The sequence below is a fragment of the Sphingomonas sp. genome, from assembly GCF_035910975.1.
Taxonomy (GTDB): Bacteria; Pseudomonadota; Alphaproteobacteria; order Sphingomonadales; family Sphingomonadaceae; genus Sphingomonas.
Window position 1 is genome coordinate 1 of sequence record NZ_JAMHWM010000042.1, and the last position, 51719, is coordinate 51719.

Annotated in this window: 63 protein-coding genes, 1 tRNA gene, 1 pseudogene and 1 riboswitch (1 of these 66 running past the window's edge); of the genes and pseudogenes, 28 read left to right on the plus strand and 37 right to left on the minus strand. The window is 68.1% G+C overall.

Annotated elements, in window-relative coordinates:
• The first annotated feature begins 221 nt into the window (after nucleotides 1-221).
• The 5 genes from VYI76_RS15740 to VYI76_RS15760 all read left to right on the plus strand — a co-directional run bounded on the left by VYI76_RS15740 (nucleotide 222) and on the right by VYI76_RS15760 (nucleotide 5020).
• Nucleotides 222-629: a DUF2147 domain-containing protein gene (locus tag VYI76_RS15740; protein WP_326525762.1), complete on the plus strand. Its 408-nt coding sequence runs from the start codon at nucleotides 222-224 to the stop codon at nucleotides 627-629.
• Nucleotides 629-1372 (plus strand): 16S rRNA (uracil(1498)-N(3))-methyltransferase, encoded by a 744-nt coding sequence (locus VYI76_RS15745; RefSeq protein WP_326525915.1) that lies wholly within the window; start codon nucleotides 629-631, stop codon nucleotides 1370-1372. Before VYI76_RS15740 ends, VYI76_RS15745 begins: the two co-directional genes overlap by 1 nt.
• Nucleotides 1372-1983: a hypothetical protein gene (locus tag VYI76_RS15750; protein WP_326525763.1), complete on the plus strand. Its 612-nt coding sequence runs from the start codon at nucleotides 1372-1374 to the stop codon at nucleotides 1981-1983. The genes VYI76_RS15745 and VYI76_RS15750 overlap by 1 nt, the downstream gene beginning before the upstream one ends.
• Before the next feature lie 39 nt (nucleotides 1984-2022).
• Nucleotides 2023-3396: a glutamate--cysteine ligase gene (locus tag VYI76_RS15755; protein ID WP_326525764.1), complete on the plus strand. Its 1374-nt coding sequence runs from the start codon at nucleotides 2023-2025 to the stop codon at nucleotides 3394-3396.
• A 76-nt stretch (nucleotides 3397-3472) separates the two neighbouring features.
• Nucleotides 3473-5020, plus strand: coding sequence for an AbgT family transporter (locus VYI76_RS15760; RefSeq protein ID WP_326525765.1), 1548 nt, complete (start codon nucleotides 3473-3475; stop codon nucleotides 5018-5020).
• On the opposite strand, the gene VYI76_RS15765 is transcribed toward VYI76_RS15760, so the two are convergent.
• Nucleotides 5007-6290 (minus strand): methyltransferase family protein, encoded by a 1284-nt coding sequence (locus VYI76_RS15765; RefSeq protein WP_326525766.1) that lies wholly within the window; start codon nucleotides 6288-6290, stop codon nucleotides 5007-5009. The genes VYI76_RS15760 and VYI76_RS15765 overlap by 14 nt on opposite strands.
• Nucleotides 6291-6413: 123 nt before the next feature.
• Here VYI76_RS15765 and VYI76_RS15770 point away from each other — a divergent pair, with 123 nt between their 5' ends.
• Nucleotides 6414-8330 carry a M61 family metallopeptidase gene (locus VYI76_RS15770; RefSeq protein WP_326525767.1) on the plus strand — a complete coding sequence of 639 codons (1917 nt, stop codon included), beginning with the start codon at nucleotides 6414-6416 and terminating at the stop codon, nucleotides 8328-8330.
• A 17-nt stretch (nucleotides 8331-8347) separates the two neighbouring features.
• Nucleotides 8348-8932, plus strand: coding sequence for an inorganic diphosphatase (gene ppa, locus VYI76_RS15775; RefSeq protein ID WP_326525768.1), 585 nt, complete (start codon nucleotides 8348-8350; stop codon nucleotides 8930-8932).
• Nucleotides 8933-9020: 88 nt separating this feature from the next.
• Here ppa and VYI76_RS15780 read toward each other — a convergent pair whose 3' ends face one another.
• From VYI76_RS15780 to VYI76_RS15795, 4 genes are read right to left on the minus strand one after another with little or no spacing between them, the layout of a single operon-like run.
• Nucleotides 9021-9377 carry a TfoX/Sxy family protein gene (locus VYI76_RS15780; protein ID WP_326525769.1) on the minus strand — a complete coding sequence of 119 codons (357 nt, stop codon included), beginning with the start codon at nucleotides 9375-9377 and terminating at the stop codon, nucleotides 9021-9023.
• Nucleotides 9377-9697 carry a DMT family transporter gene (locus VYI76_RS15785; protein ID WP_326525770.1) on the minus strand — a complete coding sequence of 107 codons (321 nt, stop codon included), beginning with the start codon at nucleotides 9695-9697 and terminating at the stop codon, nucleotides 9377-9379. The genes VYI76_RS15780 and VYI76_RS15785 overlap by 1 nt, the downstream gene beginning before the upstream one ends.
• Nucleotides 9697-10182, minus strand: a complete 486-nt coding sequence (locus VYI76_RS15790) for a GNAT family N-acetyltransferase (RefSeq protein WP_326525916.1) — start codon at nucleotides 10180-10182, stop codon at nucleotides 9697-9699. The genes VYI76_RS15785 and VYI76_RS15790 overlap by 1 nt, the downstream gene beginning before the upstream one ends.
• On the minus strand, nucleotides 10176-11078 hold the full coding sequence (locus tag VYI76_RS15795; protein ID WP_326525771.1) for a DMT family transporter: 903 nt from the start codon (nucleotides 11076-11078) through the stop codon (nucleotides 10176-10178). Before VYI76_RS15795 ends, VYI76_RS15790 begins: the two co-directional genes overlap by 7 nt.
• 61 nt (nucleotides 11079-11139) lie before the next feature.
• Between VYI76_RS15795 and VYI76_RS15800 the strand changes: the two genes are divergently transcribed.
• Nucleotides 11140-11787: a DUF1345 domain-containing protein gene (locus tag VYI76_RS15800; RefSeq protein ID WP_326525772.1), complete on the plus strand. Its 648-nt coding sequence runs from the start codon at nucleotides 11140-11142 to the stop codon at nucleotides 11785-11787.
• A 4-nt stretch (nucleotides 11788-11791) separates the two neighbouring features.
• Here the strand turns inward: VYI76_RS15800 and ispG are convergent, their stop codons facing one another.
• A complete protein-coding gene (ispG, locus tag VYI76_RS15805; protein ID WP_326525773.1) occupies nucleotides 11792-12904 on the minus strand; it encodes a flavodoxin-dependent (E)-4-hydroxy-3-methylbut-2-enyl-diphosphate synthase in 1113 nt (370 codons plus the stop codon).
• Between the two features lie 105 nt (nucleotides 12905-13009).
• Here ispG and VYI76_RS15810 point away from each other — a divergent pair, with 105 nt between their 5' ends.
• The 8 genes and pseudogenes from VYI76_RS15810 (at nucleotide 13010) to VYI76_RS15845 (ending at nucleotide 19381) form a co-directional block, all read left to right on the plus strand.
• Nucleotides 13010-14203, plus strand: a complete 1194-nt coding sequence (locus VYI76_RS15810; protein WP_326525774.1) for an acyltransferase family protein — start codon at nucleotides 13010-13012, stop codon at nucleotides 14201-14203.
• 13 nt (nucleotides 14204-14216) lie between these two features.
• Nucleotides 14217-15386 (plus strand): acyltransferase family protein, encoded by a 1170-nt coding sequence (locus tag VYI76_RS15815; protein WP_326525775.1) that lies wholly within the window; start codon nucleotides 14217-14219, stop codon nucleotides 15384-15386.
• 40 nt (nucleotides 15387-15426) lie between these two features.
• The gene (locus tag VYI76_RS15820) at nucleotides 15427-16383 is read left to right on the plus strand and encodes an isoaspartyl peptidase/L-asparaginase family protein (protein WP_326525917.1); all 957 of its coding nucleotides are present in this window, start codon (nucleotides 15427-15429) and stop codon (nucleotides 16381-16383) included.
• Between the two features lie 45 nt (nucleotides 16384-16428).
• Entirely contained in the window at nucleotides 16429-16563 is a 135-nt protein-coding gene (locus tag VYI76_RS15825) for a hypothetical protein (RefSeq protein ID WP_326525776.1), read from the plus strand.
• Between the two features lie 164 nt (nucleotides 16564-16727).
• Nucleotides 16728-17534 carry a class I SAM-dependent methyltransferase gene (locus VYI76_RS15830; protein WP_326525777.1) on the plus strand — a complete coding sequence of 269 codons (807 nt, stop codon included), beginning with the start codon at nucleotides 16728-16730 and terminating at the stop codon, nucleotides 17532-17534.
• 72 nt (nucleotides 17535-17606) lie between these two features.
• Nucleotides 17607-17864: pseudogene (locus tag VYI76_RS15835) on the plus strand (isoaspartyl peptidase/L-asparaginase); the annotation flags it as partial.
• Nucleotides 17865-17923: 59 nt separating this feature from the next.
• Nucleotides 17924-18487, plus strand: a complete 564-nt coding sequence (locus tag VYI76_RS15840) for a hypothetical protein (protein ID WP_326525779.1) — start codon at nucleotides 17924-17926, stop codon at nucleotides 18485-18487.
• Between the two features lie 48 nt (nucleotides 18488-18535).
• Nucleotides 18536-19381: a S1/P1 nuclease gene (locus VYI76_RS15845; RefSeq protein WP_326525780.1), complete on the plus strand. Its 846-nt coding sequence runs from the start codon at nucleotides 18536-18538 to the stop codon at nucleotides 19379-19381.
• 138 nt (nucleotides 19382-19519) lie between these two features.
• Here VYI76_RS15845 and VYI76_RS15850 read toward each other — a convergent pair whose 3' ends face one another.
• From VYI76_RS15850 to ruvB, 12 genes are all read right to left on the minus strand, one after another.
• Nucleotides 19520-20464: an alpha/beta hydrolase gene (locus tag VYI76_RS15850; protein WP_326525781.1), complete on the minus strand. Its 945-nt coding sequence runs from the start codon at nucleotides 20462-20464 to the stop codon at nucleotides 19520-19522.
• The gene (locus VYI76_RS15855; RefSeq protein ID WP_326525782.1) at nucleotides 20461-20742 is read right to left on the minus strand and encodes a hypothetical protein; all 282 of its coding nucleotides are present in this window, start codon (nucleotides 20740-20742) and stop codon (nucleotides 20461-20463) included. Before VYI76_RS15855 ends, VYI76_RS15850 begins: the two co-directional genes overlap by 4 nt.
• Nucleotides 20743-20761: 19 nt before the next feature.
• Nucleotides 20762-20938, minus strand: a complete 177-nt coding sequence (locus VYI76_RS15860; protein WP_326525783.1) for a hypothetical protein — start codon at nucleotides 20936-20938, stop codon at nucleotides 20762-20764.
• 38 nt (nucleotides 20939-20976) lie between these two features.
• Nucleotides 20977-21177 carry a toxin-antitoxin system HicB family antitoxin gene (locus VYI76_RS15865; RefSeq protein WP_326525784.1) on the minus strand — a complete coding sequence of 67 codons (201 nt, stop codon included), beginning with the start codon at nucleotides 21175-21177 and terminating at the stop codon, nucleotides 20977-20979.
• 10 nt (nucleotides 21178-21187) lie between these two features.
• Nucleotides 21188-22087 (minus strand): SPFH domain-containing protein, encoded by a 900-nt coding sequence (locus VYI76_RS15870; protein WP_326525785.1) that lies wholly within the window; start codon nucleotides 22085-22087, stop codon nucleotides 21188-21190.
• A gap of 99 nt (nucleotides 22088-22186) precedes the next feature.
• Nucleotides 22187-22714 carry a peptidoglycan-associated lipoprotein Pal gene (pal, locus tag VYI76_RS15875; protein WP_326525786.1) on the minus strand — a complete coding sequence of 176 codons (528 nt, stop codon included), beginning with the start codon at nucleotides 22712-22714 and terminating at the stop codon, nucleotides 22187-22189.
• Nucleotides 22715-22779: 65 nt separating this feature from the next.
• Nucleotides 22780-24102, minus strand: coding sequence for a Tol-Pal system beta propeller repeat protein TolB (tolB, locus tag VYI76_RS15880; protein WP_326525787.1), 1323 nt, complete (start codon nucleotides 24100-24102; stop codon nucleotides 22780-22782).
• Nucleotides 24103-24122: 20 nt separating this feature from the next.
• Complete coding sequence (locus tag VYI76_RS15885) at nucleotides 24123-25046, minus strand: cell envelope biogenesis protein TolA (protein ID WP_326525788.1); 924 nt, start codon at nucleotides 25044-25046, stop codon at nucleotides 24123-24125.
• A complete protein-coding gene (gene tolR, locus VYI76_RS15890) occupies nucleotides 25046-25483 on the minus strand; it encodes a protein TolR (protein ID WP_326525789.1) in 438 nt (145 codons plus the stop codon). The genes VYI76_RS15885 and tolR overlap by 1 nt, the downstream gene beginning before the upstream one ends.
• A 4-nt stretch (nucleotides 25484-25487) precedes the next feature.
• Nucleotides 25488-26180, minus strand: coding sequence for a protein TolQ (gene tolQ, locus VYI76_RS15895; RefSeq protein ID WP_326525790.1), 693 nt, complete (start codon nucleotides 26178-26180; stop codon nucleotides 25488-25490).
• Complete coding sequence (gene ybgC / locus VYI76_RS15900) at nucleotides 26171-26647, minus strand: tol-pal system-associated acyl-CoA thioesterase (RefSeq protein ID WP_326525791.1); 477 nt, start codon at nucleotides 26645-26647, stop codon at nucleotides 26171-26173. The genes tolQ and ybgC overlap by 10 nt, the downstream gene beginning before the upstream one ends.
• 51 nt (nucleotides 26648-26698) lie before the next feature.
• A complete protein-coding gene (gene ruvB / locus VYI76_RS15905; protein WP_326525792.1) occupies nucleotides 26699-27721 on the minus strand; it encodes a Holliday junction branch migration DNA helicase RuvB in 1023 nt (340 codons plus the stop codon).
• A gap of 83 nt (nucleotides 27722-27804) precedes the next feature.
• Between ruvB and VYI76_RS15910 the strand changes: the two genes are divergently transcribed.
• Nucleotides 27805-28374, plus strand: coding sequence for a hypothetical protein (locus VYI76_RS15910; RefSeq protein ID WP_326525793.1), 570 nt, complete (start codon nucleotides 27805-27807; stop codon nucleotides 28372-28374).
• A gap of 11 nt (nucleotides 28375-28385) precedes the next feature.
• Here VYI76_RS15910 and ruvA read toward each other — a convergent pair whose 3' ends face one another.
• The 7 genes from ruvA to VYI76_RS15945 form a co-directional block, all read right to left on the minus strand.
• Nucleotides 28386-28982 (minus strand): Holliday junction branch migration protein RuvA, encoded by a 597-nt coding sequence (gene ruvA, locus VYI76_RS15915; RefSeq protein ID WP_326525794.1) that lies wholly within the window; start codon nucleotides 28980-28982, stop codon nucleotides 28386-28388.
• Nucleotides 28983-29224: 242 nt separating this feature from the next.
• Complete coding sequence (gene ruvC, locus VYI76_RS15920; protein WP_326525795.1) at nucleotides 29225-29713, minus strand: crossover junction endodeoxyribonuclease RuvC; 489 nt, start codon at nucleotides 29711-29713, stop codon at nucleotides 29225-29227.
• Nucleotides 29714-30010: 297 nt separating this feature from the next.
• The gene (locus tag VYI76_RS15925) at nucleotides 30011-30754 is read right to left on the minus strand and encodes a YebC/PmpR family DNA-binding transcriptional regulator (protein WP_326525796.1); all 744 of its coding nucleotides are present in this window, start codon (nucleotides 30752-30754) and stop codon (nucleotides 30011-30013) included.
• Between the two features lie 33 nt (nucleotides 30755-30787).
• Nucleotides 30788-31027, minus strand: coding sequence for a DUF2312 domain-containing protein (locus tag VYI76_RS15930; protein ID WP_326525797.1), 240 nt, complete (start codon nucleotides 31025-31027; stop codon nucleotides 30788-30790).
• A gap of 59 nt (nucleotides 31028-31086) precedes the next feature.
• On the minus strand, nucleotides 31087-32430 hold the full coding sequence (locus VYI76_RS15935) for a metal-dependent hydrolase family protein (protein WP_326525798.1): 1344 nt from the start codon (nucleotides 32428-32430) through the stop codon (nucleotides 31087-31089).
• A gap of 29 nt (nucleotides 32431-32459) precedes the next feature.
• Nucleotides 32460-32783, minus strand: coding sequence for a hypothetical protein (locus tag VYI76_RS15940; RefSeq protein ID WP_326525799.1), 324 nt, complete (start codon nucleotides 32781-32783; stop codon nucleotides 32460-32462).
• A gap of 7 nt (nucleotides 32784-32790) precedes the next feature.
• Nucleotides 32791-33159: a DUF1244 domain-containing protein gene (locus tag VYI76_RS15945; RefSeq protein WP_326525800.1), complete on the minus strand. Its 369-nt coding sequence runs from the start codon at nucleotides 33157-33159 to the stop codon at nucleotides 32791-32793.
• Nucleotides 33160-33239: 80 nt separating this feature from the next.
• Between VYI76_RS15945 and pyk the strand changes: the two genes are divergently transcribed.
• Nucleotides 33240-34706, plus strand: a complete 1467-nt coding sequence (gene pyk / locus VYI76_RS15950; RefSeq protein WP_326525801.1) for a pyruvate kinase — start codon at nucleotides 33240-33242, stop codon at nucleotides 34704-34706.
• Between the two features lie 21 nt (nucleotides 34707-34727).
• Here pyk and VYI76_RS15955 read toward each other — a convergent pair whose 3' ends face one another.
• Both VYI76_RS15955 and ykgO read right to left on the minus strand, forming a co-directional pair.
• Nucleotides 34728-35339: an HAD-IA family hydrolase gene (locus tag VYI76_RS15955; RefSeq protein WP_326525802.1), complete on the minus strand. Its 612-nt coding sequence runs from the start codon at nucleotides 35337-35339 to the stop codon at nucleotides 34728-34730.
• 110 nt (nucleotides 35340-35449) lie between these two features.
• Nucleotides 35450-35575: a type B 50S ribosomal protein L36 gene (gene ykgO, locus VYI76_RS15960; RefSeq protein WP_055755695.1), complete on the minus strand. Its 126-nt coding sequence runs from the start codon at nucleotides 35573-35575 to the stop codon at nucleotides 35450-35452.
• Nucleotides 35576-35668: 93 nt separating this feature from the next.
• Here ykgO and VYI76_RS15965 point away from each other — a divergent pair, with 93 nt between their 5' ends.
• Genes VYI76_RS15965 through VYI76_RS15975 form a run of 3 tightly spaced genes read left to right on the plus strand, consistent with a single transcriptional unit; the run spans nucleotide 35669 to nucleotide 37946 of the window.
• Nucleotides 35669-36226 carry a hypothetical protein gene (locus tag VYI76_RS15965; RefSeq protein WP_326525803.1) on the plus strand — a complete coding sequence of 186 codons (558 nt, stop codon included), beginning with the start codon at nucleotides 35669-35671 and terminating at the stop codon, nucleotides 36224-36226.
• Nucleotides 36223-36828 carry a DUF4136 domain-containing protein gene (locus tag VYI76_RS15970; RefSeq protein WP_326525804.1) on the plus strand — a complete coding sequence of 202 codons (606 nt, stop codon included), beginning with the start codon at nucleotides 36223-36225 and terminating at the stop codon, nucleotides 36826-36828. Before VYI76_RS15965 ends, VYI76_RS15970 begins: the two co-directional genes overlap by 4 nt.
• Complete coding sequence (locus VYI76_RS15975) at nucleotides 36825-37946, plus strand: M14 family metallopeptidase (RefSeq protein ID WP_326525805.1); 1122 nt, start codon at nucleotides 36825-36827, stop codon at nucleotides 37944-37946. The genes VYI76_RS15970 and VYI76_RS15975 overlap by 4 nt, the downstream gene beginning before the upstream one ends.
• Before the next feature lie 267 nt (nucleotides 37947-38213).
• On the opposite strand, the gene VYI76_RS15980 is transcribed toward VYI76_RS15975, so the two are convergent.
• Nucleotides 38214-38933 carry a dienelactone hydrolase family protein gene (locus VYI76_RS15980; RefSeq protein WP_326525806.1) on the minus strand — a complete coding sequence of 240 codons (720 nt, stop codon included), beginning with the start codon at nucleotides 38931-38933 and terminating at the stop codon, nucleotides 38214-38216.
• Nucleotides 38934-39005: 72 nt separating this feature from the next.
• Here VYI76_RS15980 and gpmA point away from each other — a divergent pair, with 72 nt between their 5' ends.
• Complete coding sequence (gene gpmA / locus VYI76_RS15985) at nucleotides 39006-39701, plus strand: 2,3-diphosphoglycerate-dependent phosphoglycerate mutase (RefSeq protein WP_326525807.1); 696 nt, start codon at nucleotides 39006-39008, stop codon at nucleotides 39699-39701.
• 42 nt (nucleotides 39702-39743) lie between these two features.
• Nucleotides 39744-39845: riboswitch (yybP-ykoY riboswitch) on the plus strand.
• A gap of 86 nt (nucleotides 39846-39931) precedes the next feature.
• Nucleotides 39932-40510 (plus strand): manganese efflux pump MntP, encoded by a 579-nt coding sequence (locus VYI76_RS15990; RefSeq protein ID WP_326525808.1) that lies wholly within the window; start codon nucleotides 39932-39934, stop codon nucleotides 40508-40510.
• Nucleotides 40511-40514: 4 nt separating this feature from the next.
• On the opposite strand, the gene VYI76_RS15995 is transcribed toward VYI76_RS15990, so the two are convergent.
• Nucleotides 40515-42212: an acyl-CoA dehydrogenase gene (locus VYI76_RS15995; protein ID WP_326525809.1), complete on the minus strand. Its 1698-nt coding sequence runs from the start codon at nucleotides 42210-42212 to the stop codon at nucleotides 40515-40517.
• Nucleotides 42213-42261: 49 nt separating this feature from the next.
• Between VYI76_RS15995 and VYI76_RS16000 the strand changes: the two genes are divergently transcribed.
• On the plus strand, nucleotides 42262-43221 hold the full coding sequence (locus VYI76_RS16000) for an L-threonylcarbamoyladenylate synthase (RefSeq protein ID WP_443018982.1): 960 nt from the start codon (nucleotides 42262-42264) through the stop codon (nucleotides 43219-43221).
• 63 nt (nucleotides 43222-43284) lie between these two features.
• Nucleotides 43285-44016, plus strand: coding sequence for an aquaporin Z (aqpZ, locus tag VYI76_RS16005; RefSeq protein ID WP_326525810.1), 732 nt, complete (start codon nucleotides 43285-43287; stop codon nucleotides 44014-44016).
• Between the two features lie 22 nt (nucleotides 44017-44038).
• On the opposite strand, the gene msrA is transcribed toward aqpZ, so the two are convergent.
• Entirely contained in the window at nucleotides 44039-44581 is a 543-nt protein-coding gene (gene msrA / locus VYI76_RS16010) for a peptide-methionine (S)-S-oxide reductase MsrA (RefSeq protein ID WP_326525811.1), read from the minus strand.
• A gap of 70 nt (nucleotides 44582-44651) precedes the next feature.
• Here msrA and galE point away from each other — a divergent pair, with 70 nt between their 5' ends.
• Complete coding sequence (galE, locus tag VYI76_RS16015; protein ID WP_326525919.1) at nucleotides 44652-45647, plus strand: UDP-glucose 4-epimerase GalE; 996 nt, start codon at nucleotides 44652-44654, stop codon at nucleotides 45645-45647.
• On the opposite strand, the gene VYI76_RS16020 is transcribed toward galE, so the two are convergent.
• The 3 genes from VYI76_RS16020 to folK all read right to left on the minus strand — a co-directional run bounded on the left by VYI76_RS16020 (nucleotide 45628) and on the right by folK (nucleotide 46907).
• The gene (locus tag VYI76_RS16020; protein WP_326525812.1) at nucleotides 45628-46317 is read right to left on the minus strand and encodes a phosphatase PAP2 family protein; all 690 of its coding nucleotides are present in this window, start codon (nucleotides 46315-46317) and stop codon (nucleotides 45628-45630) included. The genes galE and VYI76_RS16020 overlap by 20 nt on opposite strands.
• A 22-nt stretch (nucleotides 46318-46339) precedes the next feature.
• Nucleotides 46340-46415, minus strand: a tRNA-Lys gene (locus VYI76_RS16025).
• A complete protein-coding gene (folK, locus tag VYI76_RS16030; RefSeq protein WP_326525813.1) occupies nucleotides 46416-46907 on the minus strand; it encodes a 2-amino-4-hydroxy-6-hydroxymethyldihydropteridine diphosphokinase in 492 nt (163 codons plus the stop codon). It abuts the tRNA gene before it with no gap.
• A gap of 91 nt (nucleotides 46908-46998) precedes the next feature.
• Here folK and VYI76_RS16035 point away from each other — a divergent pair, with 91 nt between their 5' ends.
• The gene (locus tag VYI76_RS16035) at nucleotides 46999-47655 is read left to right on the plus strand and encodes a uracil-DNA glycosylase (protein WP_326525814.1); all 657 of its coding nucleotides are present in this window, start codon (nucleotides 46999-47001) and stop codon (nucleotides 47653-47655) included.
• On the opposite strand, the gene VYI76_RS16040 is transcribed toward VYI76_RS16035, so the two are convergent.
• Both VYI76_RS16040 and aguB read right to left on the minus strand, forming a co-directional pair.
• Nucleotides 47652-48074, minus strand: coding sequence for a hypothetical protein (locus tag VYI76_RS16040; protein WP_326525815.1), 423 nt, complete (start codon nucleotides 48072-48074; stop codon nucleotides 47652-47654). The genes VYI76_RS16035 and VYI76_RS16040 overlap by 4 nt on opposite strands.
• 2 nt (nucleotides 48075-48076) lie before the next feature.
• On the minus strand, nucleotides 48077-48925 hold the full coding sequence (gene aguB / locus VYI76_RS16045) for an N-carbamoylputrescine amidase (protein ID WP_326525816.1): 849 nt from the start codon (nucleotides 48923-48925) through the stop codon (nucleotides 48077-48079).
• Nucleotides 48926-49021: 96 nt separating this feature from the next.
• Between aguB and VYI76_RS16050 the strand changes: the two genes are divergently transcribed.
• Nucleotides 49022-49192: a hypothetical protein gene (locus tag VYI76_RS16050; RefSeq protein ID WP_326525817.1), complete on the plus strand. Its 171-nt coding sequence runs from the start codon at nucleotides 49022-49024 to the stop codon at nucleotides 49190-49192.
• A 1-nt stretch (nucleotide 49193) separates the two neighbouring features.
• Here the strand turns inward: VYI76_RS16050 and VYI76_RS16055 are convergent, their stop codons facing one another.
• Together VYI76_RS16055 and VYI76_RS16060 are read right to left on the minus strand one after the other, a co-directional pair.
• Nucleotides 49194-50165, minus strand: coding sequence for an agmatine deiminase family protein (locus tag VYI76_RS16055; protein ID WP_326525818.1), 972 nt, complete (start codon nucleotides 50163-50165; stop codon nucleotides 49194-49196).
• 31 nt (nucleotides 50166-50196) lie between these two features.
• Nucleotides 50197-51719, minus strand: the 3' portion of a protein-coding gene (locus tag VYI76_RS16060; protein WP_326525819.1) for a M28 family metallopeptidase. The gene runs 139 nt beyond the window's last position; only the last 1523 of its 1662 coding nucleotides appear in the window; its start codon lies off the right edge, out of view — the gene reads right to left on this strand; its stop codon occupies nucleotides 50197-50199.

Below are 51719 nucleotides of genomic sequence, written 5' to 3' on the forward strand. Positions count from 1 at the left end.
GATACTTGCCACGCGGGGGCGACACGGCGCTTCCCGATCGTCGATCGGGGTCCGGAAAGGCAGGTCGCGCGGCATGGCGCCCTCCTGACAGATCGCGGCCGTGTAGGAAAATGGTTTGAGCATATCGGCGCTGGGGGCCTGTTCGACGCCTTGTTATTCGAAGTAGCCGCCCCTCCCCCAACCCTCTCCCCAAGGGGCAGAGGGCTATGTATGGTCGGCGCATGCGTATGATCCTTCCGCTGCTCGCCCTCGCGATCGCATCCCCCGCGTCCGCCCAGACCGCGCCCAAATGGGCCGGCGTGTGGCGCAATGCGTCGAACAGCGTGCACATCCGCGCGGCATCGTGCGGGCGGGCGGCGATGTGCGGGACGGTGATCTGGGCATCGGCCAAGGCGAAGGCCGATGTCGCCGCACGCGGACGCAAGCTGATCGGCGCTCAACTGTTCCGCGATTTCCGCCACGCCGGCGACGGCATTTGGGAGGGCGAGGTGTGGGTGCCCGATATCGATCGCAGCTTTTCGGGGACGATCAGCCTGCGCGGGCCGAACACGCTGGTCGGCGCCGGATGCCTGCTCGGGCGGCTGGGGTGCAAGGAACAGATCTGGACCCGCGTTCCGGGCAGGAAATGATGGCGGCGACCCCGGCCTGGCCGCCGCAATCGACGCCGCGGCTGTTCGTCGAGACACCGCTGGCCGAGGGCATCGCCGTGCGCATCGACGGCGGGCAGGCGCATTATCTGGTGTCCGTCATGCGCACGAAGCCGGGCGATCCGGTGAAGCTGTTCGACGGCACGTCGGGCGAATGGCTGGCGGTGGCCGAGGCGGTCGGCAAGCGCGACCTGACCCTCGTCGTGCGCGAGCGTTTGCGTGACCTGGAAGCGGTGCCGGATCTGTGGTTGATCGCCGCGCCGCTAAAGAAGGGGCGGATCGACTGGCTGGCGGAGAAGGCGTGCGAACTGGGTGTCGCGCGGCTGGTGCTGGCCGAGACGCGGCGGACGGTGGTGGACCGCGTCAACCTCGACCGCTTGCGGGCGCACATGGTGGAGGCGGCCGAGCAGTGCGGGCGGACCGCCGTTCCCGTGCTCGATCCGCTGGTGAAGCTGCCCGCGCTGCTGCGCGACTGGCCGGCGGAACGCGCACTGTTCTTCGCCGACGAAGCGGGCGGCGCGCCGGCGCTGGAAGCGATGCGCGCGCGGCCCGGCCCGGCGGCGGTGCTGATCGGCCCCGAAGGCGGCTTCGACGCGGCCGAGCGTGAGGCGATCCGGGCGGTGTCGGGCGCGGTCGGCATCTCGCTCGGCCCCCGCATCCTGCGCGCCGACACCGCGGCGGCCGCGGCGACTGCGGTGTGGATGGCCGCGGCGGGGGATTGGTGATGTTGCTGCCTCTGGTCGCGATCGTTCTTTCCGGCGCGCAGGTCGCGCAGGATTCGCCGGTGGGCCTCTATGACGGCGGCGGGTTCGAGATGGCGGCGGGGCTGGAGCTGACCGCCGACGGCCGGTTCCGCTATGCCCTGTCGGTAGGTTCCTATGACGAGGAAGCGAGCGGGCGCTGGCGCAGCGCGGACGGGCGGCTGCTGTTGACCAGCGATCCGGTGACGCCGCCGGTGATCGCGCTGGTTTCGCAGGCGACGGGGACACGCGGCAAGCTCGACATCGCGTTCGAGGGGCCGCGCGGCATCGATCCGCAATATTTCGAACTGCGCCTTACCGGCGACGAGGCGCGCGAAGTACAGCTGGAGGGCGCGCAGACGCGCATCGACCTGCCCGCCGGGCGACCACTCCGGGTGAGCCTCGCGCTCGGCCTCTACGACGTCGAAAGCGCGGTGGTGGAGGTCGACCCCGCACGCGGCGCGCGGCTGGCGTTCCGTTTCACCGCCAACGACCTTGGCAAGGTAGCGTTCGACGACGCCGAACTGGTGCGCGACGGCGACCTGCTGACGCTCGATCGCAAGGGCGGGACGATGCGCTTTCGCCGCGTCAAATGACCGCTGGCGCGCGGCTGCCCCCGGGCGTAAGGGCGCGGAATGACGACAAAGACGGTTTCGGATAGCAACGCACCGATGATTGAATCGGTCGATCAGCTCTACGCCAGCTTCGCGCGCGGCGAGAAGCCGGCCGAGCGGTGGCGGATCGGCACCGAGCACGAGAAGTTCGTCTATCGCACCGCCGATCACCGTGCGCCCAGCTATGGTGAGCCGGGCGGCATCCGCGACCTGCTGGCCGCGCTGGAGCAGTTCGGCTGGCGGCCGGTGTTCGAAGGCGACACCGTCATCGCGCTGTCGGGCGCGGACGGATCGGTCAGCCTGGAACCGGCCGGCCAGTTCGAACTGTCGGGCGCGCCGCTCGACAACCTGCATGAAACCTGCGCGGAAACCGGCCGCCACCTGAAACAGTGCAAGGCGGTGGGCGAGACGCTGGGCATCGGCTTCCTGGGGCTGGGCATGTGGCCGGACAAGACGCGCGACGCGCTGCCGCGCATGCCCAAGGGGCGGTACGGCATCATGCTGAACCACATGCCGCGCGTCGGATCTCTCGGCCTCGATATGATGCTGCGGACCTGCACGATCCAGACGAATCTGGACTATGCGTCCGAAAGCGACATGGCGAAGAAATTCCGCGTGTCGCTGGCGCTGCAGCCGCTGGCGACCGCGCTGTTCGCCAATTCGCCGTTCACCGAAGGCAAGCCCAACGGCTTCCTGAGCTATCGCAGCCACATCTGGTCGGATACCGACCCGCACCGCACCGGCATGCTGCCGTTCGTGTTCGAGGACGGCTTCGGCTACGAACGCTACGCCGAATATGCGCTCGATGTGCCGATGTACTTCGTCTATCGCGAAGGCCGCTATATCGACGCCGCCGGCCTGTCATTCCGCGATTTCCTGGCCGGCAAGCTGAGCGTGCTGCCCGGCGAGCGGCCGACGATGGACGACTGGAACGACCATCTGTCCACCGCCTTCCCCGAAGTCCGGCTGAAGACATTCCTGGAGATGCGCGGCGCCGACGGGGGCCCGTGGGACAGCATCTGCGCGCTGCCGGCCTTGTGGGTCGGGCTGCTCTATGACGGCACCGCGCTCGACGCGGCGTGGGACGTCGTCAAGGACTGGACGATGGAGGAGCGCGAGGCGCTGCGGACGGCGGTGCCCAGACTCGCGCTCGACGCGCCGATCCCCGGCGGCGGCATCCTGCGCGACATCGCCGGCGAGGTGCTGGACATCGCCACGGCCGGGCTGACCGCGCGCGCGCGACTGAACGGCGCGGGCGACAGCGAGGCCGGCTTCCTCGATCCGCTGCGCGAGATCGTGCGATCGGGCAAGGTGCCGGCGCAGCGCCTGCTCGACCGCTATCACGGCGAATGGGGCGGCGACCTCAGCCGGATCTACGACGAGATGAGCTTCTAGGGTCAGGACCCCAGCCGCGCCGCGCCCGCGCGAAAATCGTTGCGCGGGTGCCTCGAAGCTGGTCCATTCCGCCGCGATGGAAGCCACCGAAACCCGCCCGCGCCGCACATTGCTCGACCGGGTCGAGCGGTTCGGCAACGCCCTGCCCGATCCGATCTTCATCTTCATCGGCATCATCGCACTGCTGGTGCTGCTGTCGGTGTTGGGCGCGGCGCAGGGATGGAGCGCGGTCAACCCCGTCACCGGCGAGACGCTGACCGCGCAGAGCCTGATCGATACCGATAACCTCCGCCGCCTGCTGACCGACATGCCCAAGACCTATACCGGCTTCACGCCGCTGGGCTTCGTGCTGACGATCATGTTGGGCGCCAGCGTGGCCGAACGCAGCGGGCTGCTCGCCGCGCTGATCCGGGCCAGCCTGGTGCGCGTGCCGCTGCCGGTGCTGACGCCCGTGGTGTTCGTGGTGGGCATGGTTTCGACCCACGCCAACGACGCGGCCTATCTGGTCTATGTCCCGCTGGCCGGACTGACATTCGCCGCCGCAGGACGCCACCCGGTACTGGGCATCGTGGCGGGCTATGCCGGGGCGGCCGTTGGGCTGTCGGGCAACCTGTTTCCCGGCCAGTACGACATATTGATCCTCAGCCTAACAGAGACGGGCGCGCGCCTGATCGATCCGGCATGGACGTTCAACCCGCTGGGGAACTGGTGGTTCGCGATCGGCATCGCGATCACCTTCACCGCGATCGCCTGGCGGCTGGTCGACGGGCCGCTGGCGCGCAGGCTGGGGCCATGGAGCGGGGGCGGCGACGCGGAAGCGATGGCCGATACTGCCCTGTCGCCTGTCGAACGCAGGGGGCTGCGCCATGCGGGCATCGCCGCGCTGGGCGTCGTGGCGCTGGCGGCCGCGTTGACGCTGGCGCCGGGCGCGCCGCTGTACGATCCGGAAGCAGCCGGGGTGCAGGCGTATATGCCGCTGTTCCGCAGCCTGGTCGCGTTCATCTTCCTGTTGTTCATCAGCAGCGGCTGGGCCTATGGCAAGGCGACCGGCTCCATCGTCACCCACCGCGACGTGCCCCGGCTGATGGTGGAAGGGTTGCAACCCTTCATCCCCTATCTCGTCCTGATCTTCTTCGCGGCGCATTTCGTGGCGATGTTCGGCTGGTCGAACCTGGGACCGATCACCGCGATCGTAGGGGCCGAACAATTGCGCGCCATGGATGCGCACCCGGCGCTGCTGCTGCCGATGCTGACGACGATGTCGGCGTGGCTGGATTTCCTGATCGCATCGGGATCGGCGAAATGGGCGGCGATGTCGCCGGTGGCGACGCCGATGCTGATGCTGCTGGGCGTCTCACCGGAAATGACGACGGCGGCGTACCGGGTGGGCGATACCGTCACCAACCTGATCTCTCCGCTCAATCCCTATTTCATCTTGTCGCTGACGCTGGCGCAGCGGTGGGTGCCCTCGTTCAAGCTGGGAACGCTGCTGGCGCTGCTGCTGCCGATGGCGCTTTGCTTCTATGTGGCCGGAATGGTGTTGACCGCCGGATGGGTCTGGCTGGAGCTGCCGGTCGGGCCTGGCGCGGGCGTGGGGTACGAACTGCCGGTCACGCGCCCCTGATCCAGCGGAAGAGGCGCGGGACGAGGGCGTTGCGCTCCATCCAGTCGAAATAGTCGCGGTAGGCCGGGTCCTCGCCGAGGTGCTTTTCCTCGGTCTTCGCACGCCAGTAATAGACGCCGCTGACCGCCGCGAGCAGGATCGTCGCGCGCGCCGCATCGGCCCAGCCGCCGGTGCTGAGCAGGGGAATCGTCGATACCCACCAGAACAGGTTCTTGCTGAGATAGGCGGGGTGGCGGCTGAACGCATAGGGACCGTGCGTCAGGATGCCGCGGTGGGTGAGGTTGGAGAAGCGCAGGCCGAAAGCGACGGTCGCCCAGGCGTAGATCGCGGTGAGCGCGACCAGTACCGCGCCCGTCGCCATGAGCAGCCACGGATGGCCGGCGAACCAGTGCGTCCAGTCCGACGTGCCGGGATGATAATCGAGCGGCCCGCCGTCGCTCATCAGGATGAACGGCGGATAGCATATCAGCGCCGCCATCCATCCTTGCGCATAGGGGTTGGCCGAACGGATGTGCGAATCGAGCGCGCGGACGGTGAGGAGGTAGCCGACCGTCGCGAACGCCACATCGACCACGAACATGAAGGTGATGAGCCACATCGCCAGCGCGACCGGATCGTGGAGCAGCGTCGAGGTGTCGCCGCGCACCCAGTCGCCGAAGCCGCCGGGCACGATCGCGACCATGAAGGCGAGGAAGAACGCCTTCACTCCCCAGGCGCGCAGATGCGCGAAGATCGCCTCGCGCTCGTACGGTTCGTCCAGGTGGAGCAGCCACGCGCCCAGCGCCCAGGCGCCGTCGCGCGGGTTCACCATCCTGCGGTCGAACCACAGCACCCAAGGGATCGACAGCGCGAACAGCCACGGTGCGGCCGTCTGGAACGCCCACATGGCGAAGGCGAAATTGCCTTCCCAATAGAAGCGGCCGGCCGCATAGATCGTCGCGATCCCGCCCCAGGTGAGCCACAGCCCTGCGAGCTTCGTCAGGCTGATGTCGATCGTCTCGCGCCACGGCCGCGGATTGGCCCAGTCGATGCCGGTCGATGCGTTGCGGTGCACCTTGTCGACGACGACCGACCACAGGATCATCGGCAATCCGCAGGCGGCGACATTGGCGAGCGCAGCATAAGGACCGTCGAGGCCGTACGCCTTGGCGAAACCCATCCAGGCGAGCAATCCGACCAGCCCGGCGACACCGACGCCGGTGCTGACCGCCGAGGCAGGACGCGGATCGGCGGCGCGCGTCTGGGCGGAAAGCGCGGGATCGTGGTACATGGGCGCCAGCGTTAGCCGGCAATGGTAAGCAAGCCGTGAAGCATCTGTGGCGCGACTACACTGGACTTGGGGAGCTTGCTCGCTAATCAGCCGGCGATCCTCCCCCGTGTTCAAGGACTTGCCATGTACCGTCCGCTCACGCTCGCCGCGCTGCTGCTCGCTTCGGCCTTTCCCGCCGCTGCGCAGGTCCGCAACACCCAGCCGGTCGCCCCCCTGCCGTTCGCCCGCGACATCCCCGAGGCACGCGACGTCGCTTACCCCGGCGTCCTCACGCTGGACGTCGATGCGACCAACATCGGCCAGGGCATCTACCGCGTGAAGCAGACGATTCCCGTCGCCAAGGCGGGACCGATGACATTGCTGATGCCCGCCTGGTTACCGGGCAAGCACGCCGCGCGCGGCGAGATCGAGAAGCTGGCTGGGCTGACGATCACCGCGAACGGCAAGCCCGTGGCGTGGAAGCGCGACCCGGTCGATGTCTATGCCTTTCACATCGACGTGCCGGCCGGCGCCCGCGCGCTCAACCTGGAATTCCAGTTCCTGGGCGCCACCGCGTCGAACCAGGGCCGCATCTCGATCGCGCCGAACATGCTGAACCTGCAGTTCGAACAGGTCAGCCTCTATCCGGCGGGCTATTACACGCGCCGCATCCCCATCCAGGCGACGGTGCGCTATCCCGCCGGCTGGCAGGCGGCGTCGGGCCTGCCGTCGAAGACCAATGGATCGACCTACAGCTACCAGCGGACCGATTACGAGACGCTGATCGATTCGCCCGTTTTCGCCGGCCGCTACTTCAAGCGCTGGGAACTGACCCCGCGCGTCGGATTGAACGTCGTCGCCGACACGGCCGAAGAGCTCGCCGCGACGCCGGAGGTGATCGACAAGCACAAGGCGCTGGTCGACCAGTCGGTCAAGCTATTCGGCACACAGCATTACGACAAGTACGAGTTCCTGCTGGCGATCACCGACGAGATGGGCGGGATCGGGCTGGAACATCACCGCAGTTCCGAAAACGGGGTCGATCCGGGCTATTTCACCAGCTGGAAGGACGCGATCGGCGACCGCGACCTGCTGCCGCATGAATTCACCCATAGCTGGAACGGCAAGTATCGCCGCGGCGCCGACCTGTGGACGCCCGATTTCCGCACCCCGATGCGCAATTCGCTGCTGTGGGTGTACGAAGGGCAGACGCAGTTCTGGGGCGTCGTGCTGGCGGCGCGATCGGGCATGTACAGCAAGGACGAGGCGCTCGACACGCTGGCCAACTGGGCGGCGGCGCAGGACAATACGAAGGGCCGCCAGTGGCGCCCGCTGGTCGATACCACCAACGATCCGGTCATCTCCGCGCGCCGGCCCAAGGGCTGGACCAACTGGCAGCGCAACGAGGATTATTACGTCGGCGGCGCGCTGGTGTGGCTGGAGGCCGATTCGGTGATCCGGCGGCTGAGCGGCGGGAGCAAATCGATCGACGATTTCGCGCGCGCCTTCTTCAGCGGGACCGACGGCGACTGGGGTGTTTCGACCTACATTTTCGAGGACGTCGTTCGCACGCTGAACGGCGTTGCGCCCTACGACTGGGCGAAGTTCCTGAACGAGCGGGTCAACCAGGTGGCGCCGCGCGCGCCGCTCGCCGGCTTCACCGACAACGGCTATCGCCTGGTCTACACCGACACGCCCAACGCGGTGATGAAGGCGGCGGAAAGATCGTCGAAGACGGTCAGCCTCGCCTATTCGCTGGGCATGTCGGTGGCGAGCGACGGCGCGGTGCGCAGCGTCATATGGGACAGCCCCGCCTTCAACGCCGGACTGGACGTCGCGACCAGCATCGTCGCGGTGAACGGCGACGCCTACACCGGCGATCGCATCAAGGCGGCGATCACCGCGGCCAAGGGCGGCAAGGACCCGATCCGCCTGCTGGTGAAGGCGGGCAGCAAGTTCCGCGAAGTCGCGCTCGACTATCGCGATGGCCTGCGCTACCCGCGCCTCGAGAAGGTGGGCGACGGGACGAACGGGCTCGATCGCCTGCTGACAGCACGATAATCGAGAGCGAGGGACACATGCGGATCGATCTGATCCCCGTGGGCGATGATCCGCCCAACAGCCTGAACGTTATCATCGAAGTGCCGGTGGGCGGCGAGCCGGTGAAGTACGAGTTCGACAAGGCGAGCGGGGCGCTGTTCGTCGATCGCATCCTGCACACGCCGATGCGCTATCCGGCGAACTACGGCTTCGTGCCGCACACGCTGTCGCCCGACGGCGATCCGCTCGACGCGCTGGTCGTCGCGCGGTCGCCGTTCGTGCCGGGCTGCGTCGTGCGCGCGCGGCCGATCGGCGTGCTGAACCTGGAGGACGAGGCCGGCGGCGACGAGAAGCTCGTCTGCGTACCGGTCGACACCACCTTCCCCTATTATTCCGACGTTGGCGAGCGGCAGGACCTGCCGTCGATCGTGCTCCAGCAGATCGAGCATTTCTTCACCCACTACAAGGATCTGGAAGCCGAGAAGTGGGTGCGCGTCGGCAAATGGGGCGACGCCGCGGAGGCGCGACGCATCACGATCGAGGCGATCGAACGCTATCAGTCGGACAAGCAGGCCGCGAAGGCGTCGGTCGATGCGACCGGGGTGGAGACGGCGCACGGGTAGCCGCCGTGCTCCCGCGCAGGCGGGAGCCTAGGGCCGCATGCGATGACCTCGAAACCCTGGGCTCCCGCCTGCGCGGGAGCCCGGCGGTTTATTTCGCCCGCTTCTTCGCCTTCTTCGGCGCCCGAAGCCCCGCCTCCAGCCCCAGCCGCGCCCAGCGGCGCATCTCGTCGGCGTCGTCGTAGACGTCGTCGGGCGCGCGGCGATAGTTCATCGTCGCGACCGATCCGTCCTTCATCTCGAAACTGAAGCGCGCGCATCCCGCCGCGTCCCATTCGGGATCGCTGACCGCGTCGGACTTGAACCAGAGCGTATCGTCCGCCGCGATCGCGAACACCTGGCCGTCGAGATAGAAGGTCATCCCGCCCATCATCGGACGCCGCGTGAGCACGCCGAGCGGCTCCAGCGCCTCCCCGATCCACGCGACCAGGCCGGCATCGACCGCCATCAGTGTCCCGCCGTCAGCTTGAGGCCCGCGATGCAGGCGACGAGCGCCAGGATCAGCAGGATACGCACCGGCGTGCCGGGCTCACCGAACCACCAGATGCCGACCAGCACGGTGCCGAGCGCGCCGATCCCGCCCCACACGGCGTAGGCGGTGCCCATCGGGATCGAGCGCGAGGCGACTTCCAGCAGCCCCATCGACAGCGTCACGCTGACGAGGAAGCCGATCGTCCACGGCACGTTGCGGAACCCGTCGACGAAGCGCAGGCAGGTGGTGAAGCCGACCTCGAACAGCCCGCCGAGCAGCAGCAGCGCCCACGCCATCAGAGGCGCCCGGCCAGCCGCGGCAGCGCATCGCCCGAGACGCGATAGGTGCGCCATTCGTGCATCGGTTCGGCCCCATTGGACAAATAGAAGCGGATCGCATTCTCGTTCCAGTCGAGCACCGCCCATTCGAACCGGGTGCAGCCGCGATCGACCGCGATGCCCGCGAGATGGGTGAGCAACGCGCCACCCACCCCCGCGCCGCGTGCGGCGGGAGTGACGTAAAGGTCCTCCAGATACAGGCCGCGCCAGCCGGTCCAGGTCGAGAAATTGAAGAAATAGAGCGCCATGCCGACGGCTTCTCCGTCGATCTCCGCGATCACCGCATAGGCGGCCGGCTGATCGGCAAACAGCGCGTCGGCGAGCAGCGCCTCGGTCGCGACGACCTTGTCCGACGCGCGCTCGAAATCGGCGAGTTCCCGCACGAAGCGCAGGATGCGGGGCACGTCCGCCGGGGCGGCGTTGCGGATGGTGACGGTCACGATGCGATCTCCACTTGGGGGACTGGGGAAGGTTTGCCGCGCGCGGCGACGACGCAGCCGCCGACGATCAGCGCGGCGCCCGCCACCGTCCACGACGACAGGGTCTCGGCGAACACGATCCATCCGAGGATCGCCGCCCAGACGAACGAGGTATATTCGGTCGGTGCCAGATAACTCGCCGATCCGTGCTGATACGCCCAGCCGAGCAGCAGCAGAGATACGGTGGCGAAGACCGCCGCCAGCACGATGACGGGCCAGTGCGCCGCATCGGGCACATGGGCAAACCATGGCGCTGCGGGGACCAGGCAGGCGAACACGATCAGGCTCTGCCAGAAGGCGACCTCGACCGGCCCGGCGACCAGCGCCTGCGCGCGCATCAGCACGATGTTGAAGGCATAGCAGAGCGCCGAGAAGAGGATCGCGATCGTCCCCTTCAGCGCCTCCGGCCCGAGTTCGGCGCGCGCCTGCCCGGTCAGGATCAGGCCGACGCCGATCGCCGCCAGGACGCAGGCGATCACCGACCCGCGCGGCACGCGTTCCTTCAGGATCAGCGCGGCGAGGAACAGCGCGATGACCGGCGCGATGAAGGCCAGCGCGATCGCCTGCGCCATCGGCACGCGCGCGAGGCCCCAGAAGAAGGTGAGCGCCATCACGACGGTGACGGCGCCGCGTATCAGGTGGAGGCGCATCGCGGCCCGGCTGGGCCAGGGTGCGCGCGTAGCGGCATAGAGCGTCCCCGATATCGCGACCCCCGCGAATGTGCGCCAGATCATCGTGGTATACACGCCGAGCGCGATCACCAGCCCCTTCATCACCGCATCCATGCAGGCGAAGACGAAGATGCCGATCGCGGCGACGGCGAAGGCCAGCGCAGGGCGAACGGGCGTAGACGTCGTCATGCGGCCCCCTTCCCCCTTTCCTCTGGCTGGCGCGGCGTGGCGAAGCGCCTATAGCAAGCGGGTGGCCCCGCACCAGCGATCGATCGGCAACCGCATCGCGCCGGCGCGCTTCCTGGCATTCTGCGCGGTCGCCGTGATCGCGGTGCCCATCGCCGTCGCTCGGACCGGCTGGGCGGCGGGGATCATGATCGGCTTCGACATCGCGGCGGCGGTGTTCCTGCTGTCCGTCCTGCCGCTGCTGCGCACGTCGGATGCGGCGGCGATGCGGCGGACGGCGGCGCGCAACGACGCAAATCGCGCGATGCTGCTGGCGATCACCGGAGCGACCTCGATCGCGGTGCTGGCGGCAGTGGCCGGCGAACTGGCGGCGGAAGGCCGGCCGACACCCATGATGATCGCGCTGGTGATCGGCACGCTCGCGCTGTCGTGGCTGTTCGCCAACACCGTCTATGCGCTGCACTACGCCCATGTGTTCTACACGGCCGGCGGGAAAGGCGACGAGGGCGGGCTGGACTTCCCCGAGTGCGATGAGCCCGACTATTCGGACTTCGCCTATTTCGCCTTCACGCTGGGAATGACCTTCCAGACGTCGGACATCAGCATCACCGGCCGCCGCATGCGCCGCACCGCGACGCTGCACAGCATGGTGGCGTTCGTCTTCAACCTCGGCATCCTCGCCTTCACGATCAACGTGCTGGGGGGCGGTTAGCGGATCAGGCCGCCTTGGACAGCCCCGCCTCGATCTCCGCCGCCTTGGCTTCGACCAGGCGGACGATGTGGTCGAGCATGTCGGCGCTTTCCACCGTGTGATCGGTGACGCCGGACAGATAGACCATATGCTTGCCGTTGCCGCCCCCGGTCAGGCCGATGTCGGTCTCGCGCGCCTCGCCGGGGCCGTTGACGACGCAGCCGAGGACCGAAAGGCTCATCGGCGTGCGGATGTGCTGGAGCCGTTCCTCCAGCGCCTGGACGGTGCGGATCACGTCGAACCCCTGGCGCGCGCAGGAAGGGCAACTCACCACGCGGACGCCGCGGTTGCGGATGCCCAGCGCTTTCAGAATCTCGAAGCCGACGCGGACCTCTTCCTCGGGCTCGGCGGAGAGCGACACGCGGATGGTGTCGCCGATGCCGTACCACAGCAGGCTGCCGATCCCGATCGCCGACTTGACGGTGCCGCCGACGAAGCCACCCGCCTCGGTAATGCCGAGGTGGAGCGGGCAATCGACCGCCTCCGCCAGCTGCTGATAGGCGGCGACCGCGAGGAACAGGTCGCTGGCCTTCACCGCGACCTTGAATTCGTGGAAGTCATGGTCCTGGAGCAGCTTGATATGATCGAGCGCGCTTTCGACCAGCGCCTCCGGGCACGGCTCGCCATATTTCTCGAGCAGGTCTTTCTCCAGCGACCCGGCGTTGACGCCGATGCGGATCGCGCAGCCGTTGGCCTTGGCCGCGCGGACGACTTCGCCCACCCGTTCGGACGATCCGATGTTGCCGGGGTTGATGCGCAGGCACGCGGCGCCCGCGTCCGCCGCCTCCAGCGCGCGCTTGTAGTGGAAATGGATGTCGGCGACGATCGGCACCCGCGCGGCGCGGACGATCCCCTTAAGCGCGGCGGTGCTTTCGACGTCGGGACACGACACGCGGATGATGTCGACGCCGGCGTCCTCGCAGCGGCGGATCTGGTCGATCGTCGCGGCGGCGTCGCCGGTCGGCGTGTTCGTCATCGTCTGCACGGTGACGGGCGCATCGCCACCGACAGGGACGTCGCCGACCATGATCTGGCGGCTCTGGCGGCGCACGATATCGCGCCACGGACGTACGGACATGGGAAACTCCAGGGGAACCGCACCCGCATATAGGCCGCCCGGCGGCGTAGGGAAACGGGGGGTTGGTCAACCCTTCATTATCCAGCGCCGTGCAATGCGGTCTGCGTGCATCACCAGCCCGACATCCACGCCACCCCCGCGAGCGGCCGACATTATGGCATGGACTGGCTGCGCATCGCGGCCTTTGGGGTGCTGATCGCCTATCACATCGGCATGGTGTTCGCGCCGTGGCTGTGGATCATCAAGGCGCGCGAGACCTGGGCGTGGCTGATCCCGCCGATGGCGTTCGTCACGCCGTGGCGGCTGGGACTGTTGTTCGCTGTGTCGGGCTATGCCAGCCGGACGCTCTTCGCACGGTCCGGGGGCGTCCGCGCCTTCCTGGCCTCGCGCAATGCGCGGCTGCTGGTCCCGCTGGCGGTGGCGATGGCGGCGATCGTGCCGGTCGAGATGTGGGTGCGCGTTCGGCTGGGCGGCTATGAGGGCGATTACCTGACGTTCTGGACACGCGATTACTGGCGGGTCGGCGCGTTCCACGGGGTCAGCTTCCCGAGCTGGGAGCATTTGTGGTTCGTCGCCTACCTCTGGACCTATACTCTGGCGCTCGGCGCGGTGCTGGCGAGCGGCATGCGCGCCGACGCGGTGGTCGCGTGGCTGTGCCGCGGGCGGCGCCTGCTGTGGGTGCCCGCCGCCGCGATCGCCATGGCCAAGCTGGTGTTCATGGTGATCGTCCCCGAACGTCACGCGCTGCTGACCGACTGGGGCGGCCACAGCGAATATGGCGCGCTGTTCGCATTCGGATTCGTCCTTGCCGGATCACCCAGGCTGTGGGCGGCGGTCCGGCGGCTGATGCTGCCCGCGCTTGCGCTGGCGGTTCCCGCCGGGCTGGTCGTCGTCTGGGTAGAATGGACCTGGCCGGGTGCCGAAATCCCCCCGCACGCCGAGATGGCGGCCGACCGCGCCGCGCGCGCGGCGATGGCGTGGAGCATGACGGTCGCGCTGTTCGCAGCCGCCGACCGCTGGCTGAACCGCGATCACCGCTGGCGCGCCCCCCTCGCCCGCGCGGTGTTCCCCGCATATATCCTGCATCACGGCACGATCGTCCTGACGGCGTGGTGGATACTCCCGCTGGCTCCCTCCCCTGTGATCGCCGCCGCCGTGATCGCCGCGGCGACGCTGGGGGTCTGCGTCGCGGGCTACGCGCTGGGCAGCCGGGTGCGCTGGATCGGTGCCGCCATCGGCATGCCGCATCGCGCGCCGCCGCCGGAGAGGGCGGTAGGCAGGGCGGCGGCGTTGCGCTAACCCGGCACGCGCAATGGCGCGGCATTACGGCATGGACTGGCTGCGGATCGGCGCCTTCGCGATCCTGATCCTCTACCACATCGGCATGGTGTTCGTACCGTGGCCCTATCATGTGAAGGCGGTCCGCACGATCGACTGGGTGACGGTGCCGATGCTGTTCACCAGCCCGTGGCGGCTGACGCTGCTGTTCCTGGTCTCGGGTTATGCCAGCCGGGCACTGCTGGTGCGGTCCCCCGGCCTTACGCGCTTCACGGCGACGCGGACCAGCCGGCTGCTCGTGCCGTTGGCGTTCGGAGTCGCGGTGATCGTCCCGCCGCAGTCGTGGGTCGAGCTGGCCAGCCAGCACGGCTATGCGCGCGGATACCTCCATTTCTGGACGCGCGATTTCTGGCGATTCGGGACGCTCGACGGGATCGTTCTGCCGACGTGGAACCACCTGTGGTTCGTCGGCTATCTGTGGCTCTACACGCTGGCGCTGGCGGCGCTGCTCGCGGTGCCGCGGCCGACGGTATTGCAACGCGGGTTCGACCGGCTGTTCGGCGGCATCGGCGTGGTGTGGGTGCCGATCCTCTATCTGCTGATATTCCAGGTCTATGCCGTCCAGCGCTGGGCCGACACGCACGACGTGATCGGCGACCTGCCCGCGCATCTGGGCTTCTTCCCCGCCTTTCTGTTCGGCTTTGCGCTGAAGGGATCGCCGGCCGTTATGGCGGCGCTGGTTCGGTGGCGCTGGCTGACCGCGCTGCTGGCGCTGGCGGCCTATGCGGTGGTCGGCGGCGTCGCCTACACCTGGCCGGGCACCAGTTCGCCGCCGCAATGGGTGGCCGACCAAACTTTGTGGGCGCGCCAGCTCCAGTGCTGGGCGACGATCGCCGCGCTGATCGGCACCGCCGAGACCTATCTGAACCGCGACCACCGCTGGCGCGCGCCATTGGTCGAGGGGGTGTTCCCGTTCTACCTGATCCACCAGACGATCATCGTCGTCGTCGCCTGGTGGCTGCGGCCGAGCGGGTGGCCGCTGTGGGCGCAGTTCGGGATATTGGTGGCGGCAACGGCGGGGGGATGCTGGGCGTTCTATCGCATCGGGCGCGAGATCGGCTGGCTGCGCCCGCTGATCGGCCTGCGGCGCGGGGTGGCACAGGCCCGCACGTCTGCTACCAGCCCGAACCTGCCAATTGTGTGAGTGAACCCCAACCATGCGCCTGCTGATCGGAGCCCTGCTGATGACCGCCGCCACCCCCGCCGCCGCGCAGGATACGCCCGGCTGGACGCTCGTCATCCACGGCGGCGCCGGGGTGATCGAACGCGAACGGATGACGCCTGAACGCGAAAAGGCCGCACGGGCCGGGCTGAACGCCGCGCTCGACGCCGGACAGGCGGTGCTGGCGAAGGGCGGCAACGCGATCGACGCGGTGGAAGCGGCGGTGCGCGTGCTCGAGGACGATCCCGCCTTCAACGCCGGGCGCGGCGCGGTCTTCACCTATGAAGGCACCAACGAACTTGACGCATCGATCATGGATGGCAGCACCCGCGCGGCCGGCGCGGTGGCGGGGGTGACGAGGACCAAGAACCCGATCACGCTCGCCCGCCGGGTGATGGAGGACAGCCCCCACGTCCTGCTCGCCGGCAAGGGCGCCGACGCCTTTTCCCGCGAGAAGGGGCTGGAGCAGGTCGATCCGAGCTGGTTCGCGACGCCCGAGCGCCGCCAGCAGCTGGAAAAGATGAAGGCGCAGTCGCTGTCGGCGTTCGATGTCGACATGAAATACGGCACCGTCGGCGCCGTGGCGCGGGACGCGGCGGGCCATGTGGCCGCCGCGACATCGACCGGCGGCATGACCGGCAAACGCTGGGGCCGGGTCGGCGATTCGCCGCTGATCGGCGCCGGCACCTATGCCGACGACCGCGCATGCGCGGTATCCGCGACCGGATCGGGCGAATTCTTCATCCGCGAGGGCGTGGCGCACGAGATCTGCGCGCGCGTACGGTTCAAGGGCGAGACGCTGAAGCAGGCCGGCGACATCGTGATGGCCGAGACGAAGGACCTGGGCGGCACCGGCGGGGTCATCCTGACCGGTCCGACCGGCGAGATGGCGTGGAGCTTCAACACGGCCGGGATGTATCGCGGCCATGCCTCGGCCGGCGGCACGCGGGTCGTCGCGATCTACGGCGACGAGAAGTGATCGACACCGCCACCTGACGCGCGATACCAACGGCCGGGGGATGGCATGGGCGATTTCGAGTTCATCTTCGCGCTGTTCGGGCTGCTGCTGTTCTGGCAGGCGGCGTGGACCAGCCGCTCCACGCTGGCGACTGCGATGTTCCTGCTACTTGGGCGGACTGAACCTTGCTGCGCGAATTGACTGGCCATATTCCGCGTACCGACATACGCGAAGGAATCGGGCGCTTCTTCGATTGGTATCAATCATCCTATAATTGCTAGTGCGCATATGTCGCCAGTGCGTCACCGAGGTGACGGCGAATATGGAATTCAGCAATCGCCCTTCGCTCCTGGAGCAGCATTTTCATGACCGATCTTACCGACGTTGAGACGCATTTCGAGTTTGGCAAGAACTGGGCGGATTACGCGCGGCAGATCACCGAAGAGGAAGTCGCCGACGCGCAGGCCGGGCTTGCCAGTCTCGTCCCCGCGGATCGCATCGCGGGCGCATCCTTCCTGGATATCGGATCCGGATCTGGCCTGCACTCCCTGGCGGCGGCGCGGCTCGGCGCGAGCAGCATCACGGCAGTGGATATCGACCCCGACTCGGTCGCCACAACCCGATCCGTCCTCGCGAGGTTCGGCGTCGAGGCCGATGTGCGACAATCCAGCGTTTTCGACATCGCCAGCCTCGGCCGCACCTTCGACATCGTCTATTCCTGGGGCGTGCTGCATCACACCGGAGCCATGTGGCGCGCGATCGACGAGGCTTCAAAGATGGTCGCCGACAACGGCCTCTTTGCCATCGCGCTTTACAAGAAAACCCCAGCATGCGGACTGTGGAAGGTGGAGAAGAGACTCTACACCGCAGCGCCGGAATTCATCCGCAAGACAGCACGTGCCGGGTTAGGAGGCGCCATACTCGCCAGTCACGCCATCAGAGGACGCAGCCCCCGCTCGCACGTGAGCGGCCACGTAGGTCGCGGTATGAAATTTTGGACCGATATCCACGATTGGCTTGGTGGATATCCCTATGAATCGTGTAGCTTAGCGGAAATAGACGAATTCATGGCCGCGCGAGGGTTCACCCGTGAATCTGCAAATGTCGTGAAAACTCACGCGTTCGGAATCTTCGGCACGGGTTGCTCGGAGTTTCTTTATCGACGGCACTGAAGGATGTCGGCCCTCAGATCACGCGGTCATTTCGCGATATTCGTCAAGGAATGATCGGATGCGGTATCCGCCACGGGATCGGGCGAATTCTTCATCCGCGAGGGCGTGGCGCACGAGATCTGCGCGCGGGTACGGTTCAAGGGCGAAACGCTGAAGCAGGCCGGCGACATCGTGATGGCCGAGACGAAGGACCTGGGCGGCACCGGCGGCGTCATCCTGACCGGCCCGACCGGCGAGATGGCGTGGAGCTTCAACACGGCCGGGATGTATCGCGGCCATGCCTCGGCCGGCGGCGCGCGCGCGGTGGCGATCTACGGCGACGAGAAGTGATCGACACCGCCGCCTGACGCGCGGTACGGGAATGGCCGTGGGGGCGGCCGGGGGGCGGCATGGGCGATTTCGAGTTCATCTTCGCGCTGTTCGGGCTGCTGCTCGGCCTGTCGATCGCCGAGGTGCTCGGCGGCCTCGCCCGCGCGATCGAGGCGCGGCTGCGGCCGGGATCGCTGGTACGGATCGGCTGGCTGACGCCGCTGCTCGGCGCGTTCGTGCTGCTCGACCTGCTGTCGTTCTGGCAGGCGGCATGGACGACGCGCGACATCGTCGGCGTATCGGGCCGGACGCTGATGGCGGTGACCGCCTTCGCCAGCGCCTATTATCTCGCGGCGCATCTGGTGTTCCCGCGCGACGTGAACGAACAGGCCGATTTCGACGCGCATTTCCATCGCGTGCGGCGGATCGTTATCGGGGTCATGGCGGTGCTGCTGCTGTGCCAGCTCGGCTGGTATGCGAGCGTGCCAGAACTCGCCGTCCATCTGCGGCGCCCGCTCGCGTTGGGGCTGACGGCGGTGCTGATCGCGCTGATGGCGGCGGCGATGGTCGTTCGGGGACAGATGTGGAGTCGCGCGGTGATGGCGGCGCTCGTAGCGCGCTACGTCGTCGTCTACCTGCTGTAGGCGACAACGCGCTTTTCTCGCTCGCGCCGCCGCGCTAGGCCGGGGGGCATGATCCGCAAGCTCCTCACCGTTCTCGCGTTCGCCGCGACGCTGATTTCCGCGCCTGCCCAGGCTTATTGGGAATATGGGCATGAGACGATCGCGTCGATCGCCTATCGCAACGCCAAACCGGAGACGCGGGCGCGGATCGACGCGCTGCTGCGCCAGTCGCGGCTGCTGGAGACGCCGACCTGCCCCGCCTTCACCATCGAGCAGGCGAGCGTATGGGCCGATTGCGTCAAGCCGCTGGGCGAGCGGTTCAGCTATGCCTATTCCTGGCATTACCAGAACGTCGACGTGTGCAAGCCGTTCGACCTGAAATCGGCGTGCCGCGACGGCAATTGCGTGTCGGCGCAGATCGAGCGCGACGTGAAGCTGCTCAAGGACGCCAAGGTGCCGGTGCGCGAGAAGGTGATGGCGCTGGTATTCCTGGTCCATTTCGTCGGCGACCTGCACCAGCCGCTGCACGCGGGCGACCGAGGCGACCTGGGCGGCAATCGCGCGCGGGCGGATTATGGGCTGTACGGGCCCGAACGGCTGAACCTCCATTCGATCTGGGACGGCTGGCTGGCCGAACGCGCGATCTCCACCCCGCCCTCGCTGGTACGCCTCTATTCGCCGCAGGAACGCGCCGCGGTGCAGGGCGGCAGCGTCGAGGACTGGAGCCGCGACAGCTGGCAGGTGGCGAAGGACGCCGTCTATGCCACCGCGATGGGCGATCCGTGCGGCCCGCCGCCGAAGCGCTCGAAGCTGGACGACGCGACGATCGCGAAGCTGGTCGATCCGGCGCGCGAACAGGTGGTGAAGGGCGGCCTGCGCCTCGCCCGCCTGCTCGACGAGGCGCTGGGAGGGTAAGCGCTCAGCGTTCCACGCCGTCCGGATCCCGCTCTGACCACGAACTGTTCCCCGGCGAAGGCCGGGACCCAGTCACCGATCAATCCTGACGCCGCCTATCCTGGACCCCGGCCTTCGCCGGGGAACGGATGCTGGATGCTATCGCGGGCTGGCGCCGATCGCCTTCGCCACCGCATCCACCACCGACGGCGCGATCGGCAGGGCGGGATCGCCGTAGCTGCGCAGGTTCGCGGCACGATCGGCGCCGACATCCTTCAGCACATGATTGACGCCTGGCAGCAGCACCAGCCGCGCCTTCGGCCGCGCGCCGGCGATGCGACGAGCATCGGCGGCGCCGGTCTGGAGGTCGGTTTCCCCCTGGATCACCACCACCGGCACGCGGGCCGAGGCGGCGAGCGTCGCGGGGTCGAGCGCGAAGACGCGCGTCATATAGGCCTGCACCCGCAGCGGAAACAGGTTGGGCAGCGGCGCCGGCAACGTCGCGGGATCGACGGTACGCCCCGCCTCGACCTCGTCGAGCAGCTTCAGCGCGGGCTCGAGGATCGGCGCATTGGCCGGGTTGGCGCGGAATTGTTCGCGCATCACGTCGCCGAGCGGACGGCCGGCGGCCGACACCAGCACGACACCGCAGAGGCGCCGCGCATCCTGCGCCGCCTGGAGCGCGACCAGTCCGCCCTCGCTGTGCCCGATCAGCCAGGCGCATCTGGCCCCCGCGCGCTTCGCCGCGAGCGCGGCCCAGGCGCGGGCATCTTCGGCATAGCCCTGCATCGTCGCCTCATTGGGGTCTGCGACCGCCTTCGCGCTGCCGAACATCCCGCGCTTGTCGATACGAACGCTGGTGACGCCCTCCCTCGCCAGCGCCTCTGCAAGCAGGCGATAGGTCGAGGCCCTGACCCCCAGCGGGCTGTTGCCGTTGCGATCGGTCGGGCCGGAGCCGGGAATGATGACCACCGCCGGCCCCCTGCCCTCGCCCGGCAGCAGCGTACCGGCGAGCGGGCCCTGCGGCCCCGGTACGGTCACCTGCTCGCCTTGCGGGGCAGCAGCGACAGCAGCGAGCATAAGCGCGCTCACGGCGGCGATCATGCGTCGTCCCCCCAGCGCCAGCGCCAGCCGCCGTCGGTCTTGAGCAGGACGAGCGCCAGGAAGGCGAGCGTGATCGCGCCGCCGACCACCAGCTTCCCGGTGTCGGTCGGCATCCGCCATCCGACCAGCCCGATCAACGCGAGATAGGCGGAGGTCGCCGCCCACCCGGCGATCGTTGCGGGATATGCGCCGAAGCCGTAGCGCTTTGGCGCGAACCAGTAGCCGGCACGGACGGGCTTCAGTCCCCATCCGGTACGGCGCATCAGATGTCCGATCATCGCTCGCCTCCCTCGATCGTCATTTCGCGTAGTTCTGAAGATTGCCGCAGCGGCCGCAACGCCAGGTCTGAACCGTCAGCTTATTGCGCCCGCCCAGCTTCAGGCCGGTCCACACGCTTTTCACCGGCGATCCTTCGACCCATTGCGCGGTGCCGTGGTAGCCGTGCGTATTCTGCAGCAGAAAACCCTCGGTCATCGATCCGCCGCAGGCGGGACAAGCAGGTGACCGCATTCTCAATCCTCCTTCGCCGGCCGACCGCGCTTTGCCGCGACCGGCACGTCCAGCTTCACCCCACGCCGCGCGAGCGCCTCGCGCAGCAGGCATTCGATCTGGGCGTTCGCGCTCCTGAGATCGATCGACGCAGACCGCTCGATCGCCGCGTAGAGCGCAGGATCGACACGGAGCGCGAACGCCTTCTTGCCGGGAGTGCCCACCGACCCGGTCCTACTGATAGAGCGTGCCGGCGTTGACGACCGGCTGCGCGTCGCGATCGCCGCACAGCACCACCATCAGATTGCTGACCATGGCCGCACGGCGTTCGTCGTCCAGTTCCACGACGTTCTTCGCCGAAAGCTGTTCGAGCGCCATTTCGACCATGCCGACCGCGCCGTCGACCAGGGTCATGCGCGCGGCGACCACTGCCTGCGCCTGCTGGCGGCGCAGCATCGCGCCGGCGATCTCCTGCGCATAGGCCAGGTGGGTGAAGCCGCATTCGTCGACAGTGATCCCGGCGACCGCCATGCGCGCAATCAGTTCGGCCTGAAGCTCGCCGCCGATCTGTTCGTGGTTGCCGCGCAGCGTGACTTCCTGATGCTCGAAATCGTCATAGGGATAGCGCGATCCGATCGTGCGCACCGCCGCCTCGATCTGGACGTTGACGAACGCCTTGTAGTCGTCGACGTCGAACAGCGCCTGCGCGGTGTCGGTCACCCGCCACACCACCTGCGCCGCCATCTCGATCGGGTTGCCGCGCAGATCGTTCACCTTGATCCGGTCGGAAATGATGTTGTGGGCGCGGACCGCCACCTTCTTGCGGATCAGCCACGGCAGCACCCAGCGCAGGCCGGTGACGCGATCTGTGCCCTTGTACGACCCGAACAGCGTGATCGCCGCCGTCTGGTTCGGCTGGAGCATGTAGAAGCCGCAGGCGATGAAGCTCGCGACGATGACGCCGGCCGCGATCGTCCACGCCGCGAGCACCGGAGCGCGATCGACAAGCGTGATGCCGTAGCCGCCGACGCCAAGCGCCGCGATCATCAGAAATAGCGGGCCATAGCCCGATAAGGTGCCCGCCGGCACTTCCGCGCTGTGGCTCAGCGTGCGGAGTTCACGTCCCTGTTCCATGCTCTGCCTCCCGATTTAAAGTGATATCACTTTTATATCAAGATGGCATGGAGTCAAGGGGGTGGGCCCTCCCCGTTCCAGAGCGAGGGCCCGATCGAATCAGCCGCCCACCGTCACCGTGACAGCGCGGCGGTTCTGCGCCCAGCTCGCCTCGTCGGAGCCGAGCGCGGCGGGGCGTTCCTTGCCATAGCTGATGGTGGTGATCCGGCCTGCGTTCACCCCGCGCGCGGCAAGATAGTTCTTGGCCGCATTGGCGCGGCGATCGCCGAGCGCGAGGTTGTATTCGCGGGTGCCGCGTTCGTCGGCATGGCCCTCTATCGTGATGCGCACGTTCGGATAGCCCTGCAGCCACTGCGCCTGCGTATCCAGGATCGCGCGTGCCTGCGGATCGATATCGTACATGTCGAGGCCGAACAGCACCGTGTCGCTGCTGACCGAGCGGAGGAAATCCTGCTGGCTGCCGGGCACGATCTCGCCGCCGACCGGACCGGTCGGCTGGCCGGCGTTCGGATCGGTCTGCGTGGTGTCGACCGGGGCCGGCGGCAGCACGTCGGGGCGCTTCTTCGCGCAGCCGGCCGTCGCGACAAGCGCGGCGAGGATGATGAGGCGGGTGGTGGTCGTCGCCATGATCGGGGGTCTCCTTCTTCTCTCGGTCGTGGCCCCGCCGGACTGGCGGGCGGTGGGTAATCTCGTCAGGGCCTGAGCGGCCCCCAGCTGGGATCCGACCCGTCGAGCGGGGTCGGGATACGGCGTTCGTTCACGCCGGTCAGATCGACCGACCAGACATCGGCACGCGCCGCGCCCTGGCCCGATCGGAAATAGGTAAGCACGCGGCCGTTGGGCGACCAGCTGGGGCCTTCGTCGCCCCAGGCCTCGGTCAGCAATTTCTCGTCACCGCCATTTGTTCCCATCACGCCGATACGAAAGCGTCCGCCGCCCATTTTCGTGAAGGCGATCAGGTCGCCGCGCGGGCTCCACACCGGGGTGGCGTAGCGGCCGCCGCCGAAGCTGATCCGCTGCTGGTTCGATCCGTCGGCGTTCATCACATACAGCTGCTGGGTGCCGCCGCGGTCGCTTTCGAACACGATGCGGGCACCGTCGGGCGAATAGCTGCCGCCGGTGTCGATGCCCGGACTGGTCGTCAGTCGTTGCGGCGTGCCGCCGTTGATCGACACGCGGTACAGGTCGGTATTGCCCGCCTGCGCCATCGAGAACAGCACCCACTGGCCGTTGGGCGACACGCGCGGCGAGAAGGTCAGGCTGGCGCCGGAGACGAGCTTGCGCTGCCGCGCGGTGCCGAGATCGTAGACGTAGAGCGCCGGCTGGTCGTCGACATAGCTCATGTAGACGATCTGTTGCTGGTTGGGCGCGAAGCGCGGGGTCAGCACGATCGACTGGCCGTTGGTCAGGAAGCGGTGGTTGGCGCCGTCCTGGTCCATGATCGCCAGCCGCTTGATACGGCGGTTCTTCGGCCCCGTTTCGGAGACATAGACGATGCGGCTGTCGAAATACGGCCCCTCGCCCGACAGCCGGGTATAAACCGCATCAGCGCATTTGTGCGCGGCGCGGCGCCAGTCGGCGGGCGACACGACGAAGCCGGCGCGGGTCAGTTCGGTGCGCGCAAACACGTCGTAGAGGTAGCAGCCGACCGTCAGGTTGCCGTCGCCGTTGGCGCGGACGAAGCCCTGGATCAGCGCCTGTGCGCCGGTGCCTCCCCAGTACGGAAAATCGGGCGAGGTCACCTGCTCCATGCCGACGCCGCGCAGCGATTCGGGGCCGATCGGCTTGAACAGCCCCGAATTGCGAAGATCGTTGGTGACGACCTCCGCCACCTGCCGGCCGAGCTGATCGGTGTTGCCGGCAGCAGTCGATTGGGTCGCAGGCGTCGCCATCGGCGGGATGGCGATCGGCATCGGGGCAGAGATGCCGCCGACGACATCGACCTCGACCTGCGCGGCGGCGGGCACCGCCATGTTCGCCAGCATCACGGCGACCGCGCTCAACATCTTGCGCATCTTGCTCTCCATCGCCGCCATCAGCCGGGCAGCCTGTAGTTGAGGATGATGTCTTCCCAGCCGCCGTCGTAAAGCTCGGCCGGGAGCTTGTAGGGGGCGCACTGGATCACCGCCGCGGCGGCCAGTTCGCCGACGCGCTGGGCATAGCGCTGGTTCTCGCCATTGACGCCGGTCTGGCCGGTCAGCACCGGACGAGCCGACATCGTGCCGTCCGGGTTCATGCGCAGGCGCAGGCGCGACGATATCAGGTTGGCGCCGGGCCCGGGATTGGGGACGCGATCGGCACAGGGCTGGACCTGGCGGCGGATCGCGTCGCCCAGCCCAGCCACCGCCTGCGCGCTGACATTGGCGGTACGCGGCGCCTGGCCGGTGCCCTTCTGCTGCGACTGCGCGAGGCTCTTGCGGAAATCGTCACCGAGCAGCGATCCGCGCGGGCGGCTGGCCTTCGACGCGGCGTCGCTGCCGGGGCGTTCGGGAGCGACGTCGGGCCGGGCAAGGCCGGGACGCTTGGGCTGGGGCGCGGCCTTGGGCGCCGGTGCGGCCTTCGGCGCGGGGGCCTTGGGCGCAGGCTTGGGCGGCGCAGGCGGAGCCTTGGGCGCGGGCGCGGGCGCAGGCTTCGGCGGGGTCGGCTTGGGCGGCGCCGGTTGCGGCGGCGTCGGAGCCGGCGGCGGGGGTGCCGGCGTCGGCTCGGGCAGCGCCTCGCTCGGCGCGGGGGCGGCGTCCTCCGGCGGGCCGACCTCGGGCGCTTCGGAGGTGGCCGGCGGCTCGGTTGCCTCGGGGCCGGCGGTCTCCAGCGAGACGGCATCGACCAGCGAGATGTCGATCGGCTTGGATTCGAGCTTCAGCGGGTTGGGCGCGCTGAGAAACCCGACCGACAGCAGGCCGAACAGGACGACATGCCCCGCCGCCGCGATGCCCAGGCCGTATTTCTCCGCCCGCTCCATCAATTGCCCTGTTCACCCGCGTTGGTGACGAGCGCGACGCGGTTCAGCCCCGCACGGTTGAGCTCGCCCATCACCTGCATCACCCGGCCGTAATCGAGCCCGCGATCGGCGCGCAGCAGCACCTGCGGCGGCTGGCCCTCCTGCGCCTTGGCGGCGATGCCGGCCAGCGCATCGGCGAGCACGCCGGTCACCTCATCCTTGTCTATGAACACCCGGCCCTGGTCGTCGATCGCCATGTCGACGGGCTTCTGTTCCTGGTCGAGCGGCTTGGCGCGGCTATCGGGCAGGTTCACCGGCACGCCGGCCGTCAGCAGCGGCGCCGTCACCATGAAGATGATGAGCAGCACCAGCATGACGTCGACCAGCGGCGTCACGTTGATGTCCGCCATCGGCGCGCGCCGGCCCTTGCCGCGCTGGGAGGGGAGGTTGACGGCCATCGCCCTAACGGTCCGTGTCCAGCTGGCGGCTGAGCGTCGCGTGGAAGCCGTCGGCGAAGCGGTTGAGCCGCGCCTCGATGCGGTTGATGCCGTGCGAGAAGCGGTTGTATGCGATGACTGCGGGGATCGCCGCGAACAGGCCGATCGCGGTGGCGAACAGCGCCTCCGCAATGCCAGGCGCAACGACCGCGAGCGACGAATTCTGCTGGCTGGCGATCGCGGTGAAGCTGCGCATGATGCCCCACACGGTGCCGAACAACCCGACGAACGGCGCGACCGAACCCACCGTCGCCAGCACGTTCAGCCGGTCGCTGAGCTTGTCGATCTCCTGCGCGCCGGCGGCGCCCATCGCGGTGGCGAGGCGTTCGCGGGTGCCGTCGCGGTCCACCGCCTTGCCGGCGGTCGAACGGCGCCATTCGGCGACGCCCGCCGCGAAAACCTTCGCGACCGGCACGTCGCTGTCACGTTCGGCACGGTGGAAGGCGTCGATGTCGCCGGCGGTGCGATAGGCATCCTCGAACCGGGCGGTTTCCTTGCGGACCGCGCCCAGCCGCCGCCAGAACATGACGATGATCGCCCAGGTCCAGATGCTGGCGGCGAGCAGGCCGAACATCACAGCCTTCACGACGAAATCGGCCTGCATGAACAAGGCGACGGGAGACAGTGTCGCGGCGTCGGTATTGGCAATCAGCTCCATGACTTCCCTTGTTCTCCCTGCCAGACGAGGCGTTCGAAGGCGGCGACCCAGTCGGCGGGCTGACGACGCGGGCGGCCGGAGGGGGCGACGAACGCCGCCTCGACCGATGCGTCGGTCAACAGGACCGTGTCGCGGATGACTCTCTGATGAATGACAACCGATGCGGGCCGCAATGTGACGAGGCGCGAGGCGACGACCAGGGTGTCGTCGAGCTTCGCCGGCGCGGCATAGCGGATGGCGAGGTCGCGGATGGCATAGGCGCCCTCCCCGGCCTCGAACGCGGCGCGCTGGTCGATCCCGGCGGCGCGCAGCATCGCCGACCGGGCGCGTTCCATGTAGCGCAGGTAGTTGGCGTGATAGACGACGCCCGACAGGTCGGTGTCCTCGAAATAAACGCGCACCGGGAAGCGATGCTCCCGGCCCTCGAGCCGCCCTTCGAGGGGCATCGCGGCGACTGTGGCGTCCATGCCACAGGCTGTTAACCGCGTTGAGTCGCTCGCGGAACCCCGTTCGTCCGCCTAATCGAACAAACCGTCCTGCCCGCCCGCCGGAGGATCGAGACCGAGATGCTTCCAGCCCAGACCGTTGAGGCAGCGCCCGCGCGCGGTACGGGCGATCAGGCCGAGCTGGATCAGAAACGGCTCGATCACCTCCTCGATCGTGTCGCGCGGTTCGGAAAGGCCGGCGGCGAGCGTTTCGACGCCCACCGGGCCGCCGCGATAGATGTCGGCGATCATCGTCAGGTAGCGCCGGTCCATCGCGTCGAGCCCGAGATTGTCGACCTCCAGCCGGGTCAGCGCGCGATCGGCGGCGCGAGCATCGACGGTCGCCTCGCCCGCGACGTTGGCGAAATCGCGCACGCGGCGCAGCAGCCGGCCGGCGATGCGCGGGGTACCGCGGCTGCGGCGGGCGATCTCGCGCGCGCCATCGTCGGCGATGCCCAGATCGAGCAGCCCGGCGGCGCGGGTGACGACGCGCAGGAGTTCGTCCTCGGTGTAGAACTGCAGGCGCACCGGGATGCCGAAGCGGTCGCGCAGCGGCGTCGTCAGCAGCCCCTGCCGCGTCGTCGCGCCGACCAGGGTGAAGCGCGGCAGATCGATCCGCACGCTGCGTGCCGACGGCCCCTCGCCGATCATCAGATCGAGCGCGCGATCCTCCATCGCCGGGTAGAGCACTTCCTCGACCGCAGGATTGAGCCGGTGAATCTCGTCGATGAACAGGACGTCGCCGTCCTCCAGATTGGTGAGCAGCGCGGCGAGATCGCCCGACTTGGCAATGACCGGGCCGGAAGTGGCGCGGAAGCCCACGCCCATCTCGCGCGCGACGATCTGCGCCAGCGTGGTCTTGCCGAGGCCGGGGGGGCCGAAGAACAGGACATGGTCGAGCGCGTCGCCACGCGCTTTCGCCGCGTCGATGAACACGCGCATATTCTCGCGCGCCGCTTTCTGCCCGACGAATTCGTCGAGCGATTTCGGGCGCAGCGCGGCGTCGATATCCTCGGGGCGGCGGCCGGCGGAAAGGATACGGTCGGTGTCTGTCATGCCAGGGTTTCCGTGACGAGCCGATTGCACGCCGCTCGCATCGCAGGCAAGCTGCACGGCAAATCACGAAGGGGGATGACGGAATGGCTGGCAAGAAGATCGGCGGAGTGATCGGCGCGGCATTGCTGCTGGCGAGCTGCGGCGGCGGAACGGGCGATGCCACCGGCGGCAACGCCACCGCGACCGCCGACGCACCCGCCACCGGCGCGATGCCGGCGGGCTGGAAGGCGACCGATGCGTGCAGCGTCATCGACAAGGCCGCGATGAGCGAGGTGCTGGGCAGGCCCGTCACCGAGACGTCGCTCGCCCTGGTGCACGAGCCGACGCCCGGCGGAAGCGACGCCGGCACGTCCGAATGCACCTACATGCTCGATGGCGGACGCGCGACGGTGATGACCCGCTGGTCGCCGATCAACGACAATACCGACGGTGCGATCAATACCGCGCGCAGCACGATGAAGCAGACGCTGGCGGCATTCGGCGGCGGCGAGGTGGAAGACATCGCCGGCCTGGGCAAGGCCAGCATCTGGGTAGGCAAGGTCAACCAGTTGCAGACCTTCATCGGCGAGGACCGCATGGTGCTCATCACCGTTCCGACCGGCGCCGATGCAAAGGACAAGGCGATCGCGCTGGCCCGCAAGGCAGGCGCCTGACGGCGAGGCCCTCACTTCGCCGCCTTCCGAAGCGCCAGCCGGACCAGCGCGTCGAGCGTCGCGCCCGGCCCCAGCTCCTCCTCCGCCGCCGCCACCGCGGCGCTCGCCTCGGCTGGCCTGAAGCCAAGGTTGCCGAGCGCCGACAGCGCGTCACCGGCCGCGCTGCCGGCCGGAGCCGCGACGCCACCTGCCGGACCGAGCGCGACCGCGCCTACCTTGTCCTTCAGTTCGCGGACGATGCGTTCGGCAAGTTTCGGCCCGACGCCGTTCGCGCGGGCGACCATCGCCTTGTCCTGCGCCGCCACGGCGCGCGCCACGTCATCGGGCGGCAACGCGGAGAGGATCGCCAGCGCGACGCGGGCGCCGACCCCCTGCACGCCGGTAAGCAGGCGGAACCAGTCGCGCTCGCCCGCTGTCGCGAAGCCGACGAGGCGCAGGAAATCCTCGCCGACCAGCAATTCGGTGTGGAGCGTCACGCCCTCGCCGACCGGCCCCAGCGCGTCGAGCGTGCGTGCCGAGGCGCCGACGAGATAACCTACACCGCCGACGTCGATCACGGCGTGATCGGACGCGGTCGAGGTCAGGATGCCCTTGAGATGCGCGATCATGACGCGGGCGCCCGGCGATTTGCGACAGCAAATCGCGGAGTCGCCACGGCGGGCAGCGGTCGGGCGCAGCCCGTCCGTCTGACGGCGTGGCACGAGCCGGCACCCCCCGCGAAGTTCACGAAGTTTCGGGCAACGCGGCTCATTCCGTCAACTTCTCCCCGCCTCTGAGCCCCGGCAAACCAAGCGATCGGGCGGCCCACGTCGCCGGCACATAACAGGAACGCGGCGGTGTAGGAAAGCCCCTATCGCCCGATGGCGCGCGCGCTGGCGATATGGTGCGCGTGGCAGATCGCGACCGCCAGCGCATCGGCCGCGTCCACTCCGGCAATCTTCGCCCCAGGCAACAGCACCCCGATCATCGCATGGACCTGCCGCTTCTCCGCCCCGCCGGTGCCGACCACCGATTTCTTGACGAGCCGCGCGGCATATTCGCCGACATCCAGCCCGGCGCGCGCGGCGGCACACAGCACCACGCCGCGCGCCTGGCCGAGCTTCAGCGTCGATTGCGGGTTGGCGTTGACGAACACCTCCTCGACCGCTGCGGCATCTGGCGCGTGATCGGCGATCAGCGCGGACAACATCGCATCGAGGTGCGCGAGACGGCGCGGGAGCGGCGCGGCGCTGTCGGTCTTCAACTGACCGTTGGCCAGGTGGGACAGGCGATTGCCTTCTGCGCGGACCAGGCCCCAGCCGGTTGTGCCGAGACCGGGGTCGAGGCCGAGGATCAGCATGGGGAGAAGGAAGAAGGAAGGGGGTTCGTGCAAAGGCGCAAAGGCGCGAAGAAGAAAGGACGTTTTCGCGCGGAGACGCGGAGACGCGGAGAGACATTGCATGCCGCCATCTCGGCCGCATCAGCGGCCCTGATCGCATGGCGCGTGCCACGAGCTATGCAGTTTCGCTGACGCGAGACGGGGTCCACGCACGAGTCGTCTCCGCGTCTCCGCGTCTCCGCGCGAAAACTCCGTCTGATCTCTTCGCGCCTTTGCGCCTTTGCGCGAACCATCTTCTCTTCTTCTTGTGTTTCGCCGCTAGCCCAGCTTCTCCATCACCGCGTCGGACACTTCGTAATTGCCCCAGACGGTCTGGACATCATCGTCGTCGTCGAGCGCGTCGATCAGCTTGAACAGGGTGGCGGCATCGGATTCGCCGACATCGACCATCGTCTGCGGGCGCCAGGCGAGCTTGGCGCCCTCGGCCTCGCCCAGCACGGGCTCGAGCGCCTTGACGACCTCGTGCAGCGCGCCCTGATCGGTCCAGATCTCGTGGCCGTCCTCGCTCGACGAGACGTCCTCGGCACCAGCCTCCAGCGCCGCCTCGAACACCTTCTCCGCATCGCCCGCGCCCGCCGGATAGGTAATGAGGCCCATGCGATCGAAGCCGTGGCTCACGCTGCCGGCCGTGCCCAGGTTGCCGCCGTTCTTGCTGACCGCGGTGCGCACGTTGGTGGCGGTGCGGTTGCGATTGTCGGTCAGCGCCTCGATGATGAGGCTGACGCCGCCCGGACCGAAGCCTTCGTAGCGGATTTCCTCGTAATTGTCGCCTTCGCCCTTGGCGGCCTTGTCGATCGATCGCTGGATATTGTCCTTGGGCAGCGACTGCGCCTTGGCGGCGTTGACGGCCGCACGCAGGCGCGGGTTCATGTCCGGATCGGGCAGGCCCATCTTCGCCGCGACAGTGATTTCGCGGCTGAGCTTCGAAAACAGGTTCGACCGCTTCTTATCCTGCGCACCCTTGCGGTGCATGATGTTCTTGAATTTGGAATGGCCTGCCATGTGCTCGTCCGAATCTGGGTCTGGGCGCCGACGCTACACGAGGCCGAGCGCGTTGCGATAGGTTTCCAACAGTGCGTCCGCTTCGTCGCGATGATGTTTCTCCATCCTCCGCAGGCTGACGATTTTGCGCATCGTCTTTGAATCGAAGCCGGTCGATTTCGCTTCGCCATAGACGTCCTTGATGTCGTCCATGATGCCGCGCTTCTCTTCTTCCAGCCGCTCGATGCGCTCAATCAAAAGACGCAATTGTTCGGCCGATACGTTGTCGGTCATGTCTTGCTCCGGTTGGGACAGGCGGGTCGGTTAGCCGTGCGGGCGCCGGCCATCAACCATCAATCGGCGGGGAACAGCGTCGCCTTGCCGCCCGCCTTGCGCACGGCGCCGCGCTGCATGACGAAATCGACGCTGTTGAGCACGCCGACGTCGGCGATCGGATCGCCCGTCACCGCGATGATGTCCGCATCCATCCCCGGTGCGATCCGGCCGATGCGGTCGGCGCGGCCGAGCAGGGTCGCCGCATCGACGGTGGCGGTGCGGATCGCGACGGCGGGGCTCATCCCCAGCGCGGTCATGTAACCGAATTCCAGCGCGTTGGTGGCGTGCGGGCCGACGCCCGAATCGGTGCCCATCGCCACCTTCACCCCGCCGGCGAAGGCGCGGCGGTGGCTTTCCTTGACGACCTTCGCGACTTCCTCGGCCTTGGCGGCGGAGGCGACGGGGCGCTCGCCGGCGCGGCTCTGGCGGATGACGCTTTCGAAGGCGTGGATGGTGGGGATCAGATAGGCGCCCTTTTCCTTGAACAGGCGCACCGTCTCGTCGTCGATATAGCTGCCGTGCTCGATCGAATCGACGCCGGCGCGCAGGGCGGTGTCGATCCCCGACTTGCCGTGCGCGTGGGCGGTGACCTTGCGGCCGAAGCTGTGCGCGGTATCGACGATCGCCTTCATCTCGTCGAACGTCATCTGCGCCTCGAGGCCGCCGGCGATATTCGACGCCACACCACCCGACGCGGCGAACTTGATGACCTCCGCACCGGTGAAGATCTGCTCGCGCGTCGCGCGTCGGCAGGCGTCGGCGCCGTTGCACAGATGGTCGGCATCGGCGCGCATAGCATGGGCATAATCCTCACGCAGGCCGTTGGCGTCGCCGTGGCCGGCGGTGACGGAAATCATGCGGCCGGCGTTGACGATCGTCGGCCCCTCGAACTCGCCGCGCGCGATCGCGTCACGCAGCGCGCGGATGCCGCGCGGTTCGGCGCTGCCGAGATCGCGCACGGTGGTGACGCCGGCCAGCAATGTCGCGCGTGCGGAGCCTGCAGCGACGACGAAGGCATCCTCCTTGTCCCTGGTCGGGCCTTCGAGGCGTGATTTCAGCGGATAGCCCGAGGAATAGAAATGGACGTGCATGTCGATCAGCCCAGGCAGGACGTAGCGGTCCTTCAGGTCGACCAGCTTCGCCCCGCCCTCGGGCACGGCGAAGCCGTCGCGCACTTCCGCCACCTTGCCGTCGCGGACGATGATCGTCGAATTGCCGCGTGGCGCCTGGCCGGGCGTGGCGAGCAGCTTGCCGGCGTGGATATAGGTGATCCTGGGCGCGGCCGGAGCGGTCGGGGCTGTCTGGGCAATTGCGGGCGTCGCGGCGGCGAGCGCCAGCGCGAGAGCGATCGAACGGTACATGCATCCCCCTTTTGGTTATCGCAGCGATGCTAGGCGGGATTGGGGGGACGGGACAAGCCGCTCGGATATTCCAGCCCTTCACCGTTTCTAACGATGATGTGTGTGAAGCCAGCGCGACGTACGATGGCGCGCGCTTTCGCGATACAGCGTCGATCTGCTTCGCTGAACCAAACGATATCGATTTGCTGCGTCTTGTCCGAGATACCCTCATACCAGTCTTTTGCGTCGGCTGGTCGCGACATGATCATGTCCTGGATCTGGAAGGTGCATCGTCCCCGATCAGCCCGCACAAAAACCGGTTCGCCAAGTGGCTGCCACGCAGCAATCATCGCGGTGGCGAACGACGCGATCACCGCTTGCTCACCGCCCCGGATCGGTCATCGACGGCGGGTCGCTGGCCGGGAAGCTATCGTCGAGGGCGTCGTCGAGGTCCGCCTCGGTCTTGTTGCGTGCTACGCTCGCCCGCATCCGCTCAAGCTGGTCGTCGGTTGCAGGAAGCTGGTGGCGGCCCTTCCACACGTCGTACGGCTCGCCGTAGATCGCGGTGCGGGCGGTTTCGCGGTCCAGCCCGCCCGCCTCCGCGATCCAGTCGCTCAGGCAGTTGCGGCAGAAGCCGGCGAGGCCCATCAGATCGACGTTCTGCGCATCCGTGCGGTGGCGCAGGTGGCGGACGAGGCGGCGGAACGCCTGCGCCGCCGAAGCGTCGTCCATCCGGTCCAGTTCGTCCATTAGCCGCGCTCCAATACGTTGAACCCTGTCACACTTAGGCGCTAGGACGGTCGCGACAAGCCTGACACCGAAGGACAGCCATGGCCGCCAAGATTCATCCCCGCAGCCGCAAGGTGCGCGTGCTCGCGACGCTGGGCCCGGCGTCGAGCACGCCCGAGATGATCGGCAAGCTGTTCGCGGCCGGCGCCGACGCCTTCCGCGTCAACATGAGCCACGGCGACCAGGCATCGAAGGTCGCGGTGATCCAGGCGATCCGCTCGCTGGAAAAGACGCTGGGACGGCCGACCACGATCCTCGCCGACCTGCAGGGACCGAAGCTGCGCGTCGGCAAGTTCGCCGAAGGGCGGGTGATGCTGGAGACCGGCCAGACGTTTGTGCTCGATCGCTCGCCAGAGCCCGGCGACGCGACCCGCGTCGAGCTGCCGCACAAGGAGATTTTCGCCGCGGCGATCGATGGCGCGCGGCTGCTGCTCGACGACGGCAAGCTGGTGCTGCGGGTGACCGGCCACGCGCCCGACCGGATCGTGACCGAGGTCGTGGTCGGCGGTGCGCTGTCCAACAACAAGGGGCTGAACGTCCCCGACATGGTCCTCCCCCTCGCCGCGCTGACGGAGAAGGACATCAGCGACATGGCGTTCGCGCTGGAACAGGGCGTGGACTGGATCGCGATGAGCTTCGTCCAGCGTCCCGAGGATCTGGCAGAGGGCCGGAAGCTGATCGCCGGGCGGGCCGCGCTGCTCGCCAAGATCGAGAAGCCGTCGGCCGTCGCGCGGCTGGAGGAGATCGTCGAGCATTGCGATGGCGTGATGGTGGCGCGGGGCGACCTGGGCGTTGAACTGCCACCGCAGGACGTGCCGCCCTTGCAGAAGCGCATCGTCGAGGCCGCGCGGCGCCAGGGCAAGCCGGTGGTGGTCGCCACGCAGATGCTCGAATCGATGATTACGTCGCCCTCCCCGACCCGCGCCGAGGTGTCCGACGTGGCGACCGCAGTCTATGACGGGGCGGACGCGATCATGCTGTCGGCGGAAAGTGCTGCGGGCGCATGGCCGATCGAATCGGTCGCGATGATGAATTCGATCGCCACCGCGGTCGAACTCGACCCCGGCCACGGCGACCGCGTGCACTTCACCGTTACCAAGCCCGACCCGACCACCGCCGACGCGCTGGCCGAGGCCGCCAAGGGCATCGCGGTGACGGTGTCCGCGAAAGCGATCATCTGTTTCACGACGTCGGGCTCGACCGCGCGGCGCATCGCCCGCGAGCGGCCGTCGGTGCCGATGCTGGTGCTGACCCCCGATTTGGTGGCGGCGCGGCGGCTCGGCCTGCTGTGGGGGGCGCACGCCGTCCACACCCGCGACGTCGATTCGTTCGAGGAAATGGTCGCCAAGGCCAAGCGCATGGTGATCCGCCACAATATCGCGGGCGCTGGCGACAGCGTCATCATCTGCGCGGGGGTGCCGTTCAGGACGCCGGGCAGCACCAACGTGCTGCATGTCGTGCGGCTGGTGGGCGACGAGCTGAAGGGCTATTCGGGCAGCGAGGGGTAGGAGGCGCTGGCCCACTCGGGCTTAATCGAGCAGCCCAAGCACCCCGAGATCGGCACGCAACGCCGCCGCGCCCCGAAACAGGATCGCATGGATGCCGAGCGCCGCCGCGGCATCGACGTTGGCGGCATTGTCATCGACAAACACCGCTTCGCCCGGCGTCAGGCCGAACCGCGCGAGCGCGAGGGCGTAGATCGCCGGATCGGGCTTCACCAGCTTCTCGTCACCCGACACGACGATGTCGCGGAAACGGTCGAACAACGCCGCCTCCCGCGCGCGGAACGGCGGCCAGAACTCTCCCGAGAAATTGGTGATCGCGTAGAGCGGCACGCCGGCCGCATCGAGATCGGCGACCAGATCGGGCATGCCCGCGATCGGGCCGGGAATCGTTTCGTTGAAGCGCGGCCCCCACTGCGCGATCAGATCGGCGTGATGGGGAAAGCGCGCCACCAGTTCCGCCGCCGTTTCCGCGAACGGACGGCCGGCGTCGTGCTGGAAATGCCATTCCGTGGTAACGACGTCGCGCAGGAACGCATCGAGCGCCTCACCATCGCGGATGAGGCGCTCGTAGAGGAACCTGGGGTTCCAGTCGTAGAGAACCCGGCCTACGTCGAAGATGACGCTGGTGGCGCTCATCCCGTTATCAAAGCAGGGAGCCGAATCCGTGGCATCGGACGGGGCGGATCGCGCCGCCGGCCCGGCCAAGCTTCGGCTGTTCGCGGATTAGCGGTGCTAATCCCGCTGCCTCAGCCCTGACGGGCCTTGAAGCGGCGGTTCGTCTTGTTGATGACGTAGATGCGGCCGCGACGGCGGATCACGCGGTTGTCGCGATGACGGTCCTTGAGGGACTTGAGCGAGTTGACGATCTTCATGGCGTGCGGGCCGCTTCTTCTAATCAGTGGTTTCGGAAAAGAGGCGCTCGCCTATAAGGGGCGTGGCGCCAAGTCAAGGAGAAGTCCCCCGCCATGCCGCTGTCGATCACCCTGGCCGCCGCCCTGTTCGCGCAGGCCGCGCCCGCGCCGCCAGCGATGCTCGGCGGCGGGACGATCGCGGTGGCGCGGCCGGCACCGGTCGGCCGGCGCCCCGCGCCGACCCTGGTATTCGCCGAAGGGATCGAGGACGCGCTGATCGATGCCGGCTTCACCGCGATCCCCGATACCGCCCATGCGCGGCAGGTGGCAACGTTCGACGTCAAGCGCACCGCGCACGGCACCGTCCGTTCCGCCGGACCTGCGGCGGGGCCGGTGCAGGCCGGCGGCGGGATGGACAGCGCGGCGATGGGCGCGAGCCTGGGCTTCGGACTGGGATCGGGCGGCGCGCGGCTGGGCCAGCTGGTGGCGACCGAGCTGACGATCCGCATCGCGCGGCGCGGCGACAGCGGCCCGCCGTGGGAGGGGCGCGCGGTGACCCACCAGATCGCCGGTTCGCGAGGCGATTCGCCCGCGGCGCTGGCAAAGAAGCTGACGCAGGCTGTCCTGCGCAACCTTGGCGGCCCGTCGGGCCTGTTGGTGAGCGTGCCATGACCAGATTTTCCTTTCCTCTCGCCCTCCTCGCCGCGACGGCGCTGGCGGGATGCACGACGACCGGCGGCATGGGGGCCGGCGGGCCGACCGACGTCACCCGCTATCACCTGGGCGAGCCGGTCGCCGCGGGCAGCGTGGTGATCGAGCCGATGGGCACCGGCGGCGAGGCGACACCCGAGTTCCGCACCTATGGCGATGCGGTGGCGAACGAACTGTCGCGGATCGGCTTCACCCCGGCGCCTTCGGGCACCCCGGCCACCTATGTCGCGACGGTATCGTTCGTCCGCGCTTCGCGCGGGACGGTGCGCACCCCGCCGAAATTCTCGATCGGGATCGGCGGCGGCAGCTTCGGCAGCGGCGGGATTGGGCTGGGCGGCGGCGTCAGCACCGGCTTCGGCAGCAAGACCCGCGAATTGCTGGTGCTCGAACTGTTCGTCCAGCTGCGCCGCCGCAGCGACGGCACGGTGGTGTGGGAAGGCCGCGCGCAGCGGCCGGGCATGTCCGGCCCCGACGACCAGCCCGCGCTGATCGCCGGCCGCATGGCCAACGCCCTGTTCAGGGGGTTCCCCGGCGAGTCCGGAATCACTACCAGCGTGCGATGACCATCAGCATATCGGCCGCCTTCGACAGCGGCGCCATTCGTCTCGTCGGCGTTGAAGGCGACATCGTCAGCCTCGAGATTCCCACCGACCACCTGTCCGATTTCTACCAGTGGTTCCACTTCCGCGTCGCGGGCGCGCGGGGCCGCACGCTGACCTTCCGCATCGTCAATTGCGCGGGCTCCGCCTATCCGATGGGCTGGCCGGGATATCGCACGCGCGTCTCGACCGACCGCGAAAGCTGGGGCACCGCGCCGGACACCGCCTATGCCGACGGCGTGCTGACATGGACCCACGCGTTCGAAACCGATCTCGCCTGGTTCGCCTATTTCCAGCCCTATACGATGGACCGCCACGACGCGCTGGTGACAAAGGCGACGCTGGCCGAGGGTGTGAGCCACCGCCAGCTGGGCGAAACGCTCGACGGGCGGGCGATCGACTGCCTGACGCTGGGCACCGGCGCGAAACAGGTGTGGCTCTATGCCCGCCAGCATCCCGGCGAGCCGATGGCCGAATGGTGGATGGAAGGGGCGATCGAGTTGTTGACCGACTCCGCCAATGCCACCGCCAGAGCCCTGCGCGACAAGGCGACGTTCCACCTGGTGCCCAACATGAACCCCGACGGGTCGTTCCGCGGGCACCTGCGCACCAATGCGGCCGGGGTGAACCTCAACCGCGAATGGCATGCGCCGACGCGCGAGAAGAGCCCCGAAGTGCTGTGCGTGCTGGGCGCGATGGACGCGACCGGCGTCGATTTCGCCATGGACGTCCATGGCGACGAGGCGATTCCGGCGAACTTCATCGCGGGGTTCGAGGGCATTCCTTCGTGGACCGACGCACAGGGCGCAAAATTCACCGAGTTCGGCCGGCGGCTGGCCGCGCACACCCCCGATTTCCAGACCGAGAAGGGCTATGCCAAGTCCGCGCCGGGCACCGCGAACCTGAGCATGTCGACCAACCAGGTCGCCGAACGCTTCGGCGCGGTGGCGATGACGCTGGAAATGCCGTTCAAGGACCATGACGCCAATCCCGACCCGGCGCACGGCTGGGACGGCGCGCGATCGAAGGCTCTGGCCGTCGCCTGTCTGGAAACGCTGGCCGGAATGATCGACGAGATCTAGGGTCAGGACCCATTATTCGTGGTGGTCGTGACGGAGCGGATTTAGGTTCAGGGCTAGAAGCGAGGAGCGGAGCGATGCTTGTGCATCGTGACCGACGAGCGACGACGCTCTGGGCCTAAATCCGCCCGCCGCCTTGGCGGTTGCCCGGACGCGCCCGCCGGCTGCGTCGCGAGTCTTGCAGGTAGCGCCGCTACCTGCTGCACCCCGCTCCTTGCCGGACGAACACGTTCGGGCAATCACGACCGCCACGAATAATGGGTCCTGACCCTAGGCGAACAGCTCGCCCAGGAAATCGCGCATCGCAGCCCAGCTGCGACGGTCGCTGTCGGGGTTGTAGCCGAATCCCGGCCGCGCGGGGGCGGACGGATCGGTGAAGGCGTGGCCGGTGTCGCCAAAGGCGTGAAGCTGCCAGTCCGCGCCCGCCGCGGTCATTTCCTCGCCCAATGCGACGACGCTGTCGGGCGGCGCGAGCGGATCATCCCAGCCGTGGCAGATCAACAGCTTGGCCGCGATCGGCGAGACGTTGTCGTAAGGCGGCGGATCATAGATGCCATGGAAGCTGACCACGCCGAGCACATCGCCACCCGACCGCGCGAGATCGATCACGCTCTTGCCGCCGAAGCAATATCCGATCGCGGCGGTGCGCGTCACATCGACCTCCGGCAGTGCGTGTAGCGCGGCGACACTGGCGTGGAGCCGATCGCGCAGCAACGCACGATCGGCGGCGAGCTCGTTCATGTAGATCGCCGGATCGGGCGATTCCCGCGTGGTCCGCCTGCCCCGGCCGTAGGTGTCGCAGGCGAAGCCGACATAGCCGAGCGCGGCCAACGCCTCCGCCTTCATGGTATCGAATTCCTTCTGCCCCAGCACGTTGGGGACGATCATGACGCCCGGCCGTGGCCCGGTTGCAGCGTCGTCCCATGCGACGACGCCCTCGAACGGCCCGCCGGGGCCGTCGTAGATGTGGGTGCGGCGCCGGATCGTCATAGCTTCTCTTCCTTGCACGAACGCGCTTCCCCTCTCTATCAGCCGGGCCGAACGATCAAGGAAGCGTAGCCCATGCCAACCCTCGTCCTCATCCGCCACGGCCAGTCGGCGTGGAACCTGGAAAACCGCTTCACCGGATGGTGGGACGTCGAACTGACCGAGCAGGGCACCCGCGAAGCCTGGGCCGCGGGCGAGGCGATGAAGGCGGCGGGGCTCGACTTCGACATGACCTTCACCAGTTTCCAGACGCGAGCGATCAAGACGCTGAACCTGGCGCTGGAGGCGATGGGGCGGCTGTGGCTGCCGACCGAGAAGTCGTGGAAGCTGAACGAGCGCCACTATGGCGGCTTGACCGGCCTCGACAAGGCGGAGACGGCCGCGCTGCATGGCGACGATCAGGTCAAGATCTGGCGCCGCAGCTTCGACATTCCCCCGCCCCTGCCGGAGGAAGGCTCAGCCTATGACCTATCGAGGGAGCCGCGCTACCGCGGCATCGCCATCCCCCAGACGGAGAGCCTGAAGGACACGATCGCGCGCGTGCTGCCATATTGGAACGAGCGGATCGTGCCGGAATTGAAGGCGGGCAGGCGCGTGCTGATCGCCGCGCACGGCAATTCGCTACGCGCGCTGGAAAAGCACCTCTCCAGCATCTCCGACGCGGACATTACCGGGCTGGAGATCCCGACCGGCCAGCCGATCGTCTACCAGCTCGACGAGGCCCTGGCGCCGGTCGAGCGCTACTACCTGAGCGAGCGTACGGCGGGCTGATCGCCGATCCGGTTGATCCCACCCGGCCGATCGCATAGGGTATCGGCCACGTCCTTGGGGAGTAGCCACCCGCCACGCGGGGCTGTCGTCAACATGCTTGGTCGGATTCGGCCATGGCGACAGCAGCGGACATCGCGTCCGCCCGGCAAGACCAACGGCATGGCGTGTCCCCACCTCGGGCCGGGGGGCGCCTGTCGTATGGTGAGTCCGGCCCCTGGGTGATTTTAACGATGGCGGGTATCTTGACGCTCAGCGCGCTCGGCGCGAGCCTTTCGGTCGATGCGTTCGCGGCGGCGCTGGGCAAGGGCGCGGCGAACCGGAACGTGCGTTGGTGGGATGCTGCGCGGGTCGGCATGGTGTTCGGCCTCTTCGAAGCGCTGACCCCGGCAATCGGCTGGCTGCTCGGCTATCTGGTCAACGACTGGATCGCCGACTGGGATCACTGGGTCGCCTTCGTCCTGCTGGCGATCGTCGGCGGGCATATGGTACGCCAGTCGTTGTCGGTGGACGCCGCCGAAGCGGCGGAGGCCGCACCCATGGAGGCCAGGCCCAACTACTGGCGGCTGTCGTTGACCGCCATCGCCACCAGCATCGATGCGGCAGCGGTGGGGATCACGCTGGCGCTGATGGAGGTCAATCTGTGGGTCGCCTGCCTCATCATCGGGGGCATCACCGCCGTGGTGGCGACCGGCGGCGTTATACTGGGCCAGCGCGTAGGCCCGTACCTGGGCCGCTATGCCGGAATCGTCGGCGGGCTGGTGCTGTTCGCGATCGGCGGATCGATCCTGGTGCAGCATTTGTCGGCCTGATCACTCAGGCCGACAGGGTTTCCGCGTCGATCGCGTAAAGGGCGTCGGCCAAGGCGGTCGCGGCCGCCTTCAGGCCCATCGCTTCGGGCACGACCTGTTCGACGTAGAAGCGGCAGGCGGCGGCCTTCCCCTTGAGGAACGGTGTGTCGCCGCGCGCCGCGAGGCGGCCCTGCTTCTCCATCAGCCAGCCACACACCGCGACCGAGAGCATCGTCAGGAAGGGATAGCTGGCGGCGAGGCGATCGTCGGGACCAGCGGCGAGCAGGTGACGCGCCACATCGTCGCAGACGGCGATCAGGTCGCGCAGGCCGGTGTCCTGCGCATCGTCCCGCATCTCCGCGAGCAGACGCTGGAAGACGCCGGCATTGTCCAGCCCCAGCTTGCGCCCGACCAGATCGGCGGCCTGGATACCGTTGGTGCCTTCGTAGATCGGGGTGATGCGCGCGTCGCGGTAATGCTGAGCGGCGCCGGTTTCCTCGATATAGCCCATGCCGCCATGGACCTGCACGCCGATGCTGGCGACCTCGCAGCCGATGTCGGTGCCGTGCGCCTTGGCGAGCGGAGTCAGCAGGTCGAGCCGCCCTTTCGCTTCCGCATCGCCGGCGTTGGCGCGGTCGACCTGGCCGCAAGCGAGATAGACCAGAGCGCGCGCGGCCATCGTCTGCGCCTTCATGCGCAACAGCATGCGGCGGACGTCGGGATGCTCGACGATCGCGACCGGCCCGGCGCCTGGCGCCGACGCACGCGGCGACTGGATGCGCTCCCGGGCGTAGCGGATCGCGCGCTGGGTCGCGGCCTCCGCCACCTGCACGCCCTGCAACCCGACGTTGAGGCGCGCGTTGTTCATCATCGTGAACATCGCGCGAATGCCGCCCATCTCGCCGCCGATCAGTTCGCCGATACAGTCGCCATTGTCGCCGAAGGACAGCACGCAGGTGGGCGAGGCGTGCAGGCCCATCTTGTGTTCGATGGAGACGACGCGGACGTCGTTGAACTCGGCCGGATTGCCGTCGGCGTCGAGGCGGTATTTTGGCACGAGGAACAGCGACAGCCCCTTGGTGCCGGCGGGCGCATCGGGGGTGCGGGCGAGCACGAGGTGGACGATATTGTCCGCCATGTCGTGATCGCCGAACGATATGAAGATCTTCGTCCCCTGGATGCTGAACGTGCCGTCGCCGCGCGGGGTGGCGCGGCTGCGCAGCGCGCCGACGTCGCTGCCCGCCTGTGGCTCCGTCAGGTTCATCGTGCCGGTCCATTCACCCGACGACAGCCTGGGCAGATAGGCCGCCTGCTGCTCTGGCGAGCCGTGGTGGAGCAGCGCTTCGATCGCGCCGACCGTCAGCGTGGGGGCAAGGGCGAAGCCCATGTTGGCGGCGCCCAGCGTTTCCAGCACCGCCGCCGACAGGACGAAGGGCATGCCCTGCCCGCCGAACGCCTCCGGCGATCCGATCGTGCCCCAGCCGCCCTCGACATAGGCGCGATAGGCTTCGGGATAGCCAGCGGGCATCTTGACGCCGGCTTCGGTCCATTTCGGCCCGTCGGTGTCGCCGGCACGGGCGAGCGGCGCCCATTCGCCGACAGCGAAATCCCCCGCCCCTGCGAGCACGGCGTCGAGGATGTCGCCATCGACGCCCAGATCGCCGATCACGGCGACATGCTCCAGCACGAACTTCTGTTCGGCGGTGGGGGCGGTGAAGGTCATGGCATCCTCTCGCTTGTACAACGCGACGCTCGCCTATAGCCGGCACGGTGTGAGCGCAATTGCTACCCGAACCTTACCCTACGGCGAGGCCGCGATCGCCGACGCCGCCGCGGTGATCGCTGCCGGCGGGTGCGTCGCTGTGCCGACCGAGACGGTCTACGGCCTGGCCGCCGACGCGACCGATTCGGATGCGGTGGCAGGCATCTATGCGGCCAAGGGGCGGCCGAGCTTCAACCCCCTGATCGTCCATGTGCCCGATCTGGCGGCGGCGGAGGCGATCGCGGTGTTCGACGATGCGGCGCGCGCGCTGGCGGCGCGGTTCTGGCCCGGACCGCTGACGCTGGTGTTGCCGATGCGGCCGGGGGCGGTGGCGCGGCTGGTGACGGCGGGGCTGGATACCGTCGCGGTGCGGGTGCCCGCCCATCGCGCGATGCAGGCCCTGCTGCGCGCGTGCGGCAGGCCACTGGCGGCGCCATCGGCCAACGCCAGCAACCGGATCAGCCCGACGCGCGCCAGGCATGTGCTGGCGACGCTCGACGGGCGGATCGCGCTGGTGATCGACGACGGGCCGACCAGCGCGGGGCTGGAATCGACGATCGTGGATGGTCGGACTGCCGAGGTGCTGCGGCCGGGACCGATCTCCTTCGCCGACCTGTTCCCCGGCGAGGGTCGTGACGTGCTTCACACCCGTCTCGCGACTGGGCCCCGGCCTTCGCCGGGGCACGTGACGGCGCCGGGGCAGCTCGCGTCGCACTATGCGCCGACAAAGCCGCTACGGCTGGACGCAGGCGAGCACCGCGAGGGCGAATGGCTGATCGGCTTCGGTGCCGTCGCGGGGGACGACACGCTGTCCGCCATCGGCGATCTGACCGAGGCCGCGGCGCGCCTGTTCGACGCGCTCCACCGCGCCGACGCGAGCGACCGGGCGGCCATCGCGGTGGCGCCGATCCCCGACGACGGTATCGGCGCGGCGATCAACGACCGCTTGCGCCGCGCAGCTTATCGCTGACACGTGTCTTTACGCATCCGTTACAACCGCTAGCATGCTCCCGGAACTGATGGGAGAGACTCGATGAGCAACACGCAACGTGGCCTCGCCGAACTGCTCGGCACATTCTGGCTGGTGTTCGGGGGATGCGGCAGCGCCGTTCTGGCCGCCGCCTTCCCCGAGGTCGGGATCGGCCTGGCCGGTGTGTCGCTGGCGTTCGGGCTGACCGTGCTCACCATGGCGTATACGGTCGGCCACGTCTCCGGCTGTCATCTGAACCCGGCGGTCACGATCGGCCTCTGGGCCGGGGGGCGCTTCTCCGCGAAGGACATTCCGCTCTACATCGCCGCGCAGGTCATCGGCGCCGCGCTGGCCGCCGGCCTGCTCTACGTCGTCGCGACCGGCAAGGCCGACTATTCGCTCGCCGCGAACGGCCTGGCGGCGAACGGATATGGCGAGCATTCGCCGGGCGGCTATGCGCTGCTGTCGGGGCTGACGATCGAGGTGGTGCTGACGGCGGTTTTCGTGATCGTGATCCTGGGCTCGACCGACAAGCGCGCGCCCGCCGGCTTCGCGCCGATCGCGATCGGGTTGGCGCTCACGCTGATCCATCTCATCAGCATTCCGGTGACAAACACCTCCGTCAATCCGGCGCGCAGCACCGGCCCGGCGCTGATCGTCGGGGGCTGGGCGCTGCAGCAGCTGTGGCTGTTCTGGGTAGCGCCGATCGCCGGCGCGGTGATCGGCGCGATCGTCTATCGCACGATCGCCCCGGAAGCGAAGGAGCGGCCCGCGATCGAGGGCGCGCCGCTCTGATCCACGTACGGCGCGGCGGTCGTCAGGCGACCGCCGTCGCCGCCTTCGACCGGGCGGCGAACGACTTGCGCAGCTTCTGGAGTTTGGGCGGGATGACCGCGAGGCAATAGGGGTTGCGCTGGCCCTCATCGTCCCAATAGGCCTGATGGTAATCCTCCGCCGGATACCATTCCGCCGGCGGCTCGATCGTCGTCACGATCGGCGCGGGCCAGTTGGCCGCGTTGCGCGCTATCGCCGCTTCCGCCGCCGCCTTCTGCGCATCGTCATGCGGAAAGATGGCCGAGCGATATTGCGTGCCGACGTCATTGCCCTGGCGGTTGAGCTGGGTCGGATCGTGCGTCGCGAAGAAGATGTCGGCGAGGTCGTCGTAGCTGACCTGGGCCGGATCATAGGCCACGCGGATCGCCTCGGCATGGCCGGTGTTGCCACCGCACACCTGTTTGTAGGTGGGATTGGCGACGTGGCCGCCGATATAGCCGCTCTCGACAGTGTCGACGCCGATCACGTCCTTGAACACCGCCTCGGTGCACCAGAAGCACCCGCCGGCAAAGGTGGCCGTCTCCATTGCTACGCTACTCCTTGCTAACCGCTGATAGATAGGGTTGAGCCGGGACCGCACAATGGAAGAACGAATGATGATCGACGGCAGCGTGATGGTGACGGGCGGCGCGGGCTATATCGGCAGCCATGCGGTGCTGGCGCTGCTCGACGCGGGATACCGCGTGGTCGTGATCGACAACCTGGTCACCGGGTTCGAGTGGGCGGTCGATCGCCGCGCGGAATTCGTGCCGATGGCGGTCGAGGATGCCGAAGTCTCCGGCGTGATCTCCGCGCACAAGGTGCAGGCGATCCTGCATTTCGCAGGCTCCGTCGTGGTGCCCGAATCGGTCAGCAACCCGCTCAAATATTACAGGAACAACACCGCCGCCTCGCGCAGCCTGATCGAGACGGCCGTGGCGGGCGGGGTAAAGCACTTCATCTTCTCCTCGACCGCGGCGACCTATGGCATCCCCGACACGGTGCCGGTGGCGGAAGGCGACCGGCAGGTGCCGATCAACCCATACGGCATGTCGAAGCTGATGACCGAGGCGATGCTGCGCGACGTGGCGGCGGCGCATCCGATGAACTTCGCGGGCCTGCGCTATTTCAACGTCGCGGGCGCCGATCCCGAAGGGCGGTCGGGCCAATCGACCGCGGGGGCAACGCACCTCATCAAGGTAGCGGTCGAGGCGGCGCTGGGCAAAAGGAGCCATGTCGGCGTGTTCGGCACCGATTTCGCGACGCCCGACGGGACGGGGGTGCGCGACTATATCCACGTCACCGATCTGGCGGCCGCCCACGTCCATGCGCTCGAACTGCTGGTCGCGCAGCCGGGCGAGAGCCATTTCCTGAACGCCGGCTATGGCAAGGGTTTCTCGGTGCTCGAGGTGCTCGACGCGGTGGATCGCGTGACTAACCTGACGATCGATCGCCGATTTGAGAGGCGACGCGCGGGCGATCCCGACGCACTGATCGCGGACAATGCGGCGATCCTGAAGGCGCTGCCGTGGCGGCCAGGGCATGCCGACCTCGATGGGATCGTCCGCGATGCGCTGGCGTGGGAACGCAGCCTCAGCGAGCGCGGCCTCTGATCCTCGCGCCGGCCAGCCACCACGCGCCGGCCCACAGCGCGCCGAACGTCCAGCCGGTCAGCACGTCGCTGGGCCAGTGGACACCCAGGTAGACGCGGCTGAACCCGATCGCCAGCACCAGCAACGCGGCGCCTGCCAGGATCGCATCGCGCGTCCAACGGCCGTGGACGACCTGGCTGGCGAGCGCGGCGATGGTCAGATAGACGATCGCGCTGTTGGCGGCATGGCCGCTGGGAAAGCTCTTGCCCGACACCTCAACCAGATGATCGACGATGTCCGGCCGGGCGCGGGCGAACAACAACTTGATCTGCGTCACCAGCAGCGCGCCGCTCGCCGTCGCCGCCGCCACCAGCGCCGCGGTCAGCCACAGGCGGCGCGTCGCCAGCAGCAGGATCGCGGCGGTCGTGACCAAAGTCAGCACCGTCGTGCCGCCGAGCGCGGTAATATCGACCATCGCGTTGTGCAGCGGCCCGGCTGAACTGCGTTCACGCAGCGCGAGGATCAGCGGGCGATCGAACGCGAAGCCGTCGCCCATCAGCCAGCCGATCACCAGCACGACCGCCACCGCCAGCGCGGCGACCCCGCCCGCCCACAACAGGCGCGGCGGGCGGCGGACACCGGGAGCGGCGGTTTCGGCGACGGCGATGTCGGCGGACGGGTCTGCGGTCATGCGAAAGCCCCAGCGGATCCGATGGTGAGCTCGCCGGGGCTCGAACCCGGGACCTACAGATTAAAAGTCCGTTGCTCTACCAACTGAGCTACGAGCTCTCACCATCGGGAAGCAGCGCGACTAGGGGCAGGCGGGCGGGCGGTCAACCGCGCGCGAAGCTGGCGGACGGTCAGATGCGTGATCGGGTCTCGCCAGCCGGGGGCGATTGCCGCCAGCGGGGCGAGGACGAAATCCCGATCGCGGAAGGCCGGATGGGGGATCGCCAGCCCGCGCGACACCCACGCCCCGCCAGACCAAAGGATGATATCGAGATCGAGCACGCGCGCGCCCCACCGGCGGACGCGGCGGCGGCCGAAATCGCGCTCGATCGCCTTCAGCCGCGCGAGCATCGCGGGCGGATCGAGATCGCTGGTGAGCAGGACGGCAGCGTTGGCGTAACGGCGGCGCGAGGGGCCGAGCGGCGTGCTGTCGACAATCCGCGACGCGGTGCCGCCGAGCAGATCGAGCGCCGCACGGACCTCCGCCGCCGGCGAGCCGTGGCGTCCGGGCCGGTTCGATCCGATGGCGATGGCGTAGAAGTTGGCGGGCATCGCTTTCTACCTACCCGCTCCCCGCCCTGGACGGGAGTGGAGAGCATGGGCGACCTTCGACACCGGATGTCGGACGGGATAGGAGGCGCCGATGCTTTCCCCCCTGCCCGCCACCGAAGCGCCGCTCGATTGCCCGCGCTGCCCGCGCCTCGCCGCGCTGCGCGATATGATCCGCATCGAGCATCCCGACTGGTGGAACGCGCCCGTCCCGGCCTTCGGCGATCCCGATGCCTGGCTGGGCATCATCGGCCTGGCGCCGGGCAAGCATGGCGCGCACCGCACCGGCCGCCCGTTCACCGGCGACGGCGCCGGGCCTCTGCTGTTCGACACGCTGGCGGCGCATGGCCTGGCCGAAGGAAGCTATGACGCGCGCGCCGACGACGGGCTGCGGCTGACCGGCGCGATCATCATCAACGCCGTCAAATGCCTGCCCCCCGAAAACAAGCCGACGCCGGAGGAAGTGCGCACCTGCCGCGATTATCTGGAGGTGCAGGCCGCCGCGCTGCCCAACGCGCGTGTGTTCGTCGCGCTGGGGCAGATCGCACACCAGTCGGCGGTCAAGGCGCTGGGCGGCAAGCTGCCGAAGTGCCGGTTCGCGCACCTGGCCGAACACCGGATGCCCGATGGGCGCATCCTGATCGATAGCTACCACTGCTCGCGCTACAACCAGAACACCGGGCGGCTGACGCCGGCGATGTTCGACGCTGTATTCGCGCGGGCGGTCGCGCTGCAAAACGACGCAATTTAAGGCCGCTTGTTGCTTGTCCAGAGTCGCGCTTGTTCCGGACCAAATTTTGTGTGGCCAGGCATTCTCAAATCTGACCGGATGGCGTCAACCAGGGCGGCAAGTAGCTGACTATCCTTCGAATAATCCCGCCCAACATTCGAATGCGAAATATGCTCACGATACGCATGATGCGCCGAGAGAACCTCATCTGGGGCAATCAGCAGGAGATTATTGGATGCTCGCGCAAACTCGCGCTGCGTATCACTTGATGCCATGCCCTCGACGTTCTGCGCCACTGCGTCGATGAGTTCTTTATAATATTCAAGCTTTTCGCTTCGCCAAGCCGCATCAAGTTGCATGCGTCGGTTGAGTATGAACGTAACCAAGGCCCCCAGCACGACCGTAACCGCGGCAATCAGGCTGGGAACAATGGCGATCACACTCAGATATCCTGCACCAGCCGCTCATAGAGGTCGGGCCGGCGATCGCGGAAGAAGCCGAAGGCGGCGCGGTGGCGCTTCACCCGATCGAGGTCGAGCGTGGCGGTGATGACGCCTTCCTCCTCACGATCGAGTTCAGCCAGAATATCGCCGCGCTCGTCGGTGATGAAGCTGGTGCCGTAGAAGGTCTGACCATGTTCCACGCCGACGCGGTTGGCGGCGATCACGGGCACGACGTTGCTGACCGCATGGCCCACCATCGCGCGGCGCCACAGCCGTGCGGTGTCGAGCGAGGTGTCGTGCGGCTCGCTGCCGATCGCGGTGGGATAGAACAGCACCTCCGCCCCCATCAGCATCAGCGCGCGCGCGGTTTCGGGATACCATTGGTCCCAGCAGATGCCGACGCCCAGCTTCGCCGCCGGCCCGTCCCACACCTTGAAGCCGGTGTTGCCCGGGCGGAAATAGAATTTCTCCTCATAGCCGGGGCCGTCCGGAATATGGCTCTTGCGATAGACGCCCTGGATGCGGCCGTCGGGGTCAATCATCGCCAGGCTGTTGTAATGGTGCGGTCCGTCCGCCTCGAAGAAGCTGGTCGGGATATGGACCTTCAATTCGTCGGCGAGCGCCTGCATCGCCAGCACCGCCTTGTGCTCGGCGGTGGGCTTCGCGTTGGCGAACAGCCCTTCGTCCTCGACACGGCAGAAATATTCCCCCTCGAACAGTTCGGGCGGCAGGATCACCTGCGCGCCCCGCGCGTGCGCCTCACGCACCAGTCGCGAAACGTTGGCGATGTTCGCGTCGATGTCGGCGGAGAAGGCGAGTTGGAGCGCGGCGACGGTGATTTCGGTCATGTCGCGGCATGTAGGGGATGTTGCGCGACGCGCCAATCGCCGGCGTCAATCGACCCATGCGCCTTGCCGTGTTAATACACGCGCAGGAGGCTGTTGATGGCACCCGAAAAGCTGATCGAATTGGTAAGGCGGTTGCGCCGCACCGATCTGCCCGCCATCCTGCGCCAGCCGCCGCGGAAGCGGCCGGGCGCATCGGGAGCAGCCTGCGCAGCGCCGATCGGCCCTGCGCCCCCGCCGATGCCGGGCGGCGCCGTGGTCGAACCGTAACCTAACGCTTCGGAATTTGCTGGCTGATGCAGTGGAAGCTGCCGCCACCGGTCAGGATCGCGTCGGCGCGCAAGCCGATCGCGGTGCGGCCGGGAAACAGCGCGCCGATCGCCGCCACCGCCGCGTCGTCGTTGGCCTGGCCGTAGACGGGCACCACCACCGTGGCGTTACCGATGTAGAAGTTCATGTAGCTGGCCGGCACGATCTCCTCATCGGCGTTGAGCACCCGGCCGGGCGACGGCAGGCGCACCAGCTCGATCCCGAACGCCTCGGCGCGGGTGGCGGCGTCCTGATAGACGCGCCAGTTGGGGTCGTTCTCCTCCGGCTCCGGGATCGCCAGCCGGTTGGGGCCGACGAACCGCGCGAGATTGTCGACATGGCCGTCGGTGTGGTCGTTGAGCAGGCCGTCGCCGAGCCACAGGACACGGCCGTAGCCGAGATCGGACGCCAGCTTCGCCTCGATCTCCCCCTGCGGCATCCGTCCGTTGCGGTTGGGATTGAGCAGGCATTGCTCGGTGGTGACGACAAGGCCGGTGCCGTCGCCGTCGATCGCCCCGCCTTCCAGCACCCAGTCGCACCATCTGACCGCGATGCCGCGATCGCCGGCCAGTCGCTCGCCGATATCCTCGTCACCCGGCAGGTCGTACTTCCCGCCCCAGCCGTTGAAGCGGAAATCGCGCGCGCTGCCGTCCCCGGTCAGGATCGCGGCGGTATCGCGCAGCCAGATGTCGCCGAACGGCTGGACGACCACCTCGGCGAACGGCGCCATCGCGCGCGCCGCCTCCGCCGCCTCGCCGTCAGCGGCGACCAGCAGCACCCGCTCGCCCCGCCCGTCGGCATGGACGGCACGCGCGAACGCCACCACTTCCTCACGCGCGGGATCGAGATCGTCGAGCCACAACTCGCCATGCGACGGAAAGCCGATCCACACCGCGTCATGCGGCGCCCATTCGGGAGGAGGAGCCTGTGTCATGCCGCAGATGTAGGACGGGCAGCACCACTTGTCATTTGCGCGCAGCCCCCTCCCTGCTCTTGTCGCGGATCGCGCGGAATTCGTCGCCGGTCACCCAGTTGGGCCATTCTGTGGTGGTCGCGAGCGAGCGGCCGACGCGGTAGTAGAGCTTCAGGTCGGCGGCGACACCGTCCCAGTTCCAGTTGGGATCATATTCGTCCTTGGGGCCGTGATAGCGATTCGCCTCATAATCCTTGGCCGCCGCCTCGCCCGCCGCGCGACCGCCGGAGATCAGATCGTCGCCGCCCTCGAAATAGAGCATAGGCACGCCCTTGCGCGCGAAGGCGAAGTGATCGGAGCGGTAGTAGAAGCCCTTTTCCGGCGTCGGCTCGATCGTGGCGACGCGGTTGTCCACGGCCAGTGCGCGTTCGAGATAGGTGTCGAGATCGGACTTGCCCTTGCCGATCACCACGACGTTCTTGGCAGGCCCAGCCATCGACAGCGCGTCCATGTTGACGCCCGCCACCGTCTTCGCGAGCGGGAACACCGGGTTGGCGGCGTAATATTGCGCGCCGAGCAGGCCCGATTCCTCCGCCGTCACCGCCAGAAACACCTGGCTGCGCGTGGTCGGTCCCGCCTTCACATTGGCTTCCGCCAGCGCGACCAGCGCCGCTGTGCCGGTCGCATTGTCGATCGCGCCGTTGCAGATATCGTCGCCGTCCGGCGCCTTCTCGCAGCGGCCGAGGTGATCCCAGTGCGCGGTGTAGAGGACGTATTCGTCCTTCTGCGTGGTGCCGGGCAGCAGCGCGACGACGTTCTTAGACATGTGCTTGCGGATCTGGTTGTCGAAGGCGACCGACGCCCTCACGCCCAGATCGACCGCGCGGAAGCCCGACTTCCTGGCGGCAGCGGTGAGCGCAACAAGATCCTGCCCAGCCGAGGCCATCAGCGCCTTCGCCTTGTCATTGCTGATCCAGCCGATCGCCGCCGACTGATCGGCGTTCGCATTGGCGCTGTCGGCGACCTGCTGTGGGCCGGTCCAGCTCGACTGGACGACGTTCCAGCCATAGGCGGCGGGTACGGTATCGTGGACGATGATCGCGGCGGCGGCGCCCTGGCGCGCGGCCTCCTCGAACTTGTAGGTCCAGCGCCCGTAATAGGTCATCGCGCGGCCGCTGAACGGGCCGGTCAGCCCCTCGTTCTCATAATCGGGATCGTTGACGAGGATGACGACGGTCTTCCCCTTCACATCGACACCGGCATAGTCGTTCCAGTTCTTTTCCGGCGCATTGATGCCATAGCCGACGAAGACGACGGGCGAATCCTTGATGTCGATCCGCTTGCCGTCGCTGCGATAGGTGCCGACGACCATTTCGGGGCCATAGGCCGCGCTGACGGTCGCCTTGCCGCCGGTGAAGGTCAGCGGCGAGACGTTCTTCGCGGTGATCTCGACCAGCGGCACGTCCTGAAACCAGCTGCCGTTGTTGCCGGGCTGAAGCCCCAGCTTCGAGAATTCGGCGACGAGCAGGTCGAGCGTCTTCTTCTCGCCCGCGGTGCCCGGCGCACGGCCCTCGA

Excerpts from the sequence above, each read along its gene's own strand:
- VYI76_RS16050 (WP_326525817.1), top strand. The coding sequence starts at position 49,022 with ATGGCACCCGAAAAGCTGATCGAATTGGTAAGGCGGTTGCGCCGCACC.
- VYI76_RS16035 (WP_326525814.1), top strand. The coding sequence starts at position 46,999 with ATGCTTTCCCCCCTGCCCGCCACCGAAGCGCCGCTCGATTGCCCGCGC.
- VYI76_RS15860 (WP_326525783.1), bottom strand. The coding sequence starts at position 20,938 with ATGACCGAGGGTTTTCTGCTGCAGAATACGCACGGCTACCACGGCACC.
- VYI76_RS15975 (WP_326525805.1), top strand. The coding sequence starts at position 36,825 with ATGACCATCAGCATATCGGCCGCCTTCGACAGCGGCGCCATTCGTCTC.
- VYI76_RS15945 (WP_326525800.1), bottom strand. The coding sequence starts at position 33,159 with ATGGACGAACTGGACCGGATGGACGACGCTTCGGCGGCGCAGGCGTTC.
- VYI76_RS15770 (WP_326525767.1), top strand. The coding sequence starts at position 6,414 with ATGTACCGTCCGCTCACGCTCGCCGCGCTGCTGCTCGCTTCGGCCTTT.
- tolR (WP_326525789.1), bottom strand. The coding sequence starts at position 25,483 with ATGGCCGTCAACCTCCCCTCCCAGCGCGGCAAGGGCCGGCGCGCGCCG.
- VYI76_RS15935 (WP_326525798.1), bottom strand. The coding sequence starts at position 32,430 with ATGTACCGTTCGATCGCTCTCGCGCTGGCGCTCGCCGCCGCGACGCCC.
- VYI76_RS15845 (WP_326525780.1), top strand. The coding sequence starts at position 18,536 with ATGATCCGCAAGCTCCTCACCGTTCTCGCGTTCGCCGCGACGCTGATT.
- VYI76_RS15990 (WP_326525808.1), top strand. The coding sequence starts at position 39,932 with ATGGCGGGTATCTTGACGCTCAGCGCGCTCGGCGCGAGCCTTTCGGTC.
- VYI76_RS15780 (WP_326525769.1), bottom strand. The coding sequence starts at position 9,377 with ATGGCGGTCGATGCCGGCCTGGTCGCGTGGATCGGGGAGGCGCTGGAG.
- ruvB (WP_326525792.1), bottom strand. The coding sequence starts at position 27,721 with ATGACAGACACCGACCGTATCCTTTCCGCCGGCCGCCGCCCCGAGGAT.
- pyk (WP_326525801.1), top strand. The coding sequence starts at position 33,240 with ATGGCCGCCAAGATTCATCCCCGCAGCCGCAAGGTGCGCGTGCTCGCG.
- aguB (WP_326525816.1), bottom strand. The coding sequence starts at position 48,925 with ATGACCGAAATCACCGTCGCCGCGCTCCAACTCGCCTTCTCCGCCGAC.
- ispG (WP_326525773.1), bottom strand. The coding sequence starts at position 12,904 with ATGTCCGTACGTCCGTGGCGCGATATCGTGCGCCGCCAGAGCCGCCAG.
- VYI76_RS15765 (WP_326525766.1), bottom strand. The coding sequence starts at position 6,290 with ATGTACCACGATCCCGCGCTTTCCGCCCAGACGCGCGCCGCCGATCCG.
- VYI76_RS15760 (WP_326525765.1), top strand. The coding sequence starts at position 3,473 with ATGGAAGCCACCGAAACCCGCCCGCGCCGCACATTGCTCGACCGGGTC.
- folK (WP_326525813.1), bottom strand. The coding sequence starts at position 46,907 with ATGCCCGCCAACTTCTACGCCATCGCCATCGGATCGAACCGGCCCGGA.
- VYI76_RS15750 (WP_326525763.1), top strand. The coding sequence starts at position 1,372 with ATGTTGCTGCCTCTGGTCGCGATCGTTCTTTCCGGCGCGCAGGTCGCG.
- tolQ (WP_326525790.1), bottom strand. The coding sequence starts at position 26,180 with ATGGAGCTGATTGCCAATACCGACGCCGCGACACTGTCTCCCGTCGCC.
- VYI76_RS15930 (WP_326525797.1), bottom strand. The coding sequence starts at position 31,027 with ATGACCGACAACGTATCGGCCGAACAATTGCGTCTTTTGATTGAGCGC.
- VYI76_RS15815 (WP_326525775.1), top strand. The coding sequence starts at position 14,217 with ATGGCGCGGCATTACGGCATGGACTGGCTGCGGATCGGCGCCTTCGCG.
- VYI76_RS15795 (WP_326525771.1), bottom strand. The coding sequence starts at position 11,078 with ATGACGACGTCTACGCCCGTTCGCCCTGCGCTGGCCTTCGCCGTCGCC.
- ruvC (WP_326525795.1), bottom strand. The coding sequence starts at position 29,713 with ATGCTGATCCTCGGCCTCGACCCCGGTCTCGGCACAACCGGCTGGGGC.
- ybgC (WP_326525791.1), bottom strand. The coding sequence starts at position 26,647 with ATGGACGCCACAGTCGCCGCGATGCCCCTCGAAGGGCGGCTCGAGGGC.
- VYI76_RS15870 (WP_326525785.1), bottom strand. The coding sequence starts at position 22,087 with ATGGAACAGGGACGTGAACTCCGCACGCTGAGCCACAGCGCGGAAGTG.
- VYI76_RS15955 (WP_326525802.1), bottom strand. The coding sequence starts at position 35,339 with ATGAGCGCCACCAGCGTCATCTTCGACGTAGGCCGGGTTCTCTACGAC.
- VYI76_RS15885 (WP_326525788.1), bottom strand. The coding sequence starts at position 25,046 with ATGGAGCGGGCGGAGAAATACGGCCTGGGCATCGCGGCGGCGGGGCAT.
- VYI76_RS16020 (WP_326525812.1), bottom strand. The coding sequence starts at position 46,317 with ATGACCGCAGACCCGTCCGCCGACATCGCCGTCGCCGAAACCGCCGCT.
- VYI76_RS15855 (WP_326525782.1), bottom strand. The coding sequence starts at position 20,742 with ATGATCGGACATCTGATGCGCCGTACCGGATGGGGACTGAAGCCCGTC.
- VYI76_RS15970 (WP_326525804.1), top strand. The coding sequence starts at position 36,223 with ATGACCAGATTTTCCTTTCCTCTCGCCCTCCTCGCCGCGACGGCGCTG.
- VYI76_RS15840 (WP_326525779.1), top strand. The coding sequence starts at position 17,924 with ATGGGCGATTTCGAGTTCATCTTCGCGCTGTTCGGGCTGCTGCTCGGC.
- VYI76_RS15785 (WP_326525770.1), bottom strand. The coding sequence starts at position 9,697 with ATGGCGTGGGCGCTGCTGCTGCTCGGCGGGCTGTTCGAGGTCGGCTTC.
- aqpZ (WP_326525810.1), top strand. The coding sequence starts at position 43,285 with ATGAGCAACACGCAACGTGGCCTCGCCGAACTGCTCGGCACATTCTGG.
- VYI76_RS16055 (WP_326525818.1), bottom strand. The coding sequence starts at position 50,165 with ATGACACAGGCTCCTCCTCCCGAATGGGCGCCGCATGACGCGGTGTGG.
- tolB (WP_326525787.1), bottom strand. The coding sequence starts at position 24,102 with ATGCGCAAGATGTTGAGCGCGGTCGCCGTGATGCTGGCGAACATGGCG.
- VYI76_RS15745 (WP_326525915.1), top strand. The coding sequence starts at position 629 with ATGGCGGCGACCCCGGCCTGGCCGCCGCAATCGACGCCGCGGCTGTTC.
- VYI76_RS15740 (WP_326525762.1), top strand. The coding sequence starts at position 222 with ATGCGTATGATCCTTCCGCTGCTCGCCCTCGCGATCGCATCCCCCGCG.
- VYI76_RS15925 (WP_326525796.1), bottom strand. The coding sequence starts at position 30,754 with ATGGCAGGCCATTCCAAATTCAAGAACATCATGCACCGCAAGGGTGCG.
- ykgO (WP_055755695.1), bottom strand. The coding sequence starts at position 35,575 with ATGAAGATCGTCAACTCGCTCAAGTCCCTCAAGGACCGTCATCGCGAC.
- VYI76_RS15830 (WP_326525777.1), top strand. The coding sequence starts at position 16,728 with ATGACCGATCTTACCGACGTTGAGACGCATTTCGAGTTTGGCAAGAAC.
- pal (WP_326525786.1), bottom strand. The coding sequence starts at position 22,714 with ATGGCGACGACCACCACCCGCCTCATCATCCTCGCCGCGCTTGTCGCG.
- gpmA (WP_326525807.1), top strand. The coding sequence starts at position 39,006 with ATGCCAACCCTCGTCCTCATCCGCCACGGCCAGTCGGCGTGGAACCTG.
- VYI76_RS15850 (WP_326525781.1), bottom strand. The coding sequence starts at position 20,464 with ATGATCGCCGCCGTGAGCGCGCTTATGCTCGCTGCTGTCGCTGCTGCC.
- VYI76_RS15980 (WP_326525806.1), bottom strand. The coding sequence starts at position 38,933 with ATGACGATCCGGCGCCGCACCCACATCTACGACGGCCCCGGCGGGCCG.
- VYI76_RS15995 (WP_326525809.1), bottom strand. The coding sequence starts at position 42,212 with ATGACCTTCACCGCCCCCACCGCCGAACAGAAGTTCGTGCTGGAGCAT.
- ppa (WP_326525768.1), top strand. The coding sequence starts at position 8,348 with ATGCGGATCGATCTGATCCCCGTGGGCGATGATCCGCCCAACAGCCTG.
- VYI76_RS15820 (WP_326525917.1), top strand. The coding sequence starts at position 15,427 with ATGACCGCCGCCACCCCCGCCGCCGCGCAGGATACGCCCGGCTGGACG.
- galE (WP_326525919.1), top strand. The coding sequence starts at position 44,652 with ATGATCGACGGCAGCGTGATGGTGACGGGCGGCGCGGGCTATATCGGC.
- VYI76_RS15910 (WP_326525793.1), top strand. The coding sequence starts at position 27,805 with ATGGCTGGCAAGAAGATCGGCGGAGTGATCGGCGCGGCATTGCTGCTG.
- VYI76_RS15825 (WP_326525776.1), top strand. The coding sequence starts at position 16,429 with ATGGGCGATTTCGAGTTCATCTTCGCGCTGTTCGGGCTGCTGCTGTTC.
- VYI76_RS15965 (WP_326525803.1), top strand. The coding sequence starts at position 35,669 with ATGCCGCTGTCGATCACCCTGGCCGCCGCCCTGTTCGCGCAGGCCGCG.
- ruvA (WP_326525794.1), bottom strand. The coding sequence starts at position 28,982 with ATGATCGCGCATCTCAAGGGCATCCTGACCTCGACCGCGTCCGATCAC.
- VYI76_RS15755 (WP_326525764.1), top strand. The coding sequence starts at position 2,023 with ATGACGACAAAGACGGTTTCGGATAGCAACGCACCGATGATTGAATCG.
- msrA (WP_326525811.1), bottom strand. The coding sequence starts at position 44,581 with ATGGAGACGGCCACCTTTGCCGGCGGGTGCTTCTGGTGCACCGAGGCG.